57 protein-coding genes, 8 tRNA genes, 1 rRNA gene and 1 pseudogene (2 of these 67 only partly in view) are annotated in these 57126 nt (G+C 50.1%); 54 read left to right on the forward strand and 13 right to left on the reverse strand.

Annotated elements, in window-relative coordinates; translation table 11 throughout:
- From MHH48_RS00685 to trxB, 28 genes are all read left to right on the forward strand, one after another.
- Window positions 1-2001 (forward strand): 23S ribosomal RNA (locus tag MHH48_RS00685); it begins 930 nt to the left of the window's first position.
- Between the two features lie 81 nt (window positions 2002-2082).
- Window positions 2083-2174: transfer RNA gene (locus MHH48_RS00690), tRNA-Ser, on the forward strand.
- A 32-nt stretch (window positions 2175-2206) separates the two neighbouring features.
- Window positions 2207-2283 (forward strand) — tRNA-Met (locus MHH48_RS00695).
- A gap of 9 nt (window positions 2284-2292) precedes the next feature.
- Window positions 2293-2368, forward strand: a tRNA-Val gene (locus tag MHH48_RS00700).
- Between the two features lie 26 nt (window positions 2369-2394).
- A tRNA-Thr gene (locus MHH48_RS00705) sits at window positions 2395-2470 on the forward strand.
- A gap of 13 nt (window positions 2471-2483) precedes the next feature.
- Window positions 2484-2560, forward strand: a tRNA-Asp gene (locus MHH48_RS00710).
- Window positions 2561-2766: 206 nt separating this feature from the next.
- Window positions 2767-2839 (forward strand) — tRNA-Phe (locus MHH48_RS00715).
- 12 nt (window positions 2840-2851) lie between these two features.
- A tRNA-Tyr gene (locus tag MHH48_RS00720) sits at window positions 2852-2937 on the forward strand.
- A gap of 8 nt (window positions 2938-2945) precedes the next feature.
- A tRNA-Lys gene (locus MHH48_RS00725) sits at window positions 2946-3018 on the forward strand.
- Between the two features lie 151 nt (window positions 3019-3169).
- Window positions 3170-4384, forward strand: coding sequence for a helix-turn-helix domain-containing protein (locus MHH48_RS00730; protein ID WP_076326125.1), 1215 nt, complete (start codon window positions 3170-3172; stop codon window positions 4382-4384).
- Window positions 4385-4492: 108 nt separating this feature from the next.
- Entirely contained in the window at window positions 4493-5617 is a 1125-nt protein-coding gene (ugpC, locus tag MHH48_RS00735; protein ID WP_076326126.1) for a sn-glycerol-3-phosphate ABC transporter ATP-binding protein UgpC, read from the forward strand.
- 539 nt (window positions 5618-6156) lie between these two features.
- Window positions 6157-7095: an HPr(Ser) kinase/phosphatase gene (hprK, locus tag MHH48_RS00740; RefSeq protein ID WP_076326127.1), complete on the forward strand. Its 939-nt coding sequence runs from the start codon at window positions 6157-6159 to the stop codon at window positions 7093-7095.
- A 20-nt stretch (window positions 7096-7115) separates the two neighbouring features.
- On the forward strand, window positions 7116-8249 hold the full coding sequence (gene lgt, locus MHH48_RS00745) for a prolipoprotein diacylglyceryl transferase (RefSeq protein WP_076326128.1): 1134 nt from the start codon (window positions 7116-7118) through the stop codon (window positions 8247-8249).
- Window positions 8250-8256: 7 nt separating this feature from the next.
- Window positions 8257-8907, forward strand: a complete 651-nt coding sequence (gene ppaX / locus MHH48_RS00750) for a pyrophosphatase PpaX (protein WP_076326129.1) — start codon at window positions 8257-8259, stop codon at window positions 8905-8907.
- A gap of 13 nt (window positions 8908-8920) precedes the next feature.
- The gene (locus MHH48_RS00755) at window positions 8921-9427 is read left to right on the forward strand and encodes an acyltransferase (protein WP_076326130.1); all 507 of its coding nucleotides are present in this window, start codon (window positions 8921-8923) and stop codon (window positions 9425-9427) included.
- Window positions 9428-9607: 180 nt separating this feature from the next.
- Window positions 9608-10834: an acyltransferase gene (locus MHH48_RS00760; protein WP_076326131.1), complete on the forward strand. Its 1227-nt coding sequence runs from the start codon at window positions 9608-9610 to the stop codon at window positions 10832-10834.
- A 343-nt stretch (window positions 10835-11177) separates the two neighbouring features.
- Window positions 11178-12368: an ATP phosphoribosyltransferase regulatory subunit gene (locus tag MHH48_RS00765; protein ID WP_076326132.1), complete on the forward strand. Its 1191-nt coding sequence runs from the start codon at window positions 11178-11180 to the stop codon at window positions 12366-12368.
- Between the two features lie 53 nt (window positions 12369-12421).
- Window positions 12422-13069, forward strand: coding sequence for an ATP phosphoribosyltransferase (hisG, locus tag MHH48_RS00770; protein WP_076326133.1), 648 nt, complete (start codon window positions 12422-12424; stop codon window positions 13067-13069).
- A gap of 123 nt (window positions 13070-13192) precedes the next feature.
- Window positions 13193-14476 carry a histidinol dehydrogenase gene (gene hisD, locus MHH48_RS00775; RefSeq protein ID WP_076326197.1) on the forward strand — a complete coding sequence of 428 codons (1284 nt, stop codon included), beginning with the start codon at window positions 13193-13195 and terminating at the stop codon, window positions 14474-14476.
- A gap of 61 nt (window positions 14477-14537) precedes the next feature.
- The gene (gene hisB / locus MHH48_RS00780; protein ID WP_076326198.1) at window positions 14538-15143 is read left to right on the forward strand and encodes an imidazoleglycerol-phosphate dehydratase HisB; all 606 of its coding nucleotides are present in this window, start codon (window positions 14538-14540) and stop codon (window positions 15141-15143) included.
- Window positions 15144-15146: 3 nt separating this feature from the next.
- Window positions 15147-15755 (forward strand): imidazole glycerol phosphate synthase subunit HisH, encoded by a 609-nt coding sequence (gene hisH, locus MHH48_RS00785; protein WP_076326134.1) that lies wholly within the window; start codon window positions 15147-15149, stop codon window positions 15753-15755.
- A gap of 42 nt (window positions 15756-15797) precedes the next feature.
- Window positions 15798-16529, forward strand: a complete 732-nt coding sequence (hisA, locus tag MHH48_RS00790; protein ID WP_179090734.1) for a 1-(5-phosphoribosyl)-5-[(5-phosphoribosylamino)methylideneamino]imidazole-4-carboxamide isomerase — start codon at window positions 15798-15800, stop codon at window positions 16527-16529.
- A gap of 68 nt (window positions 16530-16597) precedes the next feature.
- Window positions 16598-17356 (forward strand): imidazole glycerol phosphate synthase subunit HisF, encoded by a 759-nt coding sequence (gene hisF, locus MHH48_RS00795; protein ID WP_076326136.1) that lies wholly within the window; start codon window positions 16598-16600, stop codon window positions 17354-17356.
- The gene (hisIE, locus tag MHH48_RS00800; protein WP_076326137.1) at window positions 17353-18054 is read left to right on the forward strand and encodes a bifunctional phosphoribosyl-AMP cyclohydrolase/phosphoribosyl-ATP diphosphatase HisIE; all 702 of its coding nucleotides are present in this window, start codon (window positions 17353-17355) and stop codon (window positions 18052-18054) included. Before hisF ends, hisIE begins: the two co-directional genes overlap by 4 nt.
- A gap of 11 nt (window positions 18055-18065) precedes the next feature.
- Entirely contained in the window at window positions 18066-18905 is an 840-nt protein-coding gene (gene hisJ, locus MHH48_RS00805; RefSeq protein WP_076326138.1) for a histidinol-phosphatase HisJ, read from the forward strand.
- A gap of 170 nt (window positions 18906-19075) precedes the next feature.
- On the forward strand, window positions 19076-20026 hold the full coding sequence (locus MHH48_RS00810; RefSeq protein WP_076326139.1) for a ribose-phosphate pyrophosphokinase: 951 nt from the start codon (window positions 19076-19078) through the stop codon (window positions 20024-20026).
- Between the two features lie 143 nt (window positions 20027-20169).
- Window positions 20170-21852 (forward strand): tetratricopeptide repeat protein, encoded by a 1683-nt coding sequence (locus MHH48_RS00815; protein ID WP_179090737.1) that lies wholly within the window; start codon window positions 20170-20172, stop codon window positions 21850-21852.
- 111 nt (window positions 21853-21963) lie between these two features.
- Window positions 21964-22917 (forward strand): thioredoxin-disulfide reductase, encoded by a 954-nt coding sequence (gene trxB / locus MHH48_RS00820; RefSeq protein WP_076326141.1) that lies wholly within the window; start codon window positions 21964-21966, stop codon window positions 22915-22917.
- A gap of 127 nt (window positions 22918-23044) precedes the next feature.
- On the opposite strand, the pseudogene MHH48_RS00825 reads toward trxB, so the two are convergent.
- Both MHH48_RS00825 and MHH48_RS00830 read right to left on the reverse strand, forming a co-directional pair.
- Window positions 23045-23161: pseudogene (locus tag MHH48_RS00825) on the reverse strand (spore coat protein); the annotation flags it as partial.
- Between the two features lie 41 nt (window positions 23162-23202).
- Entirely contained in the window at window positions 23203-23655 is a 453-nt protein-coding gene (locus MHH48_RS00830; protein WP_076326142.1) for a GNAT family N-acetyltransferase, read from the reverse strand.
- Window positions 23656-23836: 181 nt separating this feature from the next.
- Between MHH48_RS00830 and MHH48_RS00835 the strand changes: the two genes are divergently transcribed.
- The 12 genes from MHH48_RS00835 to MHH48_RS00890 all read left to right on the forward strand — a co-directional run bounded on the left by MHH48_RS00835 (window position 23837) and on the right by MHH48_RS00890 (window position 37200).
- On the forward strand, window positions 23837-24655 hold the full coding sequence (locus MHH48_RS00835; protein WP_076326143.1) for a methyltransferase domain-containing protein: 819 nt from the start codon (window positions 23837-23839) through the stop codon (window positions 24653-24655).
- Between the two features lie 119 nt (window positions 24656-24774).
- Window positions 24775-25113 carry a DUF2642 domain-containing protein gene (locus MHH48_RS00840; protein ID WP_076326144.1) on the forward strand — a complete coding sequence of 113 codons (339 nt, stop codon included), beginning with the start codon at window positions 24775-24777 and terminating at the stop codon, window positions 25111-25113.
- A gap of 169 nt (window positions 25114-25282) precedes the next feature.
- Window positions 25283-26059, forward strand: a complete 777-nt coding sequence (locus MHH48_RS00845) for an aminoglycoside 3'-phosphotransferase (RefSeq protein ID WP_076326145.1) — start codon at window positions 25283-25285, stop codon at window positions 26057-26059.
- A gap of 19 nt (window positions 26060-26078) precedes the next feature.
- Complete coding sequence (locus tag MHH48_RS00850) at window positions 26079-26573, forward strand: GNAT family N-acetyltransferase (RefSeq protein WP_076326146.1); 495 nt, start codon at window positions 26079-26081, stop codon at window positions 26571-26573.
- Between the two features lie 43 nt (window positions 26574-26616).
- Window positions 26617-27168 (forward strand): GNAT family N-acetyltransferase, encoded by a 552-nt coding sequence (locus MHH48_RS00855; protein WP_076326147.1) that lies wholly within the window; start codon window positions 26617-26619, stop codon window positions 27166-27168.
- A 227-nt stretch (window positions 27169-27395) separates the two neighbouring features.
- Entirely contained in the window at window positions 27396-28304 is a 909-nt protein-coding gene (locus MHH48_RS00860; protein ID WP_076326148.1) for a sugar ABC transporter permease, read from the forward strand.
- Between the two features lie 29 nt (window positions 28305-28333).
- Entirely contained in the window at window positions 28334-29155 is an 822-nt protein-coding gene (locus MHH48_RS00865; protein WP_076326149.1) for a carbohydrate ABC transporter permease, read from the forward strand.
- Between the two features lie 130 nt (window positions 29156-29285).
- The gene (locus MHH48_RS00870) at window positions 29286-30647 is read left to right on the forward strand and encodes an extracellular solute-binding protein (RefSeq protein ID WP_076326150.1); all 1362 of its coding nucleotides are present in this window, start codon (window positions 29286-29288) and stop codon (window positions 30645-30647) included.
- Between the two features lie 116 nt (window positions 30648-30763).
- Window positions 30764-32581 (forward strand): histidine kinase, encoded by a 1818-nt coding sequence (locus tag MHH48_RS00875; protein ID WP_256720845.1) that lies wholly within the window; start codon window positions 30764-30766, stop codon window positions 32579-32581.
- The gene (locus tag MHH48_RS00880) at window positions 32550-34154 is read left to right on the forward strand and encodes a helix-turn-helix domain-containing protein (RefSeq protein ID WP_256720846.1); all 1605 of its coding nucleotides are present in this window, start codon (window positions 32550-32552) and stop codon (window positions 34152-34154) included. The genes MHH48_RS00875 and MHH48_RS00880 overlap by 32 nt, the downstream gene beginning before the upstream one ends.
- Before the next feature lie 25 nt (window positions 34155-34179).
- Window positions 34180-36045 (forward strand): DUF2264 domain-containing protein, encoded by a 1866-nt coding sequence (locus MHH48_RS00885; RefSeq protein WP_083659841.1) that lies wholly within the window; start codon window positions 34180-34182, stop codon window positions 36043-36045.
- Window positions 36046-36075: 30 nt separating this feature from the next.
- On the forward strand, window positions 36076-37200 hold the full coding sequence (locus MHH48_RS00890; RefSeq protein WP_179090735.1) for a glycoside hydrolase family 88 protein: 1125 nt from the start codon (window positions 36076-36078) through the stop codon (window positions 37198-37200).
- A 213-nt stretch (window positions 37201-37413) separates the two neighbouring features.
- Here MHH48_RS00890 and MHH48_RS00895 read toward each other — a convergent pair whose 3' ends face one another.
- From MHH48_RS00895 to MHH48_RS00915, 5 genes are all read right to left on the reverse strand, one after another.
- Complete coding sequence (locus tag MHH48_RS00895) at window positions 37414-37665, reverse strand: HPr family phosphocarrier protein (protein ID WP_076326153.1); 252 nt, start codon at window positions 37663-37665, stop codon at window positions 37414-37416.
- 41 nt (window positions 37666-37706) lie between these two features.
- Window positions 37707-39128 carry an NAD-dependent malic enzyme gene (locus MHH48_RS00900; RefSeq protein ID WP_076326154.1) on the reverse strand — a complete coding sequence of 474 codons (1422 nt, stop codon included), beginning with the start codon at window positions 39126-39128 and terminating at the stop codon, window positions 37707-37709.
- Between the two features lie 36 nt (window positions 39129-39164).
- A complete protein-coding gene (locus MHH48_RS00905; protein WP_076326155.1) occupies window positions 39165-40691 on the reverse strand; it encodes a tripartite tricarboxylate transporter permease in 1527 nt (508 codons plus the stop codon).
- A 19-nt stretch (window positions 40692-40710) separates the two neighbouring features.
- Window positions 40711-41166 (reverse strand): tripartite tricarboxylate transporter TctB family protein, encoded by a 456-nt coding sequence (locus tag MHH48_RS00910; protein WP_076326156.1) that lies wholly within the window; start codon window positions 41164-41166, stop codon window positions 40711-40713.
- A 64-nt stretch (window positions 41167-41230) separates the two neighbouring features.
- A complete protein-coding gene (locus MHH48_RS00915) occupies window positions 41231-42238 on the reverse strand; it encodes a tripartite tricarboxylate transporter substrate binding protein (RefSeq protein ID WP_076326157.1) in 1008 nt (335 codons plus the stop codon).
- 258 nt (window positions 42239-42496) lie between these two features.
- Here MHH48_RS00915 and MHH48_RS00920 point away from each other — a divergent pair, with 258 nt between their 5' ends.
- The 14 genes from MHH48_RS00920 to MHH48_RS00985 all read left to right on the forward strand — a co-directional run bounded on the left by MHH48_RS00920 (window position 42497) and on the right by MHH48_RS00985 (window position 53268).
- The gene (locus MHH48_RS00920; RefSeq protein ID WP_076326158.1) at window positions 42497-44107 is read left to right on the forward strand and encodes a sensor histidine kinase; all 1611 of its coding nucleotides are present in this window, start codon (window positions 42497-42499) and stop codon (window positions 44105-44107) included.
- On the forward strand, window positions 44085-44771 hold the full coding sequence (locus MHH48_RS00925; RefSeq protein ID WP_076326159.1) for a response regulator: 687 nt from the start codon (window positions 44085-44087) through the stop codon (window positions 44769-44771). The genes MHH48_RS00920 and MHH48_RS00925 overlap by 23 nt, the downstream gene beginning before the upstream one ends.
- 109 nt (window positions 44772-44880) lie before the next feature.
- Complete coding sequence (locus MHH48_RS00930) at window positions 44881-45540, forward strand: HAD family hydrolase (protein ID WP_076326160.1); 660 nt, start codon at window positions 44881-44883, stop codon at window positions 45538-45540.
- 84 nt (window positions 45541-45624) lie between these two features.
- A complete protein-coding gene (locus MHH48_RS00935; RefSeq protein ID WP_076326161.1) occupies window positions 45625-46038 on the forward strand; it encodes a hypothetical protein in 414 nt (137 codons plus the stop codon).
- A gap of 308 nt (window positions 46039-46346) precedes the next feature.
- Window positions 46347-47453, forward strand: coding sequence for a VanZ family protein (locus tag MHH48_RS00940; protein WP_076326162.1), 1107 nt, complete (start codon window positions 46347-46349; stop codon window positions 47451-47453).
- Window positions 47453-48175: a hypothetical protein gene (locus MHH48_RS00945; RefSeq protein WP_256720841.1), complete on the forward strand. Its 723-nt coding sequence runs from the start codon at window positions 47453-47455 to the stop codon at window positions 48173-48175. The genes MHH48_RS00940 and MHH48_RS00945 overlap by 1 nt, the downstream gene beginning before the upstream one ends.
- Window positions 48176-48220: 45 nt before the next feature.
- A complete protein-coding gene (locus tag MHH48_RS00950) occupies window positions 48221-48697 on the forward strand; it encodes a hypothetical protein (protein WP_076326163.1) in 477 nt (158 codons plus the stop codon).
- 186 nt (window positions 48698-48883) lie between these two features.
- On the forward strand, window positions 48884-49345 hold the full coding sequence (locus MHH48_RS00955) for an NUDIX domain-containing protein (RefSeq protein ID WP_076326164.1): 462 nt from the start codon (window positions 48884-48886) through the stop codon (window positions 49343-49345).
- Window positions 49346-49411: 66 nt separating this feature from the next.
- The gene (locus tag MHH48_RS00960; protein WP_076326165.1) at window positions 49412-49615 is read left to right on the forward strand and encodes a DUF4177 domain-containing protein; all 204 of its coding nucleotides are present in this window, start codon (window positions 49412-49414) and stop codon (window positions 49613-49615) included.
- Window positions 49616-49641: 26 nt separating this feature from the next.
- On the forward strand, window positions 49642-50391 hold the full coding sequence (locus MHH48_RS00965; protein WP_076326166.1) for a DUF3891 family protein: 750 nt from the start codon (window positions 49642-49644) through the stop codon (window positions 50389-50391).
- 108 nt (window positions 50392-50499) lie between these two features.
- On the forward strand, window positions 50500-50676 hold the full coding sequence (locus tag MHH48_RS00970) for a hypothetical protein (protein WP_009595674.1): 177 nt from the start codon (window positions 50500-50502) through the stop codon (window positions 50674-50676).
- 63 nt (window positions 50677-50739) lie between these two features.
- Window positions 50740-51549, forward strand: coding sequence for a DUF368 domain-containing protein (locus MHH48_RS00975; RefSeq protein WP_076326167.1), 810 nt, complete (start codon window positions 50740-50742; stop codon window positions 51547-51549).
- A gap of 267 nt (window positions 51550-51816) precedes the next feature.
- Window positions 51817-52011, forward strand: a complete 195-nt coding sequence (locus MHH48_RS00980) for a hypothetical protein (RefSeq protein ID WP_076326168.1) — start codon at window positions 51817-51819, stop codon at window positions 52009-52011.
- A gap of 261 nt (window positions 52012-52272) precedes the next feature.
- Window positions 52273-53268 (forward strand): serine hydrolase domain-containing protein, encoded by a 996-nt coding sequence (locus tag MHH48_RS00985; protein WP_076326169.1) that lies wholly within the window; start codon window positions 52273-52275, stop codon window positions 53266-53268.
- Between the two features lie 88 nt (window positions 53269-53356).
- Here MHH48_RS00985 and MHH48_RS00990 read toward each other — a convergent pair whose 3' ends face one another.
- The 6 genes from MHH48_RS00990 to MHH48_RS01015 form a co-directional block, all read right to left on the reverse strand.
- Window positions 53357-53809 (reverse strand): hypothetical protein, encoded by a 453-nt coding sequence (locus MHH48_RS00990; protein WP_076326170.1) that lies wholly within the window; start codon window positions 53807-53809, stop codon window positions 53357-53359.
- A gap of 59 nt (window positions 53810-53868) precedes the next feature.
- Window positions 53869-54558 (reverse strand): hypothetical protein, encoded by a 690-nt coding sequence (locus MHH48_RS00995; RefSeq protein WP_083659842.1) that lies wholly within the window; start codon window positions 54556-54558, stop codon window positions 53869-53871.
- Complete coding sequence (locus tag MHH48_RS01000; protein WP_076326171.1) at window positions 54551-55429, reverse strand: ABC transporter ATP-binding protein; 879 nt, start codon at window positions 55427-55429, stop codon at window positions 54551-54553. The genes MHH48_RS00995 and MHH48_RS01000 overlap by 8 nt, the downstream gene beginning before the upstream one ends.
- Before the next feature lie 12 nt (window positions 55430-55441).
- Window positions 55442-55804, reverse strand: coding sequence for a GntR family transcriptional regulator (locus tag MHH48_RS01005; RefSeq protein ID WP_076326172.1), 363 nt, complete (start codon window positions 55802-55804; stop codon window positions 55442-55444).
- Between the two features lie 172 nt (window positions 55805-55976).
- Complete coding sequence (locus tag MHH48_RS01010; protein ID WP_076326173.1) at window positions 55977-56588, reverse strand: response regulator transcription factor; 612 nt, start codon at window positions 56586-56588, stop codon at window positions 55977-55979.
- Window positions 56521-57126, reverse strand: the final stretch of a protein-coding gene (locus MHH48_RS01015; protein WP_076326174.1) for a sensor histidine kinase. Its footprint extends 627 nt past the window's final position; the window shows 606 of its 1233 coding nt (coding positions 628-1233); the start codon falls outside the window, past its right edge; its stop codon occupies window positions 56521-56523. Before MHH48_RS01015 ends, MHH48_RS01010 begins: the two co-directional genes overlap by 68 nt.

Below are 57126 nucleotides of genomic sequence, written 5' to 3' on the forward strand. Positions count from 1 at the left end.
GGGGCCCGCAAGGGTTACCAAGCTCAGTCAAACTCCGAATGCCATAGACTTATATCCGGGAGTCAGACAGTGAGTGCTAAGATCCATTGTCAAAAGGGAAACAGCCCAGACCATCAGCTAAGGTCCCCAAGTGTGTGTTAAGTGGGAAAGGATGTGGAGTTGCACAGACAACCAGGATGTTGGCTTAGAAGCAGCCACCATTTAAAGAGTGCGTAATAGCTCACTGGTCGAGTGACTCTGCGCCGAAAATGTAACGGGGCTAAACACACCACCGAAGCTATGGCTTGATGCTTTGCATCAGGGGTAGGGGAGCGTTGTATGTAGGTTGAAGGTGTACCGTAAGGAGCGCTGGACAGCATACAAGTGAGAATGCCGGTATGAGTAACGAAAAGATCAGTGAGAATCTGATCCGCCGAAAGCCCAAGGTTTCCTGAGGAAGGCTCGTCCGCTCAGGGTAAGTCGGGACCTAAGGTGAGGCCGAAAGGCGTAATCGAAGGACAACAGGTTGAAATTCCTGTACCACCGTAAACCGTTATGAACGATGGGGTGACGCAGGAGGGTAGTGACGCGGACTGATGGATGTCCGTCCAAGCAGTGAGGCTGATGTGTAGGCAAATCCGCACATCGATAAGGCTGGGCTGTGATGGGGAGTGAAAATTATAGTAGCGAAGGTCATGATCTCACACTGCCAAGAAAAGCCTCTAGTCAGGTGAAGGTGCCCGTACCGCAAACCGACACAGGTAGGCGAGAAGAGAATTCTAAGGCGCGCGGAAGAACTCTCGTTAAGGAACTCGGCAAAATGACCCCGTAACTTCGGGAGAAGGGGTGCCTCGGTAGGGTGAATAGCCCGAGGGGGCCGCAGTGAAAAGGCCCAAGCGACTGTTTAGCAAAAACACAGGTCTGTGCGAAGCCGTAAGGCGAAGTATACGGGCTGACGCCTGCCCGGTGCTGGAAGGTTAAGGGGAGCGGTTAGGGAGTAATCCCGAAGCTGTGAACCGAAGCCCCAGTAAACGGCGGCCGTAACTATAACGGTCCTAAGGTAGCGAAATTCCTTGTCAGGTAAATTCTGACCCGCACGAATGGCGTAACGACTTGGGCGCTGTCTCAACGAGAGATCCGGTGAAATTTTAATACCTGTGAAGATGCAGGTTACCCGCGACAAGACGGAAAGACCCCATGGAGCTTTACTGCAGCTTGATATTGGATTTGGGTACGATCTGTACAGGATAGGTGGGAGCCTTTGAAGCATGAGCGCCAGCTTGTGTGGAGGCGACGTTGGGATACCACCCTGATCGTATCTAGGTTCTAACCTGGTACCGTAATCCGGTACGGGGACAGTGTCAGGCGGGCAGTTTGACTGGGGCGGTCGCCTCCTAAAGAGTAACGGAGGCGCCCCAAGGTTCCCTCAGAATGGTTGGAAATCATTCGAAGAGTGCAAAGGCATAAGGGAGCTTGACTGCGAGACCTACAAGTCGAGCAGGGACGAAAGTCGGGCTTAGTGATCCGGTGGTACCGCATGGAAGGGCCATCGCTCAACGGATAAAAGCTACCCTGGGGATAACAGGCTTATCTCCCCCAAGAGTCCACATCGACGGGGAGGTTTGGCACCTCGATGTCGGCTCATCGCATCCTGGGGCTGAAGTAGGTCCCAAGGGTTGGGCTGTTCGCCCATTAAAGCGGTACGCGAGCTGGGTTCAGAACGTCGTGAGACAGTTCGGTCCCTATCTGTCGTGGGCGTAGGAAATTTGAGAGGAGCTGTCCTTAGTACGAGAGGACCGGGATGGACGTACCGCTGGTGCACCAGTTGTTCCGCCAGGAGCATGGCTGGGTAGCTACGTACGGAAGGGATAAGCGCTGAAAGCATCTAAGCGTGAAGCCCCCCTCAAGATGAGATTTCCCAACTAGTAAGACCCCTTGAAGACCACGAGGTAGATAGGTTGGAGGTGGAAGTGCAGCAATGCATGGAGCTGACCAATACTAATCGGTCGAGGGCTTATCCAAAACATATTTCAATGTGTTGCAAATTCGTTTCGTATCTAGTTTTCAGGGAATCAATCTCTGTAACTGCATACAAGTTATGATGGAGAGATACCCAAGTGGCTATAAGGGGACCCTCTGCTAAGGGGTTAGACTGCGTAAGCGGTGCGAGGGTTCGAATCCCTCTCTCTCCGCCATTTGAATAACTTGAACGCAAATAGGTTTATATGGCGGTGTAGCTCAGCTGGCTAGAGCGTACGGTTCATACCCGTGAGGTCGGGGGTTCGATCCCCTCCGCCGCTACCATACATACCTGGAGGCTTAGCTCAGCTGGGAGAGCATCTGCCTTACAAGCAGAGGGTCGGGGGTTCGAACCCCTCAGCCTCCACCATGTACTTATTTTTATTACCTTACCATGCCGGTGTAGCTCAATTGGTAGAGCAACTGACTTGTAATCAGTAGGTTGGGGGTTCAAGTCCTCTCGCCGGCACCATCTTTAATAATGTGGAACTGTGGTGTAGAGGCCTAACATGCCTGCCTGTCACGCAGGAGATCGCGGGTTCGAATCCCGTCAGTTCCGCCATTCTTTACAAGCTTCAGGGATGAGAATCCATAACCGGGTTCGTCGGAGCATATCTTCGTTAGCAGAGACTTCGCAGTCTCGAACGAAGAGAGAGTATCCCGTCAGTTCCGCCATTATTAATCTTAAGGAATAAAAATGGTCGGTTTTCCACAGATTAAAGTGGGCAGGATTGCATTCCGCACTTTATTTTTATGTCATTTATGTAAGGCTCGGTAGCTCAGTCGGTAGAGCAGAGGACTGAAAATCCTCGTGTCGGCGGTTCGATTCCGTCCCGAGCCACCTTTATATCCTGGAGGATTAGCGAAGTGGCCAAACGCAGCAGACTGTAAATCTGTTCTCGTCCGAGTTCGGTGGTTCGAATCCATCATCCTCCACCAGTAAATAAGAGCCATTAGCTCAGTTGGTAGAGCACCTGACTTTTAATCAGGGTGTCGAAGGTTCGAGTCCTTCATGGCTCATCCGAAGAGTCGTCAACGTTGTTGACGGCTCTTTTTGTGTTGTTTTTAAGCAGTTTTTCTCCAATGTAACTGGACTTAGAGAGAAGGCATTGTCGCTTGCACTGGGTGTTATGCTAAAATAAGAAAAAACGATAAAGTGGTGGAGTCATCAATGGTGGAGATGGAGCACATCGTTCAGAAACTAGAGCAGACCTTGGGTACCTCACTCGGTTTAAAAAAATTGAATGCTCAGGAAGCAGCATGGTTAACAAAACTAATAGCGACCTCACCGCCATTCGGTGATCGGATGGGTCATGAGGACAGAGCCCAGGGGGCTAGTAGCCGTGAAGAAAACAGAACCTCACACCAATCACGAAGGGTTCACGGCGCCTATGTGCACAAGGACCTTGGTGAGATTTGGATTCCTGTGAATCAACAGGATCCTAGTCGGGTAATTGTAGCGAATCAGAGTGCTTTGACGGAGTCGGAGATTGGGCTTATAACTCTACTATTGTCGAGCCTTCAGGATACGACACCAGGGGTAGTGTCCAAGAGTGCCGGTAAGGTTGAAGAAGAACGACGCGCCCAACAGTTGGGTGGTTGGTTAAAGGAACGCCTGCAAGCCGGTGAACTGCTTGCTGAATTACCAGAGGAAATGTGGATTCGGACAAGCTTGACGGAGGACATGGTTCCCTTTCTTCTTATTCATGAGAGCGAGCACGCCCCTACTCCAAGTTATAAGGCACTGCATCGGTTATTGCGCAGCTATTTTGGCGGGGACATCATTCTGGTACCACTGCTTGATAAGGAATGGATTATCTTAGCGAACCAGGAATTGCTGGACGGTATAACGACGGATGATAAAGAGGATGCTTCGGTGGAAGGCGATCAAGATTTACTCTCCTTATTCTGCATGGGGCTCTACGAGCTGATTTCAACGGAATGGGTGGGGGATTTCCATATCTCGGCGATACCGGCAGTTAATGCCCTGCATGCTCTGCCACAGACCGTTAGCATGTTAAGAGAGACCATGACCATCGGCCGTACATTCCAGGTAAAGGAACATATCCATCTGTCGACCGGGCTTCATCTGGAGCGCCTGGTCTATAGCATTCCTGAGTACCAACGCAATCAATTTCTGCGAGAGTACGCTGCCGGACATACCGATTTATTCGAGGATAGTGAGACCTTGTCAACGCTGGAGTCTTTTTTCGAATTGGATTGTAACGTGAGCGAGACGGCCAAGCACCTATATATTCACCGTAACACGCTGCTATACCGCCTGGATAAGATCAAACAGGAGACGGGGCTTGATGTTCGCAGCTTCAGTGATGCGGTTTTAGTGAAAATAACGCTTCTATTGTATAAAGTGACGAAAAGGAAATAGGTTTTTTGTGCAGATTGTGTATAGCAAGTCAGGTGCCTATGGGGTAATATAAGATTATAAATTAATTGTATTCGATTTCATAACATTCATATGAGGGGGCAAATGCACATGGCTGGTGTACGCTTAGAGCATATTTACAAAAAGTATGCAGGTGCGGATAAAGCAACTGTAATTGACGTTAATTTGGATATTAAAGATAAAGAATTCTTGGTACTGGTAGGTCCTTCCGGTTGCGGTAAGTCCACGACACTGCGTATGATCGCAGGTCTTGAGGAAATTTCTGAGGGTAAACTTTACATTGGCGACCGCGTTGTTAACGATGTAGCACCTAAAGATCGTGACATCGCGATGGTATTCCAATCCTACGCCTTGTATCCACATATGAACGTATATCAGAACATGGCATTCGGTTTGAAACTCCGTAAAGTGAAGAAAGACGAAATCGATAAACGTGTACGTGAAGCAGCAAAAATCTTGGATATCGAGCATTTGCTCGAGCGTAAACCAAAGGCTCTGTCCGGTGGTCAGCGTCAGCGTGTTGCCTTGGGTCGTGCGATTGTCCGTGATCCACAAGTCTTCTTGATGGATGAGCCACTTTCCAACTTGGATGCGAAACTCCGCGGTCAGATGCGTGCCGAAATTACAAAGCTGGTTAAGCGCCTTGAAACCACTTGTATCTATGTAACGCATGACCAAACAGAAGCTATGACGATGGGTGACCGTATCGTTGTTATGCAAGACGGCATTATTCAACAAGCGGATTCCCCAGAGCAACTGTACAACAATCCGAACAACCTGTTCGTTGCTGGTTTCATCGGTTCCCCAACCATGAACTTCATCAACGGTAAATTGTCCGAGCAAAACGGTGGCGTATACTTCACTTCCCAGGGCTTGAACGTTCAAGTACCAGGTGGTAAAGCGCAATTGCTCAAAAACAAATCCATGATTGGCAAAGAAGTAATCATGGGTGTTCGTCCGGAAGATATTCATGAAGAGCCAGTCTTCCTGGAAGCTTCCCCGAACACAATCTTCACTGCAAAAGTTGACGTAACCGAGAACCTTGGTCACGAAATGCTCTTGTACCTGAGCGGCTTGGGCACCGATACGGTTATCGGCCGTGTAGACGGACGTTCGACTACTCGCGAAAGCGACAATGTGAAATTGGCACTCGACATGAACAAAGTTCATATCTTTGATAAAGAGTCTGAATTGAACGTATTGCTCGAAGACTAATCTTCAGCAATCGGGATCTCTTGAAAACCGCCCTCTCAAGGGGCGGTTTTTTTAGGAGAAAAATACATAAATCCAGGTAGTATTCACTCCTAGAGAGGGTTTAAGTGTTTCTCGCAGAAGGTAGTAGATGCATTCAAAGGAATAGCAGATATATAAAGCAGTAAACCCAGATGCTGCAGAAGAATGGAGTTAATAATGCCTTTCGTGATAAAACATTACATTTATATTATTCAAGTTATAGTACGTAATCGTAGTGTCGCTTCACCCCAATATAAGCCTAATGTCGCGATTGAATAGCCGGTTAGAATTGCATTCATTGGTTTTTTTCGATAAGATAAGCACAAAGCAAGGCATACATAAGTATGGGACATACGGGATGTTGAAGCATATTTCATGTAAATTGCCAGATCGCTGATAAGGCTTATACAGATTATCTACTTTAGATAATATCGAATATGGAATATATCATCCAATACGGGCCGCGTACATGACGGTTGCGTTGTGATGTCAACATACAATGGAAGAAGAGGGGTAAGACCATGGCCAAGAAAGTGAAGGTATCCGAGCTGGTCCAGCAGTTTCAGTTGGAGGTCATCGCAGGTGAGGAAGGCTTAAAACGTCAGATTACAACGGACGATCTGAATCGCCCGGGATTGGAAATGGCCGGTTATTTTGAATACCATCCGCGGGAACGGGTCCAGCTTCTGGGCCGCACGGAGTTGGCTTTCTTCGGAATGCTGAAGCCGGAAGAGCGTAAAGAGCGGATGCGCAGCCTGTGTACGGAAGAAACACCTTGCATTGTAGTTACTCGTTCCTTGGAAGTGCCGGAGGAACTGGTGGAACTCGGGAACGAAAGAGGTTTGCCTGTACTGCGCAGCAGTATGGCGACAACCATTCTGACAAGCCGATTCACAAGCTTCCTGGAGCGTAAACTTGCACCAACTACAACCATCCACGGGGTATTGTGCGATGTTTATGGCGTGGGGATGCTGATCACAGGTTCAAGCGGTATCGGGAAGAGTGAGACGGCATTGGAGCTCGTCAAACGCGGACACCGATTGATTGCGGATGATGCGGTGGAGATACGTCAGACATCGGATTTTCAGCTTCACGGAACGGCGCCGGAGTTGATTCGCCATCTTCTGGAGATTCGCGGAGTTGGTATTATTAATGTCATGACGTTATTCGGTGCAGGAGCCGTTCGGAACAATAAAAGGATTACACTTGTTGTTCGATTGGAAGCTTGGCAGCAGGATAAACAGTATGATCGTCTGGGATTAGATGAAGAAACAACACGAATTATTGAGACAGACATCCCTCTGGTCACCATTCCGGTTCGTCCAGGACGTAACCTTGCGGTTATTATTGAGGTAGCAGCTATGAACTACAGATTGAAACAAATGGGACTGAATGCTGCGCTGCAGTTTACGAACAAACTGACAGCTACGATCGCTGAAGATATGGACGATTTGGACTAGGACTAGGGAGGTTATAAAAGATGCAAACATTGCTCATCGATCCGGTGGCGTTCTCCATCGGATCGCTGCGTGTTCATTGGTATGGCTTGATTTTGGGGTTGGGAGCTTTAGCGGGGCTGTTACTGGCCATTCGCGAGGGGAAGCGTTTTGGCATTCCGCAGGAATTTTTCATGGATTTGCTCTTGCTTGGTGTTCCTTCCGCAATCATTGGTGCGCGTATTTATTATGTAGCTTTTAAATGGGAAGATTATAAAGACAACTTCCTGGATGTGTTCAAAATATGGAACGGCGGGATTGCCATATTCGGTGCCCTTATTGGTGCCATTATCTGTGCGTTAATCTTTGTTCGCCGGAAAGGCTATTCATTCTGGCGGATTGCCGATATCTGTGCTCCGTCCCTGTTGGCCGGTCAGATCATTGGACGCTGGGGGAACTTCGTTAACCAGGAGGCCTATGGCGGTCCTGTAAGCGAATCCTTTTTACGCGGACAGCTGCACCTGCCTGATTTCATCGTGAATCAAATGAATGTACAAGGTGTATTCCATCATCCTACCTTCTTATATGAATCGCTATGGAACTTGGTGGGTATTGTCATATTGCTTATCCTCCGCAGACAGAAATTCCTGCGCGCAGGCGAACTCTTCATCGGATATTTCATCTGGTATTCCATCGGCCGATTCTTCATTGAAGCGGTGCGTACGGACAGCTTGGCGTTCCAAGGCGCAACCGGACTTGCCGACTTCATTAACAATACGCTGTGGGCACCGATGACTTGGATGGGCTTTGAACTGGGCCATCTGGATCCGGCTTACGGCAATATTCGGATTTCTCAGCTGCTGTCGGTGTTCTTCGTCATTGCAGGCATCGTATTGATCGTTGTACGCCGCGTAACAGGCCGCGCCAATGTGCGTTATTTGGACCCCATCGTGTCAACGAAGACCGGAGCAGGGCCAACGCCTGAAGCTGACCTTCAGACGGATAAAGCCGTGAAGTCATCTGCGCAGGCACCTGTTAAGCAGGATAAACCGGCAGCAGATCCAGTAGAGAAGGATGATACAAGCTCTCTAATCCAAACCCAGGAGACGGAAGTCAAACCGTCCCGAGTAGAAGATACTCCGGCAATAAAACCAGATACGGAGGACAAAAAGGAGTAGTTGCAGCATGATAGAAACCGTACTGTTTGATTTAGACGGAACCATTATTGATACGAATGAATTGATTATCTCGTCGTTTCTGCATGTCTTCGAGGCTCAAGCACCGGGACCGTTAACCAGGGAGCAGATCATTCCACATATGGGAACCACGCTGGAACAGCAGCTGCAGGCTTTCTCGGGAGGCGTTGAGGATGTTAGTCCGTTTGTCAAAGCCTACCGTTCCTTCAACACGCTTCATCATGATGAGATGGTTAGACCGTTCCCTCATGTAAATGAGGTCGTGGAGCGCCTTCATCGTCACGGGCTTTCGCTTGGGATTGTAACAACTAAGATTCATCCTTCTACGATGATGACTTTGGAAAAGTACGATCTCGAGCGATTCATGTCGGCGATTGTTACGGTGAACGACGTCGAGCATCCGAAACCGCATCCTGAGCCCGTTCTGACGGCAATTGAGCGGCTGGGCGCCAATCCGGCTACGACATTGATGATCGGGGACAGTCCGGTCGACATTCAGTCCGCCAAGGCGGCGGGTGTGAAGGCCGCAGCTGTAGCTTGGTCCCTGAAGGGTGAGCAGAAGCTGATGGAGTATGGTCCGGATTATGTTTTAAAGGATATGAAAGACCTGTATGAAATCGTAGGACTTCAAGAGGAATAGGAGTTTTGGCAGCATGGCCAGAAAGGTTACCCGTTATCCTGTAGAAGGGCCCAACGCGCTATGGCAAATCTACCGCACCGTGAGCCCGTTCAAGGGCGTCAAGAACTTCATCTTTATCCAGTTGGCCCGTTATTGCCCTATCCTGCCCTTGAAGAACTGGATATACCGCCATATGCTCGGGATGAAGGTGGGAAGACATACCGCGTTTGGATTGATGGTCATGGTGGATGTGTTTTTTCCGGAGAAAATATCTATCGGCGAGAATTCGGTGATCGGCTACAATACAACGATTCTTGCCCATGAGTATCTAATAAAGGAATATCGTCTGGGTGAAGTGCGGATCGGGGAGAACGTGCTCATCGGCGCGAACACCACGATTTTGCCTGGCGTAACGATCGGAGATGGAGCGGTTGTTGCTGCAGGGTCTGTCGTACATAAAGATGTGGCACCGGGTGTTTTTGTAGGCGGCAATCCATTGCGAGAGCTGAAGAGGACATCGACGGAAAGTGAGTCAATTTGAGGTAATGTGACAAGTTAGGTTCTCAAGCTACCTGAATTATTGTAGAATGAGTATAGGATAACATGACACAAAGCGATTCCATAGTCCCCGGGGTATGATGGCCTTGAGGGACTTTTTTGCCCGCCCATCCCTTTTCATTGACTCTATGAAAATACTTGAATCAAGGAGGCGACGCCTGACATGAGTGCAACGCTGAACAAGAAGGAAAGGCTGCCGCAGCTCGATATTTATCGTGCGCTGGCCATCCTGGGCGTGCTTCACGTTCATGCGACTTCATTTGCAACAGTTGATGCGATTGATTCGCGATTCTATTATATTATTAATTTTTTGAATATTTTCTTTAAATACGGTACACCCTCGTTTATATTCCTAAGCAGCTTCGTGCTGTTCTATAACTATGCGGACCGGCCACTGACCAAAGATCTAATCAAAAACTTCTACAAACGGCGGCTCTTGTACATTTTGCTGCCTTATGTGTTGTTCTCGATCATCTATTTCTTTGTGCGGATGTATCAGAACGGGCTGCTCAACAGCTCATTTGATCTATGGGCACAGATGCCGCTTTTCTTTGAACGTTTAATTCGGGGGCAGAACTATACGCACTTATATTTTGTATTTATCAGTTTGCAGTTCTATATCTTGTTCCCGATCTTCCTTAAGCTGTTCAAATCGTCACGGTTTCTCGTACGGTGGGCGGTTCCTATCGGGTTCCTGCTTCAATGGGGCTTTATCATATGGAATAAATACGAGCTGCACTATACATTTAAAGGAAGCTTGGCCATCTCTTATTTAGCCTACTATATGCTGGGAGCTTACCTGGCGATGAATTATGACAAATTCAAGGGGTGGCTAACGTCATCTTGGAAAAAACAAACCTCTAGTCAAAGAGCAGGTACGGTCGTGTTATGGGCCGGCTGGCTCGCGATGGCGCTGACTCATGTGCAGATTTGGTACAACCAGAGACTGCACGGTGCCAAATACGATTCCCTGTTGTACGAGCTGTTGTGGAATCTGCACACGGTTTTCTCAGCGATTGTACTGATGCAGCTGGCCAGCTGGCTGTATAACAGCGGTTGGAAGCTCATCGTAAGGGTTCTGACGCGGATTGGCGAGCTGTCCTTCGCGATCTATCTGGTGCATCCGCTCTGGCTGTTCCTATACCGGGAGTACGATCTCAAGCTGAATCCGGTAACCGATGATTATCTCATCTGGATCTATGGCGGCATGGTAACTGCGCTAATTGTCAGTGCGCTGGTGGTACAAACGGTGTTCCGGTGGATTCCAGGCTCCTGGATGCTGCTTGGCAGCGTTCCGCGATCATTGAAGCCATCATCCAAAGCACCGAAAGCACCAACGCAGAGAAAAGACACCGTTACAGGCGACAGCAAAAAATCGGTGGATCTATAACCATAGCAGGCATACTTTTTTTCTTTTCAATTATTATGAAGCAAAGCCGTCCGGCAACGGGCGGCTTTTTTGCATTATGCCGCCGCTGGACCTAGCAGAGGTTCGCGCTCATAGACAAGTAAGTCACTCCAGCTTACTCTTGTGTTACAATTATACCCAGAAGTTATGCGGATTCTTTGGCGGCTAAGGCGGATCACAACGGAGAACGATACATAGCAGAACGCATTTATGATGCATTGACGATCAGGCAGGGTTCATGGTAATATAGCCAATATACTTTAATTTATTAGCAAGGTACCACTTTACCATAGTAAAGACTTTTCTGAATTTGAGGTGGAGCGTCATGTCTAAACCGAAAGGCTTCGAGAAACCGGCAGGTGTTCGTGATTACCTCCCTCATGCGGTCACCAAGCTGCGCCGGATTGAACGTGAAGTGCTGGCATGTATGGACCGCTGGGGATACCGGCAGATTATGACACCAACGATGGAATATTACGATACGGTAGGCGTGGCAAGCTCTACGTCGGACCAAAAACTGTTTAAATTATTGAATAAGCGCGGAACGACGATGGTGCTGCGGTCCGATCTGACCGCTCCCATAGCACGGGTCATGTCGTCGCTGCTGAAGGATGAGCCGTTACCGGTACGTTTGTCTTACCATGCGAATGTGTTTCGCGCAATCGAAGAAGAGGCCGGCCGGGAGGCTGAATTCTTCCAGACGGGTGTAGAGCTTGTAGGCGACGATACGCCGGAGGCTGATGCTGAAGTGATTGCACTGGCCATCGAGTCTCTGAAGGCGGCAGGCGTGGAGAAATTCAAAATCGCGATGGGGCATATGGGTTACCTTAATGGCCTGCTCCAGGAGGTGCTGCCTGAGCGGACGGAGGATCAAGAGAGCCTAAAGCAGGACCTGCTAAACCGCGACTATGTCGGATACCGAAATACCATTGCCAGTCTGCGGCTTACGGAGACACAGCAGGACCAGCTGGAAGGGATCCTGAAGCTGCGCGGGGGTCGGGAGATTGCCGGGCAGGCACTTGAGATTAGCAGCAATGATCTTGCAAGAGCTTCTATTGAGCACCTGTGCAGAGTATGGGAGGTGCTGGAGGCATACGACGTCTCCAGGCATGTTCTGTTTGATCTGACGATGCTCGGAGACTTCTCCTATTACACCGGCATGACGTTTGAAGGCTATGCTGCTGAGCTAGGTTCACCCGTTGCGAGCGGCGGTCGTTATGACAAGCTGCTGCAGCAGTTTGGCCGTGCCGTTCCGGCAACCGGCTTTGCGCTTAAGACCAATCGCATATTGGATGGGGTGCAGGGAGAAGAGATTACGGAGGAGCTGCCCGTTCTGATCCGTTACACGGCTTCCTATCGCAAAGAAGGTTTGGCGAAAGCGTCAGAATTGCGGGCACAGGGTCATACCGTCATCACCTCGATTATGCCGGACTCGGCGAATGTCCGAGAGGGGGTACCCGTTGTATCCGGCAGTTTGCTTAATAGAGGCTATCGGGAGATCATTACCCTTCGATAGAACGCTGATATATCACTCTATTTTATATAGGTTAAGGTCAGGAGGAGTTGAACGTGGCGGAAACGTTGAAAGTAGCGATGCCCAAAGGGCGTATATATAAAAAAGCATCCGCGCTGTTTCGTTCAGCCGGACTTCCGATTCCCCTCGATGTGGATGAGACGCGCAAGCTGGTCATTCCCTTGCCGGAGGCAGGAATGGAATTTATTCTGGCGAAGCCGGTGGATGTGCCGACTTATGTGGAATACGGTGTCGCGGATATCGGAATCGTTGGCAAGGATGTGCTGATGGAAGAGAACAAAGACGTCTATGAGCTGCTCGATCTCGGTATCGCAAGGTGCCGGATGTCGGTTATCGGCTTACCGGACTGGAAGCCGGGCATACGTCAGCGGGTTGCCACTAAATATCCGAATGTAGCTTCGCAGTATTTCCGTGAACAAGGCCAGCAGGTTGAAGTTGTTAAGCTGAACGGTTCCATCGAGCTTGCACCGCTTATCGGCTTAGCCGACCGGATCGTGGATATGGTGGAAACGGGCCAAACGCTCAAGGAGAACGGACTTATAGAGATGACCAGCATTTTTGAAATTACAAGTCGTCTGATTGCCAATCGCGTCAGCTATCGGATGAAGAATGATGAAATTCAGGCATTGTGTGATCGGCTGCAAATGGTCATTATGTCTGAGGGAGCGAATATACAGCGCTAAGAAACGAAGTATAAACAAAGATGAGCATGGATAGATCGGACATATAGATTGTCGATTCGTAAGAAACGCTATGCATGTATGAGGTCAAATGTGATGCAAGCAGCGGGATTGGGGGAGATGAAGGTGAAGGTTGTATCAGCACGGGACTTTCAGCTGAAACGGGAAAATGATTATGGCACACCAGAGCAGAATGAAGTCGTGAAGGCGATTGTGCGGGATATTCGGTCTGAAGGAGATGTTGCCTTATTGCGGCATACCGAGCAATTGGACCGCGTCCGTTTTAAGGCAGATCAGCTTCGCGTAACGGATGAAGAGCTCCAGGAGGCTTATCATCATGTGGAGTCTTCGTTCGTGAAGGCGATTCAGGCCGCGGCGAATAATATTCGCGCTTTCCATGTGAAGCAGAAGCGTAATTCCTGGATGGATCTTCAAGCCGACGGCAGCATCTTGGGACAGATCATTCGTCCGTTGAAGCGCGTGGGTGTATATGTGCCCGGCGGGAAGGCAGCCTATCCTTCGTCCGTGCTGATGAACGTCATCCCGGCGCAGGTGGCAGGCGTGCCCGAGATTGTCATGGTCACCCCCCCGGCTACCGGCGGGAAGGATGGGATTAATCCCTATATCCTGGTCGCCGCAGCCGAGGCCGGCGTTACGGAGATCTACCGCGTAGGAGGAGCTCAGGCGATTGCGGCGTTGGCCTACGGTACGGAGAGCATCTCCCCCGTTGATAAAATCTGTGGTCCCGGCAATATTTACGTTGCGCTGGCCAAGCGAGAAGTGTACGGGGCGGTCAATATTGACAGCCTGGCCGGTCCGAGCGAGATTGCGGTATTGGCAGATGACAGCGCAGATGCTTCGTATATTGCGGCGGATTTGCTCTCCCAGGCAGAGCATGACGAGATGGCATCCGCCATTCTCGTGACGCCTTCACGCAAGCTGGGCGAGGCCGTTGCCACTGAAATGCAGCGGCAACTTGAACTTCTGCCGCGGCGTGACATCGCCCGCGCCTCCGTGGACACTTACGGCGCGGTGATCATCACGGAATCCCTTAGAGAAGGGATTGAAGTTATTAACCGTTTGGCGCCGGAGCATCTGGAAATCGTGACGGAGGAGCCGATGGCGATTGTGGGCCAGATCGAGAACGCGGGTGCGATCTTCCTCGGGCCATATAGCTCAGAGCCGGTAGGTGATTATTTTGCAGGACCGAATCATATCATCCCGACGAATGGGACGGCTCGGTTCGCATCGCCGGTTGATCTGGACGATTTCATTAAGAAATCAAGCTTGATCTACTACAGCAAGGAAGCCCTGCTGCGCGATGGCGAGCAGATTATGGAGCTGGCTCGGCGCGAAGGGCTTGAAGGCCATGCCCGGGCGATCGAGATTCGGCTTGAACAGGAGCGTTAAGCATTAAAGAGGAACATGAATGATTCGTTCATACTATATACGTTTAGAGGAGGCAATCAACGTGAGCAGTTTGGATGCAGCAGCAAGATCAGCCGGCGTGAGCCGTAAAACCAATGAGACCGATATTGCCCTGGATTTCAATGTCGATGGAACCGGCATCTCGGAATTGGAAACCGATGTGCCGTTTCTGAATCATATGCTTGATTTGTTTACGAAGCATGGGCAATTTGATCTTCGCGTCAAGGCGAAGGGAGATATCGAGATCGATGACCACCACACGGTGGAGGATATCGGGATTTGCCTGGGGCAGACGTTCCGCGAGGCGCTGGGCGATAAAAAAGGGATTAAGCGGTACGCCAGCGTGTTTGTACCGATGGATGAGGCGCTTGCTCAAGTCGTTGTGGATATCAGCAACCGTCCGCATTTTGAGTATCGGGCCGAGTACCCTTCGCAGCAGGTAGGCTCTTTTGATACTGAGCTTGTCCATGAATTTCTGTGGAAGTTGGCGCTGGAGGCGCGGATCACGCTGCATGTCATCGTTCATTACGGACACAATACCCACCATATGGTTGAAGCGGTATTTAAGGCTCTCGGCCGTGCATTGGATGAGGCGACTACCGTGGATCCGCGGGTGACCGGCGTGCCATCCACGAAGGGAGTGCTCTAATCGATGGCGATTGCAATCGTGGATTACGGCATGGGCAATCTGCACAGCGTCAGCAAAGCAGTGGAGCGGCTTGGATATAAGCCGCTCGTTACCGGGGAGCGAGAGGAGATTCTGGCGGCGGATGGCATCATTCTGCCTGGGGTCGGCGCGTTCGGCGATGCTATGGAGCAGCTGCGCGAAACCTCGCTGGACTCGGTCATGAAGGAAGCAGCGGAATCGGGGAAGCCGCTGCTGGGGATTTGCCTCGGCATGCAGCTCCTGTTCAGCCGGAGCGAGGAGCATGGCAAGTTTGAAGGGCTGGATATTTTGCCCGGATCGGTTGTACGGTTTACGGGTGGTGACTACAAGGTGCCGCATATGGGCTGGAATTCATTGCAGTTCGAGAAGCGGGAGCATCCGCTGTTTGCGGGACTTGAGGAAGGTCATGTGTATTTTGTCCACTCGTATCATGTTCTTCCTGAGGTTCAGGCTGACTTGCTGGCGGTTACCGATTACGGTCAGCCAGTGACAGCCATCGTGGGCCGCGATTCGGTGTATGGCATGCAGTTTCATCCCGAGAAGAGCGGGGAGCTTGGGATGAGCCTGCTTCGCAATTTCTTGGCTTTAACGTAATGTAAGGTGATCAAATAGACCAGAAGGAAAGTGGGAATGGGGATGTCCTCTTTTATCATATATCCGGCAATCGATATTCGCGGCGGCAAATGCGTCAGGCTCGTGCAAGGCGATTATAATCAAGAAACGGTATACAATGACAATCCGCTCGAGGTAGCTAAATCGTGGGAAGAGCAGGGCGGTACCTTTATTCATCTCGTGGATTTGGACGGCGCGAAGGCTGGCCATCCGGTGAATGACGATATCATCGGGAAGATCGCAGCAAGCGTCCAGGTTCCGGTTCAGGTAGGCGGCGGCCTGCGCACGCTGGCGGATGTGGAGCGGCTGTTGTCGCTTGGGGTCAGCCGGGTTATCATCGGTACAGCGGCGATTGAAGATCGTGTCTTTACGGAAGAGGTGCTGGGCAAGTACGGGGATAAGGTGGCCATCGGGATCGACGCGCGCAACGGATACGTCGCAACTAGGGGCTGGCTGGAAACGTCGGAGGTTCAAGCCGAGGTGTTGGCTAAGGAGCTGGCAGCCAAAGGAGCGGAAACCTTCATCTTTACCGATATTTCCCGGGACGGGATGATGCAGGGGCCTAATGTGGAGGCAATTGTCTCGCTTGCGAAAGCCAGCGGCCGCTCGGTCATCGCTTCGGGCGGCGTGACGAAGCTGGACGATTTGCTGGCGCTCAGCGCGCATAGCGGCGAAGGAGTAGGCGGAGCGATCGTAGGCAAGGCGCTGTATACAGGCAATATTGACCTGAACGAGGCAATTACGAGAATCAAATAGGTCTGGACTTAGGGTCCGTTCAAATAATCGGTTGATCGATATAGTTCATAGGGGAAGAAGGGAAAGGCATGCTGGCAAAACGGATCATACCTTGCCTGGACGTGAAGGACGGCCGGGTGGTGAAGGGTGTAAATTTTGTGAATCTCCGCGATGCGGGCGATCCCGTGGAATTGGCGGCGCTCTATGACCGGGAAGGCGCAGACGAGTTAGTCTTTCTGGATATTTCGGCATCGGTCGAAGGCCGGGCGACGATGGAGGAAGTCGTGCGGAAAACGGCAGGGGAAATTGCCATCCCTTTTACCGTGGGTGGAGGCATTTCGTCCGTTGAGGACATGAAGCGGATTCTGCGGGCAGGCGCGGATAAGATCGGGATGAATACGGCAGCGGTCAAGCAGCCGGAGCTGATCTCAGCCGGGGCACGCAAATTCGGCTCCCAATGCATCGTTGTGGCCATCGATGCCAAGTACAACGAAGCGTGGGGGGAATGGGAAGTATACACGCACGGCGGACGTACGCCTTCCGGCATCAAAGCGCTGGATTGGGTGAAGCAGGCGGAAAGCCTGGGTGCAGGCGAGATTCTGTTGACCAGCATGGATGCGGACGGAACGAAGGATGGGTTCGATCTATCGCTTACCTCTGCCGTATCTTCAATGGTACAGATCCCGGTCATCGCGTCCGGTGGTGCTGGCAAAGAGGATCACTTCTATGACGTGTTTACCACAGGCAAGGCGGATGCGGGTCTTGCCGCAACGATTTTCCATTATAAAGAGATCTCGATTCCTCATCTGAAGTTGCATCTTAGTCAAAAAGGAGTGGATATACGATGAGCGAAGATATGTTGAAGGATTTATCCCTGGAGCAGGTCAGCGAGCATATCCGTTGGGATGCCTCGGGCCTGGTGCCGGCGATTGTACAGGATGCACAGAGCAAGCAGGTGCTGATGATGGCTTATATGAATCGGGAGTCTCTTCGCTTGACGCTGGAAAGCGGCGAAACTTGGTTCTGGAGCCGTTCGCGCGAGGAGCTGTGGCATAAGGGGGCAACTTCCGGGAACGTCCAGACGGTCGTATCCATGACGTACGACTGTGATGGAGACACCCTCTTGCTGCTGGTGGATCCGAAGGGACCTGCTTGTCATACCGGACAAACAACCTGCTTCTACAATGAGATTACCGTTCAGGGGCAGAAGAGCGGGACTGCGAATAATCGTGCAGCTGCAGAGAGCGGGCGGTTTGCGGTTCTTGCTGAGCTGGAAGAAGTCATTGCCCAGCGTGAAGTGGAGCGGCCTGAAGGGGCCTATACGACTTACCTCTTTGATAAAGGGGTAGACAAAATTCTGAAGAAGGTGGGCGAAGAAGCTTCGGAAACGATCATCGCCGCCAAAAATAAAGACAACGCCGAGCTTAAGCTTGAAATCAGCGATCTGATCTATCACTTACTGGTACTTCTCCAGGAGCGCAAGCTCCCACTGGATGAGATCATGGATGAGCTGAGTCGCCGCCACGAACGGCCACGCCGCGATTAGGAGGTCTACCGATGCATATTGATTACCATACCCACCATGCCCGGTGCGGACATGCCGAGGGGCAACTGGAGGAGTATGTACGGCGCGCCATTGAACTCGGGATGGATCAATTGGGCTTGTCGGATCATATGCCTTTGATTCACGTCAACCCGGAAACCTATTATCCGGAAATGGCCATGCCGATGGACGAGCTGCCGCGTTACGTGGAAGAGTGCCTGCAGTTGAAGGAACGCTACAAAGGACAGATTGACATTCGGATCGGTCTCGAAGGCGATTATATCGAGGGATACGAAGAACAGATTAAGCGGATTGTGAAGGACTATCCGTGGGATTATGTTATCGGCTCCGTACACTTTCTGGGTGAGTGGGATATTACGGATTACCGTCAGACCCAAGGCTGGGAGGGCAAGGATCCGCTTGAGGTTTATCAGCAATATTATGATGCGGTGCAGAAAGCCGCCGCGACCGGCTTATATGATATCATGGGCCATCTGGACGTGATCAAGCGGTTCGGTTATGGACCAGGCCCCGAACAGAAGTCGGAAGTGATCGCTCTGGAACAAGCCGCGCTTGCGGCTGTGGCCCAAAGCGGGAAAGCCATGGAGCTGAATGCCTCCGGTTTATCGAAGGCCTGTGAGGAAATGTTTCCGAGCCGCCGCATGCTGGAGGAAGCGATTAAGCTTGGCGTTCCGTTGACTTTAGGGTCGGATGCCCATCAGCCGAGGAAGCTGGGCGAGCATCTGGACCAGGCCAGAACACTGCTATCGGAGCTTGGCGTTCGGGAGATCGCGACCTTCCGTAACCGGAAGCGGGAGATGGTGCTTTTGAATGTTGAGGGAAACAATGTATAATAAAGATAAGCACTAATTGCAAACAGGTTTATTGCAGACGGCTGTTTTCTACTTCTAGAGACCCTTCTTCGAAGAGGTTGATGGAGGCGGGAACGGCCTGATTTGACGATAACGCTTTCAACGAGATCGTTGCATCAGCCATTATCAACCACTCTCGTCAGGAGGTCCTCATGTATCGTTCATTACGATTGTTCGCCGGAACTTCCAATCCGGCGCTTGCTGCAAATATCAGTAAGCAGTTGGGAGTTGAACCGGGAAAGATCAAGATTTCCCGCTTTCAGAGTGGCGAAGTTTATGTGCACTTTGAAGAGAGCATCCGCAATTGCGATGTTTTTCTGCTGCAGTCCTTTTCTCACCCTATCAATGAAATGTTCGTAGAGCTGCTGGTGATGATTGATGCCGCGAAGCGTGCTTCCGCCAGAACGATCAATATCATTGTGCCTTATTACGGTTATGCCAGACAGGAACGAAAGGCAGCACCGCGTGAGCCGATTTCGGCCAAGATGGTAGCTGATGTGCTGACCACAGCCGGGGCCAACCGCGTGATTACGATTGATCTGCATGCCCCTGCTATTCAGGGCTTCTTCAATATACCGGTGGATCATCTGACTGCGCTTGATCTGATTACGGAATATTTGAAGACCAAGAAAATTGAGAACCCGGTCATCGTATCCCCCGATGCCGGGCGGGCGAAGACAGCCGAGAAACTTGCGAGTCGGTTGGGATCGCCGTTTGCCATGATGATCAAGCAGCGTCCTGCCCATAACGAAGCCGTTATCACCCATGTCATTGGGGACGTGGCGGGGCGTACGCCGATTATTATCGAGGACTTGATTGATACGGGAACCACCATCGTGCAAGTGGTCGAAGGTCTGAAGGAACGGGGAGCTAATGATGCCATTGTTTGTGCAACTCATGGGCTCTTCTCCGGTGAAGCACTAAGCCGTCTGGACCATGCTCATATCGAGGAAATCGTGGTCACAGACTCCATCGTGCTCCCGGATCATCACTGCAAGATGCGGCTTAAGGTGTTGTCTGTTGCGCCCATGTTGGCCCAGGCAACCCACATTATTACCGAGGGCGGCTCGATCGCCACTTTATTCAAAGACGCCGGTGTGTAAACTGGTGTCTTTTTTCTGCAAATGACGTTGAAACTTGTGTTATACTGTTGTGGATAGAGGAGCAAGTTAAAGGAGGTGCCTTGCTTTTCGTGAATGGTTATCCATATGGGTCAAGTGACCCCCACAATGTTATATCTATCGAGATGAATGCCAATTTCTTCTTCGATCGCGCGGTTCGTTCGCTTGATCGTTTCCAATATGACAGGGCTCTGAAATATTTTCGCAAAGCTGTTGAATATGAACCGGATAATCCGGTGAATCATTGCAATATGGCGGGTATATTATCAGAGACGGGAGATTATAAAGCTTCCAACGATGTGCTGGCTCACATTTTGGAGCAGGTTGACCCGTTGATGACGGAGTGCTACTTCTACATGGCGAACAATTACGCCAATATGGAACAGTTCGAGCAGGCGGAGGAAGCGCTTGTTACTTATTTGGAGGAAGACCCCAGCGGTCAGTTTCTGGATGAGGCCGAGGAGATGATGGAGCTGCTTCATTATGAGCTGAATCGTCCTGCCAAGCTGAACCGGATCAAGAGTCGTGAAGGCGTGGTCGAGCATGAGCATGCCCGGGCACTGCTTGAAGAAGGGAAATTCGCACAAGCGGTCAAGCTGTTGGAGGAAATCGTCAAGGATTATCCGGATTTTCTGGCTGCGCGCAACAATCTGGCTTTGGCCTATTATTATATGGGGCGCTTTGATACTGCGAAGCGTACCATTGGCGAGGTGTTGGATCAGGAACCAGGCAATCTGCACGGTTTATGCAATCTGGCTATCTTCTTTCAGCATGAAGGAAATCAGGAGCAGCGTGACCGATTGATGGACATGCTAACGGTGACGGTTCCTTTTCATCAGGAGCATGTGTTTAAGCTGGCGACAACGATGGGAATACTGGGGCAGCACGAAATTGCCTACGGTCATTTTCGCCGGTTGTTGAAGGAAGAGGAGTTTAGCGGAGATCCTAGTCTGTATCATTATACGGCCGTTGCGGCATGCAACAGCGGTTATTATGACAGGGCCGAGAAATATTGGCGGCAAGCATTGAAGCTGGACGGAGATTCGGTGATTCCGAATTTCTATCTGGCGCAGCTGCAGAAGCGTAAAGAGACCGGTACGGACCAGATGAAGGTGAGTTACCACTATCACCTTCCGTTTGAAGAGCAGTTCAAACGCTGGGAGCATGACGGCGACAAATTGACGGAGGAAGCGAAACAGAATCCGCTGATTCGTTCTTCGTTCTTCTGGGCGCTCCGGCATGGCGATCCCCACACCAAGCTGCAGGTGATCCGGACGCTGGAATTGATTGCCGATGAAGAGGTGCAGCATGCGTTGCAATCGTTCCTACAGGAACCGGGAGAGGATGCGGAGCTGAAAGATGCCGCCCGCCTGGTACTCCAGCAGATGGAGGCCGCAAGCAATCGGCTGAAGGAACGCCGCGACGATCGCGATCTATCCAGTAGCAAGACCCGCGAGGTGCTGCCGGATTGGCTGCCTTCCTGGAAGGCGGTGCTGGAGAAGGCAGAGCAGACCATGGACATGCGGGTAGACCCTTTTTGGAAAAAAGAGATGGAGAATCTCTGGTCCGAGTTCCTGAGCCGGCTGTACCCTGATATTCCGAACATTCGGAATGTGGAGGGCTGGGCAGCGGCATTGGAATATCTGACGGCCAAGAAGCGTGGGCGAACCCTAACCTATGAACAGGTGGCTGTCCGTTACGGTATTTCACCATCAACGGTGAGTCGTTACGCACGTCAAATGGATAGCGTATGTGAAACGAAAGCACAGCCGGATGATAATTTCCGGCCATTTACGGAAAACATTTAAGTAAGAACCCATATTCGGATACTTAGGAGACCTTGGTACATGAAGATTCCATAAGTCCTGAATAGGATGTAACACGTAACAGAAATCGACACCTTAAAGGAGGCCGTATCTATGTACAAATCAATCGTAATCGGAACAGGACCTGCCGGATTGACGGCAGCCATCTACTTGGCACGCGCGAACTTGAAGCCGCTCGTTATCGAGGGAATGCAGCCGGGCGGTCAGCTTACGACAACGACGGAGGTTGAGAACTTCCCTGGATTTCCGCAAGGAATCATGGGTCCCGAGCTGATGGATAATATGCGTCAACAAGCGGAGCGCTTCGGTGCAGAGTTCAAGAGTGCCTGGGTCGAGTCCGTTGATTTCTCCGAGCGTCCGTTCAAGGTGAATGTCGAGGGCATGGGCGAGCTTCTGGCTGAGTCCGTTATTATATCGACGGGAGCTTCCGCGAAGTATCTCGGAATTCCGGGAGAGCAGGAGAACGTTGGTCGCGGCGTAAGTACATGCGCCACATGCGACGGGTTCTTCTTCCGCGGGAAAAAGATCATTGTCATCGGCGGCGGCGACTCCGCGATGGAGGAAGCCAGCTTCTTGACGCGTTTTGCTTCCAGCGTAACGGTAGTGAACCGCCGGACCGAGCTGCGTGCATCCAAGATCATGCAGGATCGTGCACGTGAGAATGAGAAAATCCAGTGGGCTCTGGACCGTACGCCGGTTGAGGTGGTTACCAGCGAAACCGGTGTTAAAGGCCTGAAGGTCCGCAACAACGAGACCGGAGAAGACGAACTGATTGAAGCGGAAGGCGTATTCGTGGCTATCGGCCATACACCGAACACAGGCTTCCTTGGCAATCAGATTACGACCGATCCGACTGGTTACATCCTGGTTAAACCGGGAACGACGGAGACGAACATCCCGGGCGTATTCGCTTGCGGCGATGTCCAGGATACCCGTTACCGCCAAGCTATTACGGCTGCAGGGACAGGCTGTATGGCCGCTATGGACTGCGAGAAATATCTCGAGGGCCATATGGTGCATGACTGGAGCGAAACGCTGAATAAATAATCCCTGATTTTTTGAGGGATGATATGTAAAATAGAAAAAGCCTCTGAGCTATACGGCTGACGGTTTTGCGAGACTATCTCGTAAAAACCTGTGCTTGTGTAGCCCGGGGCTTTTTTTTGCTGGGAGGTTACAGGCTCAATACTTTGTTGGCATTGTTCACATCATTCTCCAGCAGCTGCTTCAAATTGTAAGACGGATACAGACCGCGTACATACATGAAATAGAAGATCTTCCCATGCAGCTCTCACCGGATGGAGGAATGATGCATCTGTCCAGCCCCGAGCCTTACAAATCTTGCGCCAACCGCACCATGTCACGCAGTCGCATGCCGTTCTCGTAGATTTCCTCATCATAATGGCGAACAAAAAAGTCCCGATCGATGCTTGTCATCCGAAATCCGCATTTCTGATACAGCGCCAGCTGCGCCACGCCAGTGCTTCCTGTGCCCACTTCAATTGTTGCATATCCGAGTTCCCGTGCCTGCCCGATGGCATGATTCACAAGCTGTTTGCCATAGCCCTGGCCGTGCAGATTCTCGCTTACCGCAACGTTAACCAGCTCGATCGTATCGGGCCTTGTAGGCAGCAGGACGTAGACCCCGATCTGATGCGAGTCCTCTTCAGCCACATAGCAATGACCGCGCTTTACATAGTCATCAACCAGCCTTAACGATGGATCCGCAAGCAGCAGCAGGTCCATAGGGGGTTTTTCATGAGTATTCAGCTTTCTAATGTTCACGAGCGTTCTCCTTATATCTATAGTGATTTTAAAACAGGTTTATTGTAACATGCCTGGGCACGGAATTCCTGGATTTGGATGATTTCAACTGACGGTTGAATTCTTCCGGGATTCAAAAACCAGGTTATTGTATGCCTTACGTAACGCCCCTACAATGAGGTTAAATAGGAGAGTGATCCATATGAGAGACATGTTAGCCAAAAATATTAATCGTTACCGCAAAGAACGGGGGCTCACCCAGGAGGGATTGGCTCACCAGCTGGGCGTTACGTTCCAGGCGGTATCCAAATGGGAAACGGGACAGACCATGCCCGATATTGCGCTGCTTCCGGAGCTGTCACAGCTGCTGGACGTCAGCATCGATAAGTTGTTTGGTTATTCTGGGGCGGGCAAGCCGATCAGCATATATGAAGAGGAGTACAAAACACCGGAGTACTATTGGGGGACGGAGCCGAACGCGGCCTGTTATCAGGTGCTTGAAATGATCCCGCCCACAAGAAGAGTAAAGCTGCTGGATATCGGGTGTGGGGAAGGGAAGGATGCCGTGTTTTTTGCCCGTAACGGCTATGAGGTCACGGCATTCGACATATCGGATGCGGGGATCGAGAAAACGAAGCGATTGGCTGATAACATCGGGGTACACGTGAACGTATTCAAGGCGGATATTTCGGATTACCGTCTGGACTCGGAGTTTGATGTGCTGTATTCCAGCGGCGTTCTGCATTATATCAGACCCGAGTATCGTGAAGAAATCTTTACTAATTATAAAAAATTCACGTCGGCAGAGGGATTTCATTGCCTTAATGTGTTCGTAAAAAAGCCGTTCATAACGCCTCCTCCCGAGGATGAGCCGTACGCTTACGACTGGAAATCCGGGGAGCTTATGATGCATTATCACGATTGGTTGATTCACAGCTGCCCGGAGGTTATTTTTGATTGCAATTCGTCAGGTATACCGCACCGGCATGCGATGAGTAAGTTGATTGCACAGAAGGCGTAATGGAAGGCGAGTTAGGCTGCTTTCTAACTTTTTCGTACAAATATGAGGATGGTTAACATAGCGGCCCCTTCCCAAACATACATAAGGGTGTAGATTAATATTGGCATGGGAGGTTTTTCATGAACAACCATAACCATTTTGGTTATCCAGCGCCGCCTGCGGGTTATGCACCGGGTTACTATGCTTATCCCCCGCCCCAACCGATACCACTGTATTACGCGCCTCGTACCCCGGCAATTCCGCAGCCAGCCCATTACGCAACGTTGGTTGAACCGGTATTTATTGAACATCTGCTCCGGCATAAAGGAGCCAAGGTAGTCATCGTGACTACCGCGGGGAAAGTCGATGGGATCTTGTCCGCAGTTGCGGTGGACCATCTCCAATTGACGGTTGGGGATAATAAGGCACTGCACATTCGTCTGGCCGAGGTGGTGTACTTCGAGGGAGTTCCGTTCTGATAAATAGGTGAGCAAAAATAGTTTAAATAAAAAATTACCGGCTGGAAGGGAAGGATTAGGCCAGCAAATCGCCAATTCATACAGTACAGATCCGAAGGCGTTCCGATGGGGACGTCTTTATTCTATTGAACTGAGGCCGACCGATTGGACGGGGCGGTATGGAGGAACGATGAAAAAAGTAAGCATTCCATTCGACATAAAGACGCTGCCTGTTAGCTTGCAGCCCTATATCCAGACAGCTACCGTCTATGACAGCAGCTCCTCGGAACAGGCTAAAACCCTGTACATCGAGGGAGCGAACCAACCGATGTTTTTAAAGATAACGAAACGGGATGAACTTAAGAGAGAAGGATTGATGTCGGATTATTTACACGGAAAAGGCCTGGCTCCTAAGGTGCTGGCCTATGAGCAGCATGGCGATAACGATTACCTGCTGACCGTCGCCCTGCAAGGGGATGATGGGGTGTCCGGGGGACATCTGAAAGATCCGAAGAGACTGGCTGCCGTGTTCGGAGAGAGTTTGCGTTATCTCCATTCTATATCTGCTACCGATTGTCCCTTTCCGAATCGAACAGCTGAACTTATCCAGGAGTATCAGGAAGGCATCATGAACAAAATGGGAGATATCAAAGGGTTTCCGGGCGGAAGAGAACAGGCTCTATTATGCCTTGAGAAGCTGCAGGGAACGGCTGATCATGATGTGCTGCTCCACGGCGATTATTGTCTGCCGAATTTGATTATGAGAGATTTCCAGCTTGAAGGTTTTATCGATCTGGGTTATGGCGGGATCGGAGACCTTCATTACGACCTCTATTGGGGAATTTGGACGCTTCGATATAACCTGGGAAGCGATGACTACCAGGATATTTTTCTCGACCATTACGGCCGGAACGATTTTGATCCGGAGAGATTGGCGTTATGGACCGCATTGACGGATAGTATCTAGGGTGGGAAGGAAGATGCACATGAATTCATACCATATTCGAGTCGCTGGCCGGGAGGATGAATCCTTTTTGCGGGAGATGCTGTATGAGTCTCTGTATGTGCCCGAGGGAGAGGAGCCTTTTGGCCGAGACATACTCGAAGAGCCGTTCATGAAAAAATACGTGGACGACTGGGGGCGAGCGGGCGATTTAGGCTATATTGCCGTGAATGCCACAGGGAAGCCGATAGGCTCGATTACGATCCGTCATTTTGATGAAGAGAACAAAGGGTTCGGTTATGTGAGTGATGACATTCCCGAGCTGGGCATGGCGCTGCTGCCGGAATCCCGCAGGCAAGGGCTTGGAACGGCCCTGATGAAGGAATTGTTCAGAGGAATGAAGGAGCAGGGGATTCAGAAGGTATCGTTAAGCGTCGCTCCCGAGAACACGGCCGCTATGAAATTATATGAGCGTTTCGGATTTCAGGAGGTAGGCGTAAGCGGAACATCTATCACGATGGTTGCGGATGTAATCTGAAACACGAGAATTGGGGATTTAATAATGAAGATGGGGGATCACGATGCTGGTGTACGAGGCTGGACCGATTACGGTTCGCGAGCTGGAGGAGAAACATGAATTATCTTTAGTTTCTTGGTTGTCGAATCCGGATGTGCTGCAGTATTACGAGGGACGGGATAATCCTCATGATGTGGAGCGGGTGCGGGAGCATTTCTATGTGGATGATGATGAGACCCGCTGTATTATTGAGTATGAGGGGAAACCGATCGGGTATATCCAGTTTTATCTTTTGGATGAGGAGACGTTAGGCGAGTATGGGTATAACGGGAGTGATGCAGACTGCAGAACATTCGCCACGGATCAATTTATCGGGGAGCCGGATTATTGGAATCGAGGCATCGGTACGAGGCTCGTGACTTCCATGGTGGAGTATCTCGTGTTTCAGAGGCAGGCTGACCGGATCGTGATGGACCCGCAGGCTTGGAATGAACGGGCGATTGCTTGTTACGAGAAGTGCGGCTTTCGGAAGATCAGGCTGCTGGAGAAGCATGAACACCATGAAGGAGAACCGCGAGACTGCTGGATTATTGAATATCGGGCGGAGCGAAATTAAATACATTTTGACATAGAGGGATGGGCCAGCGTGGCTCATCCTTTTTTGTTCCGCGCAAACGCACAAAAAGTAAAATTCGTTCCAAAATGCACATTTCTCTTTCTTATAAGCGGCAAGCGACTTTTTTACAATGGAGGTATCCAGATTCTATGTTCAACAGCATCGGTCTCAAATAGAGATACAAGTGAAATGTGGTGCTAAGCAAAAATGCCCAGGAGGAGAGACGTATGAAACGAACAAACAAATCTGCCCATCTTAGCATGGCAGCGAAGGAGCAAATTGCCGGATATTTATTTGTTGCTCCTTTAATGCTTGGGCTGTTTATTTTGACATTAATCCCTGTCATTGGGTCTTTGCTGCTAAGTTTCACGAATTGGAACTTCGTAGCCGGGATGGGCGCAATCAAATTTGCAGGACTGAGTAATTTCGTCACCCTATTCAAGGACAGTGCGTTTATGCAAAGTTTGGTTAACAATCTGGTCTTCATTATTACCGTTCCTGTTACCATGATTTTGGCCTTGGTACTTTCGGTACTGATTGACCGGCAGGTCTATCTTAAGGGTGCCTTTAAGGTTATTTACTTTCTTCCCTATATTTCAAGCATTGTTGCTGTCGCCATGGTGTGGCAGGTTCTATTCCACCCATCTCTTGGCCCGGTGAATAAGTCGCTGATGTCCCTGGGTATAGATAATCCGCCGAAATGGCTTGCGGATATCGATTTTGCGCTGCCGTCCCTGATGATGATTCAGGTGTGGATCCTATTAGGGTACAACATCATCATCTATATTGCCGGATTACAGTCCATCCCAAGAGACCTGTATGAAGCTGCCGAGATTGATGGAGCGAATGCATGGGTGAAATTCCGCAGTATTACGCTGCCGTGCATATCGCCGACCACCTTTTTCTTATTAGTGACCGGGATCATCGGCACCTTCAAGATTTTTGATCTGATCCAAGTTCTAACACAGGGCGGACCGGCTAATTCGACAACTGTCATCGTATATGAGTTGTACGATACAGCCTTCAACCAACTGAAGACAGGTTATGCCTCCAGTATGGCTTTGATCCTGTTCCTGATCTGTCTGCTGATCACGGGTGCACAGATGTTGGCTCAGAAGAAATGGGTTAACTATTAAGCGAATTTCAATGAGAGGAGGGGTATCCCATGAAATTAAATATATCCAAATTGATTTGGACGATCGTTATGGCCTTAATCGGTATTCTGTTTATTCTTCCGTTTGTATGGATGTTGTCAACCTCCTTTAAACCGGAGATGGATGTGTTCAAATTTCCGATTGAATGGATTCCGAAAAATTGGAATGCCGTAGAGAACTACCAGACGGTATGGAGCGGACAGTTCGTTCGTTATTATTGGAACTCCATTTATATCACGATCGCTACGACCGTCATTAATGTGTTTGTGTGCGCGCTCGCAGCCTATGGCTTCTCCAAGCTTCGTTTTCGCGGCAGAGATGCGATGTTTGTGCTTGTTCTGGCTTTGTATATGGTCCCGCCGCAGGCTTCGCTGGTACCTCAGTTCTTATTGTTCAATTGGATGAATCTGATTGATACCCATGCGGGTCTGATCCTACTGAACAGCTTCAGTATTATTGGAGCATTCATGTTGAAACAATTTTTCATGGGCGTGAACAACGAGTATATTGAGTCCGGCAAAATGGACGGGGCGGGCCACTTCCGAACCTTCTGGCAGATTGCTCTTCCGCTTATCCGTCCGGGTGTCGCTACTTATGCGATTCTCCGGTTCATCTGGACATGGAACGACTATCAGTATCCGTTAATTTTCCTGAAGTCCAAAGATCTGTTTACGATCCAGCTCGGCATCCGACTCTTCGGGGACCAATACGGGGATGTATATTCCCTTATGATGGCTGGCGCCGTATCGGCCATATTGCCTCTGCTTATCATTTTTGCGATTGGTCAGAAGCAGGTTATCGAGGGCATTTCGCTTGGCGGAGTCAAGGGCTGATAAAAAGTCAAAATAGTTTGGCTTCCGTAAAAATAGGGAACTACGCTAAAAGATCGATCATGATAGGATGATTTTGTAAGCACTTACTTCTATGAATAACGGGAAGCAGTTACTTTCGAGGAGGGTCAATATGAAAATCAAGAGATTATCGGCGATGTTGTTAAGCTTATCCTTTGCGCTTGTTGTTTCGGCTTGCGGAGGTGGAGGCAGCACGACGTCTGATTCGGCCGCTCAAGGCAGCGCGGACTCAGGCAAGGAAGCAGCACCTGATCAAATTGTGTTGAAACTAAGCACGTGGCAGACAGATGCAAAAGCGCAATGGAGCAAGATTATTCCCGAGTTCGAGAAGAAGTATCCAAACATCAAGGTGGAGCTGGATCTCCTGAACGAGAAGGGCGATTCGCTGGCATCCATGCAAAAACTGGACCTGATGGCCGCTTCAAATGACCGGTTGGATATCGTCGAGCTTCCTTATACGAATTATTCGCAGCGGGCAGACATCGGACTTTTTGAACCGCTCGAGAGCTACATAGAACAAGATGGCTACCAATACGATGATGAATACTTGGTGGATACCAGAGTCAACGGCAAAATTTACGCACTGCCATCCTCCATGCAGCGCTGGTTCGTCATTATGAACAAAGCGATGTTGGAGGAAGCGGGTCTGCCGATCCCAACGGACTGGACGTGGAAAGAGTTTGAGGATTACGCGAAGAAGCTGACCAAGGGGGACGGTGTCGAGAAACGATATGGCGCTTACCTGCACAATTGGCCGGATTACTTCCAGCTGCAATTGATGAGCAAGCCGTCTGATAATACGTTTCTTAAAGGCGATGGAACATCCAATGCCAAGGACCCACTGCTGAAAGCTAATCTGGAAATGATGAAGCGAATGATGTATGAGGATAAGAGTGCGAACCCGTACGAAGATATTATTTCGCAAAAGCTGGCTTACCGTAATCAATATTTCAACGGGCTTGCTGCTATGCTCCCTATGGGCGATTGGATGGTGGCGGAGTCTGGGGGAACGGACGCCATTCCGGCTACCTTCGAAACCGTATTTGCACCTCTGCCTAAACTGGAAGGGGAAAGCAAACATTACTCCCCGGTACAACCGACATATATGGCAGTGGCAGCAAAATCCGAAAATAAGGAGGCCGCTTATCAATTCGTCAGATGGTATACGTCCGAAGGTCTCGAAATCGGGGGAAGAGTATTCTCCGGCTGGGCCAAATCGGATACGGATAAGCTGATCGATACAATTGTAGGCTCCTCGAAAGATCCATCAAAGATCGATGTGGAGTCACTGAAATATACGATTAATAACACGGTGCCAGGGTCAGCTCCGGTGCCTGTAAAATATGCCGAGGAAGCAAAGAATGTTGTGATTCCTGAAGCGGAGCTGTATATTCTGAATAAGCATGATCTGGACAAAACGATCGACAGCATCGATCAGAAGATTACCGAGGTTGTAAATAGTAATAAAAATTAGGCTGAGTTCGCAAGAATGTGATATGCCTAATGCATTAACAGGATACGAGGATGGTTAAGGGGAAAACTCAGGTTTTCCCTATTCCAATTCATTAAGATTTGAGGACTGCATCTGTGATGATTCCCAAATTTTCATTGCGAAAAAAATTAATCTGGTCAGCACTGTTATGTTTTCTGCTCCCCCTGGGCGGAATATATTGGGTTACCAATTATTTAACCAAGGATCTTCTGCTGGATAGGGCCATTGTGAGCTCTGAGGATGCACTAAAAGCGGTTCAATCCGATGTGAATAGCGTTCTGGATCAAACATTGGAGCTGTCCAACATGGTGCTGACGAACTCGGAGATCAGACAGCAAATTATGTCCAGGCAGAAGCAGGGCACGCAGGAATACAAGAATGAGATCCTTGTAAACTACAGCCGCTTGATCCGGCTGCTCGATGAGCTCTTTAGACAGCATGATGATTATTATGTCACCATCCTTGGAAAGAACGATTTTACATATACCAATTATTCCTACAACGACTTTAACCCGGCAATCTTATACAAGCAGCCGTGGTTTGCGGAGCTAAACCAAATTCCCTCGTTCTCAACCTATTGGGTGGGATTGCAGGACAATTATTTTCATACTGCCGACAAGGATGGTTCTTATCTGGTTACGATCGGGCGACCGATAAGAACCTCCTCCAACAGCATCATCGGTTATGTCATCATCAGCGTGAATGAACGTAAAATCCGCAACCATCTTCAGAGCGGCTCTAATTCAGACCAGGATATGATGCTGTTGGATGAGGAGGGCGTGGTCATCTCTCACTCCGATCCGTCCCTAATCGGAAGCAGAATGACCTGGTGGAATCAGGATGAACGTGCAAGAACGATTGAAATGGACGGCCGGGAATATGTATACGCCGAGCAGTCCATTCGCCCGAATACTTGGAATCTGGTCAGCTTAATCCCATTATCATCGGCCGTCTCCAAGTATAAACAGATTTTATTAATCAGTTTTGGGCTGCAGGTGCTTTTCTTTACCTTATTCTGTATCCTTCTGATGGTGTTGATTTCGGCATTTACGAAGCCGATGAGGGAACTGAGCGGCTTCATAACCCGCATTGGCCGGGGACAGCTGGATATCCGCTCGGGGATACGCGGCAACAATGAGGTGACTCAGCTTGCACGGACGATTGATCATATGCTGGACAGAATCGAATCCAATATTGAGCAAATTACCGTGGAACAGGCCAAGAAGCGAAAGGCCGAGCTGGAGATGCTGCAGGCTCAGATCAACCCGCACTTTATGTTCAATCTTCTGAATTCCATCCGGCTCAATATACTGATCGAAGGGGATAAAGAGAACGCCGAATTGATTGCTTCCTTGTCCTCCCTGCTGCGCATGACGATTAACCGCGATAACGAATTTATTCCACTTCATGAAGAGGTGCAGACGGTTCATCACTATATCCGGCTCATGAATTTCCGGCATGCCAACCAGGTGAGACTAGAGGTGAATTACGAGGCAGGCTGCGAGCAAGCGTTAGTTCCGCGCTTCATGATTCAACCAATAATTGAAAACGCTCTTATTCATGGCTATGAGCAGTTTGCCGGGGTCATCTTCATTGAGGCGGTCCATATCACTGAAAAAGGAGCTAACGACATCAGCATCACGGTCCGTGACAACGGGATCGGTATGAGTGAGGCTGCGCTTCAAGAGCTGCGTGCCAATGTGGACTCGGTTCAGGGAACAGCAGCACCTGCCAAAAAGGGATTTTCCGGCATTGGTGTCAAGAATGTATTTCAGCGCCTTCGTCTGATCTACGGAACGAACGCCCAACTGGAGATTCACAGTGAGCAGGACATTGGAACAAACATCACGTTAAAGTTTCCATTCGAGGTGGAGAGAGGTGAGCATGGTGTTGACAGCGATTCTGGTGGACGATGATTATCCTGTTGTACGCTATTTGTCACAAAGCATTGCGTGGAGAGAGCTGGGTGTTGAATTGATCGGTTGTTACTCGAACGGCTTGGAGGCTTGGGAGGATGCACAGCTTAAGCAGCCTGACATTATTATTACGGATATCGGAATGCCCAAGATGAATGGCCTGGAGATGCTTGAAAAGTTCAACTCAGTGAATCCCTTGTTTCGAGCTGTCATTTTATCTTGTCATAACGAGTTCCATTATGCGCAACAAGCTATGAAGCTGAAAGTGAGTGATTATATTCTAAAAGAGAGTTTGGATGTAGAGCAGCTGCAGCAGCTGCTGCATAACATCGCCGTTGATCTGAGCGAGGAGAAGCACAAAGCGGCAGAAGTGATGATGTATATGCAGAAGGAATCGCTTAACCGGTCCGCGCTAAAAGATCAATTGCTGAAGGATACCCTGTACCAGTTATCCTGGACGAAGGAAGCATGGATTAAGCATGCCCGGTTAAATGGTGTCGACCTTCAGGCCAGATATTACTTGCCTTTCGTTGTCTCAATCGACCGAATGCCCGAAGTTTCAAGGACCCGCAAAATGAACGATTATACGATTGCATTCGCGGTCGAAAATGTGCTGCAGGAAGTGCTCGATTCAATGCACCGCAGCGTTATTTTTCATTACAGCAACAAAGAACTGGTTGTTTTCATCTGTTGCGAGGACCCTGTTAAGGAACAGCAGATACTCTACTATTCCCTGCAGCGGGCGATAACGGCCATGAAACAATTTTTGAAAATATCAGTTACCTGCTTATTGGGACGGGAAGCCGCAGCACCTGAGGAGCTTCGGCTTATATTAATGCCCATGCTCAAGGAATGGAGCCATCGCTTCTATCTGGAGGAATCCAGCATCTGCCGGTTCGAGAAGGCGTCCTTCACCAGCGGGGATATGTATGGGGAGTATGCCGCATTCTTCTCCCGGATCAATGACATGCTGGCCTTGAATCGGCCTGAGCATGTAGAGGAGATTGTAAAGGAATGGGCAGCATGGGTGGATGCGAACCGGTTCCCTCCTGCGGATGTGAAAGAATGGGTGCTGCAGCTGCTCATGGATTTACAGATGAAAACGAAAGTGACATTACAGGTTCAGGACAGCATAACCGAAGAGAAGCTGTATGACGCGATCAACGATATTCATTCCATGGAGCATCTGCGGAGCTGGATCATGGCATATCTGACGGAGCTCTCCCGCAGATTAAGCGTATTATCCATCCGCTCTAAGCGTTCTGAGATCATCCAGGCACAGAAATATGTGATTCAGCACGTGACCGAGAAATTGACGCTTGAAGAGATGGCGGGTTATTTAAATTTGAACTCAAGCTATTTCAGCCGCTTATTTAAACGTGAAACGAACCAGAATTTTATCGAGTATGTCAATATGGTCAAACTCCAGAAGGCGAAGCAGCTGCTTCAACAGTCTAATAAGACTGTCGAGGAGATATCGGACTATCTGGGTTATGCCAACAAGAGCTATTTTATCAAATTGTTCAAACGGGAAATTGGCATGACGCCGAGCGAGTTTACGTCTTGGAGTTAATAATCGATAGGAGGAGAGTGAGATCATGGAACAGATACAAGGATCGTTACAAGGCTTTCCACTTCGGACCAAAGCCGATCTGCAGAAGGCCGTGCTGGCTACGCTGGAGCCTTTGAAGCGGCGGTTCACGTCGGGATATGCCGGACTAACGCTTGGATCTACAGCAGCCATACATAATGACGCCATCGCACTTATGGAGGCTTTTGCCAGACCGTTATGGGGATTGATCCCCCATGCGAGCGGGGGAGGCGAATCGGATTTATGGCCCCTGTACCTGAAGGGCATCGTGAATGGTACGGACCCGAAGCATGCTGAATATTGGGGAGAGTTTACGACCCAGGATCAGCGTATGGTCGAGCAGGCGGTATTCGGATTTGGACTGGCGCTTGCTCCACATAAGCTGTGGGAGCCATTGCAGGAGCAGGAGAAGCAGCAGCTGTACCGATGGCTCAATCAGATCAATCTCGTGGATCATTCCAATCCGAACAATTGGCTGATGTTTACGGTGCTTGTAAATATGGGCTTCAAGAAGGTGGGCATGCCTTACAATCAAGCCATTATGGATGAGTATCTCGATATGATCGATACTTACTATTTAGGCGATGGATGGTATTCGGACGGCAAGACAGATCAGCGGGATTATTATATTCCGTTTGGGATGCACTTCTATACGCTGATCTACGCGAAGCTGATGGAGCAGGATGATCCTGAGCGTGCACGGATTTATAGGGAGCGGGCGAAGACGTTTGCCGAGCAATTCATTTATTGGTTCGCCGAGGATGGAAGCAGTCTGCCCTTTGGTCGAAGCCAAACCTATCGCTTCGCGCAGGTCTCCTTCTGGTGCGCGCTCGTATACGCTGGCGTGGAGCCCTTCTCCCTTGGCGTAATCAAAGGAATCATTATGAGGCATTTGCGGTGGTGGTTCGCCCAGCCTATCTTTACGTCAGATGGCTTGCTAAGTATCGGATACGCGTACGCCAATTTGATCATGGGGGAGAGCTACAATGCGCCGGGATCACCATACTGGGCGTTTAAGTCATTTCTCATATTGGATTTGCCGGATGATCATCCGTTCTGGATGGTGGAAGAGGAACCACTGCCAAGCTTGAAATCAGTGTCAGCCCAGCCTCATGCCAGAATGTTGATTTGCAAACCGGAGGATGATGGACATATAACAGCCCTGGCTTCCGGTCAGATGGCTAACTTTGATATGGCGCATAGTGCAGCCAAATATGCAAAATTCGCCTATTCTACGCGATTTGGTTTCAGTGTTCCCAAAGGGTATTATGGCCTCGGACAGGGGGCTTACGATTCGATGCTTGCTCTAAGCGAATGCGATGAGCATTATCGTGTACGCCGCTTTTGCGAGGAGTTCCGCATCGAAGAACAGCATGTTTACTCCAGATGGCTTCCTTGGCATGATGTCGAAGTGCGGACATGGCTGGTTCCTGCCGGACTGTGGCATGTACGGATTCACCATATTCGTTCCAGCCGCTGTCTGACTGCGGCTGAGGGCGGATTTGCCGTGGGAAGGATGACGAATTTTGCCCTCAGCGAGACCGAAGCGGTCAAAGCGGAACCTGAGCGGATGGCTGCGATGATGCCGGGCGGAATCAGTGGAATCGTCAATGTGCAAGGATACGGCGGTGCGGTCATGGTTTACCCGGAAGCCAATACCAACCTGCTTAAGCCAAGAACAATGATTCCAACGCTAACCGTCCAGCTGGAGCCGGGCGAACATGTTTTGATATCAGCCGTATACGGAGCTTCAAACCGCGAGGAGAATCGGAGGCGCTACGACCTCCCTCCGATTGTAGAGTACACACTCGAAGGAAACATCGTGGTTACGGATGCCCAGAACGGAAGCGTCCTTTTTCGTTTGGATATATAGCACAAGAACATGAGCAAGGGGAGGATGAACATGTGGAAGGGTGCAATTGAGGATGCCATTCAGAAAATCAAGCAAAACATTAGGAAGCATCCGGGGAAATTGCCGCACATTATCGAGGGCCAGCGATACGAGTGGGGCGATAATAACGACTGGATCGAAGGATTCTATGTAGGGATGATGTGGCTTGCATACGAGTATGGGCACGATCCCTACTATAAGGAGGCGGCCGAGTCTTATTTGACCATTTTCAAAGATCGGCTGGATCGGCACGTGGCATTGGATCATCATGACATCGGCTTTCTATATTCACTGTCTGCGGTAGCGCAGTGGCGTGTAACGGAGAGCGAAACTGCTCGTATGACGGCACTCCAGGCGGCGGACACCTTGCTGGCACGGTGGCGCCCCCAAATGGAAATCATACAGGCATGGGGGGCAACGAATGATCCGGAGAACGGGGGACGGATCATCATCGATTGTCTGCTGAATCTCCCGCTATTATTTTGGGCTCATGAGCAGACAGGGGAAACAAAGTATTATGATGTTGCCATGAAGCATGCCTTGCAGAGCCAGAAATTTCTGGTGCGTGGGGACGGGTCCTCCTACCATACGTTCTATTTTGACGTTAACAATGGAAATGCGCTTCGGGGCGGTACCCATCAAGGGTACCAAGACGGATCGACCTGGACACGTGGTCAGGCTTGGGGGATATACGGTTTTGCACTGGCTTACAGATATACGAAGCATGAGGCATTTTTGGATACGGCCAAGCGTCTTGCCCGATATTTTATCGAACGCATGGCTGAGGATGGGGTTGTCTATTGGGACTTCGATGTGCCAATTGATGAGGGCACACCGCGCGACAGCTCCGCATCGGCTATCGCAGCGTGCGGATTGCTGGAACTTCTGGAACTTATGGAAGACCGTGATCCGGACAGGATGCTGTTCGAGAGTGCCTTGAACCGCAGCATGAGCGCATTGGTGGAGCATTATTCAACGATGGACCTGCCCGATGCGGAGGGGCTGTTGAAGCACGGATCCTATCATGTCAGGGGGGACCGGGCACCGGATGATTATATGATCTGGGGAGATTATTTTTATTTGGAGGCGCTGGTCCGGCTTGAACAAGGAATTAAAGGCTATTGGTACGAATCTTAAAGCGAAATATGTAACGGGTATAGACCTCTGTCGGCGATCTGCTGGCAGAGGTTTTTTGTGTATCTGACGAACGGGACGAGGCATCTAACGTAAAGAGGCCGAGCAAACATGCAAAGAGCAAGAGAGTACGGTTCCTGTTAGGACCGTGCACTCCTGCTCTTTTTCTTCGGACTCATATCGTACGGCCTAAGCTCGATTTCGGTTGCTCGACTCTTAGGGAGCCTCTTTCAGCTGCAGCTGCAGATGGTGCTTGGCGAATACTTCCCGCATGGCAGCTTTCGCCTCCATTTGGTCCGGACCATAAACGTAGAGAAGGTATGTTTGGTTGCGGTACAGTGTCATGCTTAGACCCAGTATGCTTTTTGCGTCGATATATTGATCCGGCCCAAGGACGAGTACGATGCTTGATGAGAAATCATTCGCCCTCATATTAATGTCCACGATGGCTCGTATGCTGCTCCCCATTCCTGAACCCTCCCCGTTTCATGGAATCGTAATCGTCATCGTTAGCGGTATTCCCTTGGAATACGGCGCGCGACCCCGGTTCGGATGGCTGCCTGGATGACAAGGTCCCGGATGCCGCTGACGACTTGCTGGTTGAATACGCTCGGGATGATGTAATGCCGGCTCCGTTCCTTGTCCGTGACCGTCGAAGCGATCGCTTCGGCTGCGGCGAGTTTCATCTCCTCATTGATGGCGGAGGCTCTGCAGTCCAGAGCGCCGCGGAAAATACCGGGAAAACATAACACGTTGTTAATCTGGTTCGGATAATCCGATCTTCCGGTTGCAATGACGCCCGTGATATCCTCGGCCTCCTCCGGCAGAATCTCCGGGATCGGATTGGCCATTGCGAAGACGATAGGACGCTCTGCCATCGCCTGAACATCCTCTCTCTTCAGGATTCCGCCGGCAGACAAACCAATAAACACGTCGGCGCCTTGGATGACGTCTTGAAGTGATCCGGAACGCCGTTCGGGGTTGGTGTTGCTGGCGTACCATTGCCAGATGGGATGGTCATACGTCTGATCGGCGGTCAGCGAGCCGAGGCGATCGACGCCGATGATGTTCTTCACGCCAGCCGACATCAGGATCTTGCTGCAGGCAACGCCCGCGGCGCCAATGCCGCAGACGACAACCTTCAGATTCTCCACGGATTTACCAACGACCTTCAGCGCATTGATCAAGGCTGCATACAAGACGACAGCCGTTCCGTGCTGGTCGTCATGGAACACCGGGATGTCCAATTCCTCGCGCAGGCGCTGCTCAATCTCAAAGCATCGCGGCGAGGAGATATCCTCCAGATTGATACCGCCAAACGCGGGAGCGATCGCTTTGATCGCCGTAATGATGCCCTCGGTATCCTGCGTATCCAGGCAGATCGGGAAGGAGTCTACGTCCGCCAGCTGCTTGAAGAGCATCGACTTGCCTTCCATCACCGGCATGGCCGCATAAGGGCCGATATTGCCAAGTCCCAGGACGGCGCTGCCATCGGAGATAACGGCCACGGTGTTACGTTTGACGGTGAGCGTAAAGGCTTTACGCGGTTCTTCGTGGATCGCCATGCATACGCGAGCAACATCTGGCGTATACACGCGGGAGAGGTCGTCGCGGTTCTGGATCGGCGCTTTCAGCTTGGTTTCAATCTTTCCTCCAAGATGCAGCAGGAAGGTGCGATCAGATAGATGCAGCAGCTGAACGCCGGACATGCTGCGAATGCGCTCGGCAATAATGTCGATGTCGATAGTGTCGATCACCGTGATGGTGACGTCGCGAATCGTGGTATGCTTGCTCGTCTGAATGACGTCAATGGCCACGATGTCGCCGCCAGCCTCAAAGATGGCGGCCGTTACTTGACCGAAGCTGGCTTCTTCCGTATTCATTTCAATTCTAGCGATGACACTTTTCCCGCCTAGTTTGCTGGTATTCATGACTGCCTCCTTGAGCTATCGATATACGTATGATGGTTAGCCTTCTTCGTTCACGACAACTTCCTTGCCTCTTCGCTTGAGCAGAATCGGAACGACAATCCAGAGCAGGGCGATGATGAGAAATGCCAGTGACATCGGCTTCTGCAGGAAGATCATAAAGTCGCCGTTGGACGTGGTCAGCGCCCGGCGCATATTGTTCTCGATCATGGGACCCAGCACGAGTCCGAGCACCAGTGGCGCGAGCGGAAAGTCATTGCGGGCCAGCAGGAAGCCGGCAATGCCGCAGATGAGCAGCAGGACCAGGTCGAAGATCTGCGCTTGCACGGCGTAAACGCCGAAGATGGAGATGGCAATGATGATTGGAATGAGATATTTGGCCGGGGTCTGGATGACCTTGGCAAATACTTTGACCAGCGGCATGTTCAGTACGAGCAGAAGCAGGTTGCCGATGAGCATACTCGCAATCAGTCCCCACGCAACTTGAGGATGCTCCTCGAACAGCAGCGGGCCTGGCTGGATGTTGTACATGATGAGCGCCCCCATCAGGATGGCAGTTGTCCCGGAACCGGGAATACCCAGCGTCAGCAACGGGATCATGGCGCCTCCGGAAGCCGCGTTGTTAGCCGACTCGGGGGCAGCAACGCCAGCGATGTTGCCTTTGCCGAAGGATTCTGGATGCTTGCTGACCTTTTTCTCAACGATATAACTGAAGAAGGAAGCAAGCGTTGCGCCGGCGCCCGGCAGAATACCGATAAAGAAGCCGAGGATCGAGCCTCGGGCAATCGGTCCCGCGCTATCCTTCAGGTCTTTACGTGTCGGCAGGATGCGACCGATCTTGGAAGTTGGACTTGCTGCGTAGTCTCTCTCCAAGATGGATTTAAACACTTCGCCAAGGGCAAACAAACCGACGGCGATCGTTAGAAATTCCAGTCCGGAGTACAGGATAGGGATATCAAAGGTGAACCGGGCAACGCCGGATACGGTATCCATGCCGATGGTAGCGAGCAGCAGACCGAATACGGTCATGATGAGTGCCTTGGTGATCGATTTGCCTGCAAGCCCGCTTACTGCACAGAGTCCCAGCAGCATGAGCGAGAAATAATCGGCCGGGCCGAATTTAATCGCTACATTGGATAGAGGCTCCGCCAGCGCGATCAATGCCACAAGCGCGAAGAGCCCGGCTGCGAAAGAGCCGATCGCAGCGATGGACAAGGCCGGGCCTGCTCTGCCTTGCTTCGCCATCTGGTAGCCGTCCAGCGTCGTCACGACAGACGAGGACTCTCCGGGCGTATTGAGCAGGATCGAAGTTGTAGATCCGCCATACATGGCTCCATAATAGACGCCTGCAAGCAGAATGATTGAACTGGTTGCTGCCGCTTCCGCCGGCAAGCCGCTAGTCATGGAGGCGGTGACGGGAATCAGAAGCGCGACGCCGCTCATCGGACCGATGCCGGGCAGTACGCCGACCGAAGTGCCGATCAGCACGCCTATAAAGGCGAAGAGCAGATTATGCCACTGCAAGGCGGTCATAAAGCCATCCGCCAAATAATCCAGAATGTTCATAGTAGATTCCCTCCCATGCTCATGATAGCCAAGACGGGAAGCCCGGCATGGAGCCTTCCAGCAAGACAACAAAGATGACGTACACGCCGCCGGAGAACAGTGCTGAGATTAGAATGGATTTCAGCCACTTGCCTCGTTCCAGCGTCTGAAACGCAAACAGGAGGAACAGGAAGGTGCCGATGATATATCCGATGAATTCCAGGAAATAGGCATAGAGAAAGGCTGCCGCAAAAATCATGAAGAAGCGTTTATAGTCCAGCCTCTCCACATGGTTCTCCGTCGGCTTGGCTTTCAGGGCTTCATAAAACAAACGAATGCTTAGCAGCGTAAGCGCCAATCCGAGACCAAACGGGAATATGTTAGGGCCGACGGTGCTCCCGTATGCGGATGCGCTGATCTTGGCGCTCTGCCACATAAAGCCGATGCCAAGGAGCAGAAATACGATGCTGGCATAGCGGTCAAACGTTCTGTTCAAGGTTGACACCTCCTCAAGGATGAAAAGGGAGAGGGGAGCTGCACTGCTCCCTCAAATTCCAAGCTTACTTCTGCATGCCTAGCGCTGTGAGCAGCTCCTGCACGTCTTGCTCCTGTTCTTCAAGGAATGCCTTGAAGTCAGCGGCGTTTCGGTATTCGCTTGCCCAGTCGTTGGCAACCAGCTCTTTTTGCCACACTTCGTTCTCGGAGAGCTCCTTCAGCGTTTTGTCCCAGAAGGCCAGCTGCTCTTCTGACAGTCCCTTCGGACCGAATACACCGCGCCAGATGGTGAATTCGGCATCCAGACCCAGCTCCTTCAGAGTCGGCACATCTGCAAAGTCTCCGCCCAGGCGTTCGCTAGAGGTAACGGCCAGAATTTTGATCTTGCCTGCTTTCAGGTAGCTCCCGAGCGAAGAAATGTCCGTGCCGATCGCGTCTGCATTGTTGCCGAGGAGGGCCGCGATGGCCTCGCCGCCGCCATCATAGGATAAATACTTCACGGTTCTCGGATCCACACCGGATTTGAATGCAGGCAGAACGCTGATCAAGTGGTCCATCGAGCCCGGAGCGGAACCACCCGCAAGTGTGACGGAAGTCGGATCGGCTTTGATCGCGTCGACCAGCGATTGCAGGTCGGTAAATTTGGAGTTTGCCGGTACGGCAATCGCTCCGAAGTCTTTGGTCATCTGGGCGAGCGGCGTCACGTCCTTGTAGCCGAACGGACTGTTCCCTTCTTTTTTCAAGTTGTTGATGAGGATTGGCGGAGAGCTGACGAACAGCTTGTAGGGATCTTTGTTGTCTTTTGCCACGTATTCTGCGAGAAACACGGTCCCGCCGCCGCCGGGCTTGTTCTCAACCGTCATGGTTTGTTCGATGAGCTTTGTTTCCGTAAGTACTTTGGTGAGGGAACGTGCGGTTTTGTCCCATCCACCGCCGGCGCCAGAAGGCGCGGTCACGATAAATGGTTTTTTCGGATATTCGCCGGCGCTGCTTCCGGTGCTGTTGCAGGCTGTCAGGCTCATGGCCAGGACAAGTGCAGCGGTTATGATTTTTATGCCGTTTCGTTTAAGCATGGATAAGTTCCTCCTTATCGTTGTGCGAGAGTTCGCAATACTTGTAAGCGCTTACCTAATTGAAGTTCCTTCATATTATCATCGAGCGTCTGGCTTGAACAGAATTGCGACATAAGTTGAAAAAACATCATTTCGCTAATTTTGTTCATAAAATTTACGACCGATTTTTTCCAGAGACTATTGTCACATGTGTGATCTAGAATACAATAGGAAAATCAGAGCTGCGCTTATGGCGACAATGTGTATGGAGGAATATGAATGCGTTTACAGACGAGATTGATTCTGCTTATAGGCACCCTGTTGTTCGCCGTCATTGTCGCTCTCACCTTCAGTTTTGAGCGGTTGCTCATCACAACGCTGGAGAAGAGTATCGGCGCTTCGGCATTAAAGCTGGCGAAGGCCGTGGCGGAAATGGACGTTATTCAGAATGCGTTCGAGGAAGAGAACCCGTCAGCCATCATTCAGCCTGTGGTAGAGGAAATTCGGTTGGAGACGGATGCGGAATATATCGTCATCGGTAACCGTGAAGGAATTCGGTATGCGCATCCTCTCGCCGATCGGATCGGCAAAGAGATGGTCGGTGGCGACAACGGCCCGGTATTGAAGGGCATGAGCATCATATCGAAGGCGATTGGCTCCATGGGACCCTCGCTCCGGGGGAAGACGCCGATCTACAATGATAAGAACGAAATTATTGGTATCGTATCGGTTGGCATTCTAATGAAAGATATCGAGATATCAGCACAATCGTACCGAAATCGTGTCCTGTTCTTTGCAGGAATTTCGTTAATCCTGGGATGCGGTGGCGCTATATGGATATCGTCCAGCGTCAAGCGATCCATTCACGGGCTGGAGCCCAAGGAAATCGGTTTATTGTATCAAGAGAAACGCGCGATTCTGGAAACGATTCATGAAGGCATTATCGCCGTCAATCGAGAGGGCATCGTAACCTTGGCCAATCATACAGCCATGATGCTGATCGATCCAAAGGAGCGTAGGGTGATCACCGGGCAGTATGTTCAGGATGTCATCCCGGGCACCAGGCTGCTGGAGGTGATGCAGTCCGGGGTAGCAGAGAAGGATCAAGAGATGGTCATTAACGATCACGCGGTTGTGGTCAACCGGCTGCCTATCTATGATCATGAGCATCGGATTGTGGGGGCGGTCTCCAGTTTTCGGAACAAATCCGAGCTGCTGCGCCTGACCGAAGAGCTTACGCAGGTGAAGAGGTATACGGAAGCGCTGCGCGCGCAGACGCATGAATATTCCAATAAGCTGTATACGATTTACGGACTGATTCAGCTGGAATCGTATCAGGAGGCAATGGATCTGATTACGCATGAGACGGATGTGCATCAGAACTTGATACAATTCCTGCTGCAGGAAATTCCCGATCCGATCATTGGCGGCATTCTCATTGGAAAGTTTAATCGCGGAAGCGAGTTAAAGGTGAAGGTTGAGATTGACCGGAGCAGTTCTTTTAAAGACATTCCCGTTCATATTAGCCGAAACCAGCTAGTTGCCATTATTGGAAATTTGATCGACAACGCCATGGAGGCGGCATTGGGGTCCAAACCGGAGAACAGATGGGTAAGCGTAAAGTTACATGACAAGGGCAATCAATTAATGATCGAAGTATCCGACAGCGGGTCCGGTATAGCCGAGGCTGGAACGGATCGTCTGTTTGAGCGGGGCTATTCCACCAAGGGGGAACGCAATCGCGGATTTGGCCTATCGATCGTCAACGGGGCAGTACAGCAATTACACGGTACGATTGCGTGCCATAACTCGCTTGCGGGCGGTGCGGTGTTTACTGTCAAGATTCCAAAAACAGGGGGGAATATCCATGATTCGGGTCGTAATCATTGAAGATGATGTGCGCATTGCCAGCATTAATCAACGGTTCGTAGAGAAGGTAGAGGGCTTTGAGGTCGTCGGCATTGCAACGGATCGCGTTCAGGCGCATGAGCAGCTGGATATTCTGGCGCCTGATCTGGTGCTGCTGGATTTGTATTTTCCCGATATGTCGGGATTGGATCTGCTGCAGCATATACAGCGGGGATACCCGAATACCGATGTTATTATCATAACGGCAGCCAAGGAATTCGATACGGTGCGGGAGGCGATTCGCGGCGGAGTGTACGATTTTATGATCAAGCCGGTGGTCTTCGACCGTTTCCAGGAGAAGCTGAAAGCCTACCGGAAATATTACGAGCAGATGAAGCAGCTCGGCGGAGCAAATAAGCAGATCGATCAACAGGGCATCGACCAACTGTTATGGCGTGCCGGTGAACGGATGGAGAGGGAGGCGTATTTTCCAAAAGGCATCGATAAATTGACGAGCGAGAAAATCCTGTCCTACATCGAGGAGTCCGAGGACGTGTGGACCGCGGAGGAGCTTGGAAAACGTGGCGGCTTCAGCCGAACGACGGCCAGAAGATACCTGGAGTACTTCGTGGAGAAGGGCGTCCTCGTGGCGGATATTTCATATGGCACGGTAGGCAGGCCGGAACGGGTATACCGGAAAGCGTAGGGTTAAATAACCGGATGCGAGACTGGGATATTCCGCCTAGACTTGCAGCTGCATATCGCTTGGATCCTTTCCTTGGATTCGAAATTCATAGAAAGGAGGGAGTGACGCGATGATTACCACCGTTGTTTTTGATTTGGACGGGACGCTGCTTGACCGCGACACGTCATTGGTACATTTCGTTCAAGATCAGTATGATCGTCTAGCGCTCCATGGAGGTTTAGTTGTGGGCAGAGATGAATACGTAAGACGGTTTGTCGAGCTTGATCGTAGAGGTTATGTATGGAAGGATCAGGTGTATCGGCAGCTAACCAAGGAGTTTGCGCTCCCCGTGGGTTGGGAAGCTCTGCTGCGGGATTACATATCGGGGTTTCAACAACATTGCGTCGGTTTCCCCCATTTGCATGAAATGTTAGCTTACTTGAGGAGTAAAGGGATAAAGCTCGGACTGATCTCCAATGGGTACGGCGATTTTCAATACAGCAATATCAGGGGACTTGGCATTGAGCCTTATTTTGATATTATCGCGATTTCGGAGTGGGAAGGTTTACGTAAGCCGGATCCTAGGATTTTTCTCCATACATTACATCGGCTTGAATCAAAGGCCGAAGAATCGATCTATGTTGGAGACCATCCGGACAATGACGTAACCGCAAGCCGGCGTATCGGCATGAAGGGCATCTGGAAGCGGGATCCCTATTATGATCAGGACTTCGCCAAGGATGGGGAGATTACCGATTTGCTTGAGATTATCGATTATTTGAAAAATTGAACAACCATTTCATTCTTTTACTCGTTATCATTTATATAAGCCGAATCGAGATAACCGGTTGTTCTGCGTGAGGAGGGTGTCCCCGTGAATCGAAATAAAACCATGACCTTTATAGGCAAGGGTGAGAAGTGGAAAGCGACTTATGCTATTACCCATCAGGATAAGGTCAATACGAAGTTTACCGTGTTTCAGGATTCGCTTGGCGGAAAGTTGAAGCTGCAGTACTTAGGAAAGGAACTCCTCGACCATGGCAAGGTAGACTATCGGCTAGAAGATATGACGGGCCACTCCATGGAGGGCAGAATTGTCGTGGGGATCGATCATGCTGCCATGAAGGAAACCAAGGGGAAGCTGGATTTTGAGCATCTGCTCGATATGATGAACCCAAACAAGGTTCTAACCCTAAAGATTGAGTGGAACGGGCACCGTGAAGAGTTTACGCTGGAGCTTCCCCGGAAGATCGGCTTTGGAAAAGTGGTCCGTAAGCGGAAGGAATAGCGGGACTTCATGGAAGCAGGACAGGGGCCGACTCTCCCATCATCACTTACGCGTAAGGCGGGTATGACGACCACATTACTCCAATGATATTGCATCAAATGCTTTTTTTTTGCATATGGTGATCCTGCCCACACTGTTGGTGTGGGTTATTCGGTTTTGGAGTATAGCTATAACCCCCAGGTTAACAGCAGGGCCGATTATGACGCGGGGTGCCTTTTTTAAACGCATTTTAAACGAAGGAATCCCCGTCATTTAAACTTGATCCTGTAACTTATAAGTAGAACATCACAGAGGGAGTGAACGAAAGCATGCTGGAAGCCTACCTGTTTCCAATATCTTATGCATTTTTAACCTTTCCCATAGCGGCTTTGCTGTGCGCAGTTCCCTTTCTGATTGTGCAGTATCGCAAATATGGTTATTTTAATAAATTCCGGGGATTTCTGCTGTATTTATTTCTGCTCTACATGATGAACGCAGTGTATCTGGTGCTCCTTCCTTTGCCTGCCTCGCGGCATAATGCTCCAATGAATGTCGCCTCGGTCATGCAGTGGATTCCTCTGAACTTTATCCAAGACATATTGAAGGAGACCAAGGTGGTATGGGGCGAGCCTTCGACTTACATGCATCTATTCAAGGAAAGAGCCTTCTTGCAGGTCGTGTTTAACGTATTTCTCGTGGTTCCGTTCGGCATGTTCCTGCGTTATTATGCTCGGGCATCTTGGGTTACGTGTTTGGTGGCCTCATTCGGATTATCGCTGTTCTTTGAGGTGACCCAGGTGACCGGTATTTACGGCATCTATGATCACCCTTACCGGTTGTTTGATGTGGATGATCTGCTGTTGAATACCATGGGTGGAATGATCGGATTCGTGCTCGCGGATTGGATGAAAAATCACCTGCCTCGCCTCGATCGGCTGGATGAGAAGGTGGATCTGTCGCAGAAACGGGTCAGTTATACGCGCCGGGCGATCGCTTTTGGAATGGATGCAGGGATCGTGCTGCCGATCATCGGCGTGTTGACCGTGCTGAACGTGAAGGGTGCGTATTTTATTGTCGTGATTTTATATCATATCGTGCTGCCGTATATGATGCAGGGACAGACGCTTGGCAAGTGGATTGTCCGGGTCCAGATTCGTGGAGCGGAGGAACATCTGAAGTTGAAGGAAGTAATCATCCGTAACGGACTGCTATATGTGGTCTGGGGTGGATTCCATGCCTTGCTTGTTCCCGTTAATGTTTTGGGTTCGCAAATCCTGGCTGCCATGTATGCGCTGGGGGTATTGCTTCTGGATGGTGTTGTGTTTATCCATGTGCTGTTATGTCTCATCCATCGTGATCGAGTGCTGCTGCATGAAGCCAAGAGCGGAACGAGGCTGGCTATCGTAGAGAATAAACCATTAAATAAGACTGATTAATGTTGGTTACCACAGGGTTTATTATTTGTTATAATATGGAAAACGGGTTCGTCGAGGGGGAGATACAACTGAAAGGCAAAATCCTCTCCATTTCCGCAATCATCGTAGGGTTGCTGTTTATTTCCAACCAACATCTGGGCTATTCATTCGGAGATGATCTGTTCCGCTGGGCAGGGATCTCACCATGGACTCAGGAAGGTAATTATGGTCTTCATCTGCCTGTTCTAGCAGGCCTTATTTTGTTGGTAGCTGGCATCCTATGGGTGGCACGGATTTATCGTCCACATTATCCGAAGATTATGAGTCGATTATTGATCGGCTGTATCGCATGGATCGTTATTTTTCCATTCCTATCAGAGTTTGTTATGTATGTGGTAAATTACAATTCGAGCGGAATATCCACCGTGTCGTACTCCAAGAAAGATAGCAAGTGTGATTATCGCACAGAGAACGATGCTATTCGGGCGCACTGCCAGCTTCATATTTACAGCTATGGCACCGAGCAACAGGTTATGGTACGGCCGTTAAGCGTTGATATTGGCGGGAGGATGGTTGATTTCGAGTCTAAGGTGGTTACGGTTCGGCCACGAGGTCGGATACAGATTAGCGAAACCTTTGAGGGTTTCTTGGAACAGCCTGACTCTTCCTACAGTATGTCGGGGGGAACCAACGAGCCGGGCATCGAGCTGATCGTGGATGGCAGAAGCAAACAGGTGAAATAGCCATCCGGTTCTTCGGAATAATGACTCTGAATTGTGGGGTGAACCATGGTCGATATTCATCGTGCGGGTCGGCTTATGCAAATACCCCTGTTAACGTTGCTATTGCTGGTGATGGGTTTATCGCCCGCTGCGGTTGCTTCCTGGGCATACTCATTTGTCGTCAATGATGGGAAGGTTTTTGTCGTGTCAGAGGACCGCGTGGATGAGTCCACGCTTGGAGACGTGGTGGGGAAGGTCACCTTCCATACGGATCAGGAAGGGACCTACGGCGGCAACTTCTCTAATATTTACCCAAAGGGAACGAAATACTATGCCATCCAAGGAATCGCTCCTGAATCCGCCATCGCGGTTGAGACGCAGGAAGGTTATGTCATGGCTCGTTATGAGGGTGAGTATGGCGGATCCCGTGTTCCGTGGGAAGTCATCAAGAATTGGATTGCGGCGGGGCTGATCCTGCTAATCGTTGTGTGGGTGGCGGCCGTTGTTCGAAAGAAGCGTGCAAGTGGCTCATATAGGCGCTAGCTGCTTCGGGAGCTAAGCAGACTTATTCACGATGTGCAATAACAGCCGGTATTCTTTGAGCATGCTCATTGGACACCGGCTTGTTATATTCATGTATCATAGCGGATTGCAGGTTGACCTATGGAGGATTTATATTTGCTACAATAGAAAATAGAACTAGAAACCGATACGATAAGGAGACAGCTCATGAAACCGATACGAAACTCGGCCAAGGCCGTTATTATGCGGAATCATCAAATTCTTCTAACGAAAAACGTAGACCATTTGGGGGATTTCTATCTGTTCCCTGGCGGTGGACAAGAAAAGGGGGAAACCTTGGTGCAGGCGGTGATCAGAGAGTGCCAGGAGGAAATCGGGCGTAAGGTGGAAGTTCGTGATCTCCTGCATGTCCGTGAATACATAGGGTCCAATCATGAATTTGCGGAATGGGATTCCGATGTGCACCAAGTGGAGTTTTATTTTGAGTGCAGCTTGGCGGATGCAGGGGATAGCTTTCTTGGCCATAACCCGGATGAATACCAGGTGGGTGTGGAATGGATCGATCTGTCCGCATTGGATGAGATTCGAGTATACCCTCGATCCCTGGTCAAGCCACTTCAGGATAAGGCTGCACACCCCGTAGTTTGCTATGTTGGCGATACGAACTGATTTTATCTACAGAAAATCTTGAAGTTTGTGGTCAAAAATTCAATGGGATGATGGAGGATGCCGAATATGGATCAATGGGAATATAAAACGCTGAAATACAAAACCGGAGGATTCCTTGGAGGCAAAGTTAACGAAGAGGAATTTGAGGATTTATTAAACAGTTACGGAGTTGACGGCTGGGAATTGATCTCGTGCTTTGATACGAGTGTGCATCAAGGCCAGTCCAGAGACATCATTGCCGTAATGAAGCGAAGAGCTTATCTGGGGTGAGGGATGAATAAAGGGGAGACGATATTATGATCATTCGCGAGACAGAGGATGCTTTTGTGATGACGGCCCAGGACGACCATGGCCGATTCTCGGGCGATGTAGCCCGGGGCTTCCGGCGAGAGCTGTTTATGGATGAGTCTGTATTGAAAGAAGTACTGCTGGCTATAACCGAGCATGACCGCGCTTGGCTTCGGATGGATGACACGCCGATCTGGAATGACGAGAGCCGGACTCCATACACTTTTATCGATTATCCGGTCCTGCCGAAAATGCTAATGTATACAAAGGGTGTTGATGAGATCGAAGCGATGAGTCCTTATGCAGGGTATCTCTGCAGCCTTCATTTTGCGTCATTTATGAAAGAGGCGACGGAAGCGCCGCTGGTGGAATTCTACCATGAGGAGTTGGCTCGGCAAAAACGACTAAGTGATCAGTTTCAATTTCCCGATGAAGATGTCGTTAACAGACAGTTTGGCCTGCTGCAGCTGTGCGATGATATCTCGCTCTATGTAAACATGAATGCACCTGGTGTTTCCAAGGATCAGGAGCATCCTTGGTTCAAAGAGGGCTTCGATATGTCGATTGATGGGGAAAGGGTCATAGCGGCCTGGGCAAGCGAGCATGAGATTCGATTGCGACCGTTTCTGTTCGAACAGGCATGGTCGGCTTCGGTGAAGTGGAAATATGTGCTGAAGGCGAAGATTGATGAACTTGGAGTGGCCAAGGCATTTGATGGTGCGGCGTGGACGGAGCAGACGGTTACTTTTGTACCGTAAGTTCATTCATATAAACGATCATACTTCATCAGCAAAAATATGATATGATCACCACAGTAGGCTGTAGACTGGATAGATTTGATTCTGTAGGAATGTAGAGGATGAACAATGAAGAAAAAGGAATTTTTGATCGTTGCGCTGCTTAATTTTTTGGCTGCGATAGCGTTCTTGGTGGTCGTTTTCATTACGGATCGAAGCTCTTGGCAATGGGGATTTGGGATCGTTTCACTGTTGTTTGCGATTGGTGGAGTAGGGAATTTGGTATTGCATGCCAAGAACAAGTAAAACCTCCTTCGCAGGGCTATCATGATAAGATTCACTTTGTAAGGTAGGAGGATTATGATTTTGATGGAATGGAAGAACCTTTATCGGGGTGTGCTGATGGGAGTCAGTGACCTAATTCCAGGTATAAGCGGCGGCACTATTGCTGTCGTGCTGGGTATCTATGATCGTTTGCTGGCGGCTATCAGTGGATTTTTCAGCAGGGAATGGAAGAAGCAGCTGGGCTTTTTGATTCCACTTGGCGTTGGAATTGGAGCAGCTCTATTGTTGCTGAGCCGCGTGATTGAATACCTGCTGGCAAGCTATTATGAGCCTACCCAGTTTTTCTTTACAGGATTGATTTTAGGGGTGTTGCCTCTTATTCTGCGTAAAGCGGAGGCGAGAACCAAATTCAAAGCCGTGCATGTGGTCGTGTTGATTGTGGCAGCCGGTTTATTGGCTTCGACGGCCTTTCTCAGAACGGATGCCACATCCGATCCGATAACCGTCCTGACCTGGTCCAACGGGATCGGACTGTTCTTATCCGGCTGGTTGGCCAGCATGGCGATGCTGCTGCCTGGCATTAGCGGGTCGTTTGTACTTCTCCTTCTGGGTGTGTATTCTACTGCCATTTCAGCTCTATCCTCATTAAATTTAGGGATTATAGCTGTCATTGGGGCGGGAGTGGTGATTGGCTTCGTGGTTAGCAGCCGATTGATTCGGTACCTGCTGGACCGTTTCCCACATATGACGTATGCCGTTATTATTGGATTGATATTAGGATCTATTGTTATCGTGTTTCCGGGTATTCCATCCGGAACGGGTATGATGGCTACCAGTATAGGAACCTTGCTGCTGGGGCTGATCGTAGCGGTGTTCATGGGTAGAAAAGAATAAGAATGAAATATAAAACAGGGAGCCGAGGGCTTCCTGTTTTTAGGTTGCACTGAGCAACTTTGCTCTGAAGGAGCGAAGGGTTGAGATGGCATATGAATGATTTATGCCTTTACTTGTCATTGCATTTATGTGACAATATTCACAAATGGATTAACATTAAAAAAGTATTCATGAATAGGATCCGTGAGGATTCCGTTCATAAGATATGTTAAATGATAAAGCAATGCATAGATGGATGTTGTCTTTCCAAGTAAAGGAGCGTTATTCATGAGGAATAATGGGATTTGTGTCAGCTGCGGCGGCGAGGTATACCCTGCCTCTAACAGATGCGCTCAATGCGGAATGCTGCAGACGTCCGGTCCAACCAAGCACACATTCATGCTGCAGGTCGCTTCGATGATTGGGGCCGGGTTGCTTATTTTTGCGGTCCCGGTGATCCTGCTGCTGATGTGGAGTCATTAGGGTAGAAGCGAATATACATTTTACAATCCCCCCACTTGCAGACTGTGGTCAAAGCGTTCATCAAGTGATGAAATTCGACATGGTTGGCAGGAAGGGGTTTTTGTGCTTGGAGCAGCGAAAGACCTAAATGGGCTTCCCCCTGGAGCTTCAACCGGCATTCCGGACATAAGGGGGAATATTTTATTATACTGGTTGTGTACCGAGACCCCCATCCAGAATGATGTTAAAATACCCCTAATCAGATAAAGGGTGGGATTCGTGATGATACATAAAATGAAGGAATTTGCTGCCGACATTCGTTTTTCGGGAGCTGTGCTCGTAACAGATGAATATGACAACGTCGTATGGGATGGTGCCTTCGGTTATTCCAACCGGGCCGATCACATCCCGAATCAAACAGACACCAGGTTTGGCGTTGCCTCAGGCTGTAAGCTGTTCACCGCTATTGCGGTTTGTCAGCTTATCGAACAGGGCAAGCTGTCGCTGGACAGCAAGCTAAGCGATTGTTTGGATATCCCACTGCCTAATTTTAGCCCGGAGATTACCGTTTTTCATTTGTTGAGCCACAGCTCGGGTATTCCGGATTATTTTGATGAAGAGGTCATGGATGATTTTGAGGATCTGTGGAAAGCGGTTCCCATGTATACACTCCGGAACGGAAGGGATTTTCTACCGCTATTCCAGAGTGAACGAATGAAATTTCAGCCCGGCGAGAGATTTCATTATAACAATGCAGGCTTTGTATTACTCGGTCTGATCGTTGAACAGCATGCCGGAATGCCGTTTCGCGACTATGTCCAGCAGTTTGTATTTGAGCCGTGCGGCATGCAGGATTCGGGATATTTCCCGCTGGATCGTCTGCCCGCGAATACGGCCTACGGGTATATTGATGAGGAGGACGGCACGTGGAGAACGAACCATTATGCTATCCCGATTCAAGGTTATGCCGATGGTGGGGCGTATGTGACGGCACCGGACATGATCAAGTTATGGAGATCGCTTATGAACAATACGCTGCTCACCGCATCCATGACGGAGAAGTTGCTGGCTTCACATAACTTGAATTATGGGCTTGGCGTGTGGATTACCAAGAAAAATGAGGATGTGTTTAAATACCATGTCATGGGCTATGATCCGGGTGTGAATTTTCGGTCTGCTTATTACCCGGCCACCGGTCATACCCTTGTAGTGGCTTCCAATGCCGGTGGTGGCGCTTTTGAAATGATGCAGTTTATCGAGGAAGAATGGTTGAAGTGATCATAATCTACATGAAACAGCCCCGGGCCTTAAATAGGCCAGGGGCTGTTGTTCTGTTGATCCCAAATCAAGCGGGTGCTGAGTTGACTTACGATTCAGCTTTGAAGTACCGATTCGCCGCGGGTCTGAACATAAATATCAAGGCCGCAACAACGGCGATCATATGAAGGGTACGGCTGGAGGCAAATAGTATGGAAATATTGTCTGCTTGAGCAAAGGCGTCCCTAAGGGAACCGCCTGTAATGAGCCATTTGATAGGGTCAATGATTAGGGAGAGAGTGCCAAACCCGCCTAAAAACAAAGCCAATGCGATACGCGCCCAATTCTTTCCACGAAGCATTCTGATCATGATGTAGACAAGGACAGCGAACATCGTCGTTCGTGCGGCGACTTGAATGAGAATACCGACAATTCCAGCACTCGTTAGGCTGGATATTGAATCGATGACAGCCAGGATCATTTCAAATACCCCTGCACCGATAGCAATTATCCATAACAGAAAGGACTGGAACACCTCAAGGGGGGCAGCATCCTTTTTCAAGATCCATCATTCCTTTCGTGCTAGAGTGATCCAATAACGCGTTGTTAGGTGAAACAATATTAAGCGATGGTGCGTCTGGCCGTGAACCACCAGCCTCCTGCAAGCAGAACGAGGGAGATGATCAGCGTGAGTCCGAGTCCTTGCAGCAGCGAATCGTTGAAGAGAAGGGCCAGCAAGCCATCAGCCAGCGTATGCCGGAGTGAAGGAATGGATGTAAAGATAGGGATTGCCGCAATAAATATCACCCAGACCACCCAACCCATTACATGACGCAGACCGGAAAACAGCAGATTCAGTAATGAAATAAGCAGCAGGTAAACACCGAATTGATAGAAGAACATGCCAACGATGCCAAATTGATTCCATCCAAAGATTTCAAGGATGTTGAAGGTATTCTCATATTGTCGTATAAATCCGTTCTCCACCTGAAGCCAGATGATATTGAGGACAGCAAAGATGGCGGACCATATGGAGTAAACCAGAAGCATACCAATATAATATTCTTTTCGTGTAGCTCCTAAATTCATTACCCGCCGGAACAAGCCTGCCGGGAGCACACTGCCTACAAATATCAGGAACACGGTGAGGATGTTAGCCGCAGACACCTGCGTATTCTCCGAACTGTCTCCAAGAGACAGGCTTATGATCACATTTGCAATCAAACTAATCGCAACGGTGCCGAGCATCACCAAGAGATAAGGTCGAAGCTGAAGAAATGAAGCCCTCATGAGTGCGGTGGTCTTATTCAATGGATTGCCCTCCTTCGATTAAATAGGAGAAAAACTTTTGCAGCGGTAAACCGTCAATAGCAATACCAAGCTTGTTGGCTTGTGAACGGTCTGCCTCATGAATGGCTCCATATATCGCGGTTAAGGAACCTTTACCGTAAGATTCTTTATATATCACGTGACGATCCTTCGTAAATTGTTCGATTTGTTCCTGGTTCCCTGTCAACAGATGAGAATTGGCGCGGATATGGTCAACATCGTCATGCAATAACATAGCGCCGGAATCCATGATATAGACTCTCTCAACGACGGTTGCGATCTCATCAATCAGATGGGTCGAGAGCAGGATGGTCCGGGGATGATTGGCATAATCCTCAACCAGAACGCGATAAAATCTCTCTCGCATGAGCACATCCAATCCCAGCACCGGTTCATCAAATACGGTGATCGGGGCCCGGCTGGCCAGACCGATGATGTTTCCGACCAGGGATTCCATTCCCCGTGAAAGCTGGCGGATTTTTTTGTCCGGGTTTAGCTTGAATGTCTTTAGCAGGCTCTGGGCATAGTCCCAGTCCCAGTTCTCGTGAAAGGCCGATGCCAAGCGCAGCACTTCAATCACCTTGGCACCGCCGAAGAACAAATTTTTCTCTCTTACGTAGCAAATTCCCTTTGGGGTTTCTCCACTCTTAAGCGTTACCCCCGAAACCTGAATACTGCCATAGTCGGGAAAAGATCCGCCGGTCATCATATTAAGCAGTGTGGTCTTTCCGGCGCCATTGCGGCCCAGCAAGCCGTAGATCGTATTCTCTTCCAGCTGGAGCTCCAGATTTCGGACCGCTTCCGTACGCCCGTAACTCTTGCTCAGGTTGGAACAGGTAAGTATTGCGTTCATCCTGCTCATCTCCTATCTCTTTTGTTTGATCATTTCAATAACATCCTCGGTGGTCAATTCAAGCTTTTCTGCCTCATCAAGCAGCTTCAATACGAGTTCGTTGTAAAACCGATCCTGTCGCTTGGTCAATATGATCTGTTTGGCATCTGCAGCAACAAACATGCCCAGCCCCCTTTTCTTGTACAAAATCCCTTCATTGACAAGCAGGGCAATGCCTTTTACAGCTGTTGCGGGATTGACCTGAAAAGTACTCGCGAACTGCGACATTGAGATAATCTGATCATCCGCTTGGTATGTCCCGTTCAATATGTCATCTTCAATCATATCTGCGATTTGCTGAAAAATCGGCTGTCCTTCGTCAAACCTGGAATTCATGATATCACCCTGTCGGTATGTTAGTCTTGTAACATACTATAATGCTAGGTGGGAGGATGTGTCAATCAAAAAGAAAAAAACAGACCCAAATGGGCCTGTTTGTGCTGTGAGATACAAAGGCCCCCGTCTCTTCAAGACGAGGGTAAGGGGTGTGATCAAGCTGCAAGGAATGCTATATCCAGCCCTTCTCTTCGGCCATCGAGATGGCCTCAATCCGGTTCTTGGCACTGAGCTTGCTTAAAATCTCAGACATATAGTTGCGGACAGTCCCATAGGACAAGTGAAGCTTCGAGGCAATTTCATTGGAGCTGTTGCCGTCTGCAGCCAACCGCAGCACTTCCCGTTCGCGTTCGGTCAGCGGATTGGCACCCGTACCTGAAAGCGTACCGAATACGAGCTCAGGGGAGACCTCCCGCCGCCCATCCATTACCCGGCGGATGGCTTCTGCCAGCCGTTCACTGGGCTCGTCCTTAAGCAGGTATCCCTGAACTCCCGCCTGCACGGCCCGCTCGAAATAACCGGGTCTAGCAAAGGTCGTAAGTATGATGACTCGGCTGGCATAACCGCGCAGCTTAACTTCCTCCGCTACTTCGAGACCGCTGCGCGCAGGCATTTCGATATCGAGCAGGCATACATCGGGTTGATGCAAGCCAATCAGGGATAGAGCTTCATCGCCGTCGCCGGCTTGACCAATCACGTCAATATCGTCTTCAAAATCAAGCAAGGAAGCCAGAGCGCCTCGCAGCATTCGTTGATCCTCGGCGATCAGCACTTTGATGCTCATGGGTTGTGTCCTCCTTCCGGTTCTTGATGATGATCGGAACACGAATTTCTATTATCGTGCCTTGCTGGTCGGAGCTGGCCTCTACGGTACCCCCGATAAGGGAAAGCCGCTCCACCATGCCTTTCAGGCCATTACTGTTGGATGAAGAAGATGGATATTCTCCTTCGCATTGAAGACCGACTCCATTGTCGGCCACCTCAAGACGCCACTCATTGTCAAGCGACTCGATGGCAATCCGGCACTGGCTTGCCTGACTGTGCTTCACCACATTGGTCACGGCCTCCCGCAAGCAGAGGCTCAGAATATTGTGGGCCAGGTCGGATATTCCCTCCAGCTTCGGGTTACCGGTGCAGATAAACCGGATATCGGCACTCTCCAGAATGATCTGGGCCTCTACCAATTCCTCAGGCAAGGTGGCGGTCCGCATATCGGACACCAGCTCACGTACTTGGCGCAGCGCGGCACGAGAGGTGTTCTGAATCTCCCGGGCTTCCAATTGGGCCTTCTCGGGATTCTTCATTGCCAGCTTCTCGACAAG

The sequence above is a fragment of the Paenibacillus sp. FSL F4-0100 genome (genome assembly GCF_037993005.1).
In the GTDB taxonomy this organism is placed as follows: Bacteria; Bacillota; Bacilli; order Paenibacillales; family Paenibacillaceae; genus Paenibacillus_AQ.

Excerpts from the sequence above, each read along its gene's own strand:
- MHH48_RS00985 (WP_076326169.1), top strand. The coding sequence starts at position 52,273 with ATGATACATAAAATGAAGGAATTTGCTGCCGACATTCGTTTTTCGGGA.
- MHH48_RS00950 (WP_076326163.1), top strand. The coding sequence starts at position 48,221 with ATGGTCGATATTCATCGTGCGGGTCGGCTTATGCAAATACCCCTGTTA.
- trxB (WP_076326141.1), top strand. The coding sequence starts at position 21,964 with ATGTACAAATCAATCGTAATCGGAACAGGACCTGCCGGATTGACGGCA.
- MHH48_RS00905 (WP_076326155.1), bottom strand. The coding sequence starts at position 40,691 with ATGAACATTCTGGATTATTTGGCGGATGGCTTTATGACCGCCTTGCAG.
- MHH48_RS00760 (WP_076326131.1), top strand. The coding sequence starts at position 9,608 with ATGAGTGCAACGCTGAACAAGAAGGAAAGGCTGCCGCAGCTCGATATT.
- MHH48_RS00835 (WP_076326143.1), top strand. The coding sequence starts at position 23,837 with ATGAGAGACATGTTAGCCAAAAATATTAATCGTTACCGCAAAGAACGG.
- MHH48_RS01010 (WP_076326173.1), bottom strand. The coding sequence starts at position 56,588 with ATGAGCATCAAAGTGCTGATCGCCGAGGATCAACGAATGCTGCGAGGC.
- MHH48_RS00960 (WP_076326165.1), top strand. The coding sequence starts at position 49,412 with ATGGATCAATGGGAATATAAAACGCTGAAATACAAAACCGGAGGATTC.
- MHH48_RS00940 (WP_076326162.1), top strand. The coding sequence starts at position 46,347 with ATGCTGGAAGCCTACCTGTTTCCAATATCTTATGCATTTTTAACCTTT.
- MHH48_RS00980 (WP_076326168.1), top strand. The coding sequence starts at position 51,817 with ATGAGGAATAATGGGATTTGTGTCAGCTGCGGCGGCGAGGTATACCCT.
- MHH48_RS00855 (WP_076326147.1), top strand. The coding sequence starts at position 26,617 with ATGCTGGTGTACGAGGCTGGACCGATTACGGTTCGCGAGCTGGAGGAG.
- MHH48_RS00885 (WP_083659841.1), top strand. The coding sequence starts at position 34,180 with ATGGAACAGATACAAGGATCGTTACAAGGCTTTCCACTTCGGACCAAA.
- MHH48_RS00815 (WP_179090737.1), top strand. The coding sequence starts at position 20,170 with ATGAATGCCAATTTCTTCTTCGATCGCGCGGTTCGTTCGCTTGATCGT.
- MHH48_RS00850 (WP_076326146.1), top strand. The coding sequence starts at position 26,079 with ATGAATTCATACCATATTCGAGTCGCTGGCCGGGAGGATGAATCCTTT.
- MHH48_RS00975 (WP_076326167.1), top strand. The coding sequence starts at position 50,740 with ATGGAATGGAAGAACCTTTATCGGGGTGTGCTGATGGGAGTCAGTGAC.
- hisA (WP_179090734.1), top strand. The coding sequence starts at position 15,798 with ATGTCCTCTTTTATCATATATCCGGCAATCGATATTCGCGGCGGCAAA.
- hisH (WP_076326134.1), top strand. The coding sequence starts at position 15,147 with ATGGCGATTGCAATCGTGGATTACGGCATGGGCAATCTGCACAGCGTC.
- MHH48_RS00945 (WP_256720841.1), top strand. The coding sequence starts at position 47,453 with ATGTTGGTTACCACAGGGTTTATTATTTGTTATAATATGGAAAACGGG.
- ugpC (WP_076326126.1), top strand. The coding sequence starts at position 4,493 with ATGGCTGGTGTACGCTTAGAGCATATTTACAAAAAGTATGCAGGTGCG.
- MHH48_RS00810 (WP_076326139.1), top strand. The coding sequence starts at position 19,076 with ATGTATCGTTCATTACGATTGTTCGCCGGAACTTCCAATCCGGCGCTT.
- hisF (WP_076326136.1), top strand. The coding sequence starts at position 16,598 with ATGCTGGCAAAACGGATCATACCTTGCCTGGACGTGAAGGACGGCCGG.
- MHH48_RS00925 (WP_076326159.1), top strand. The coding sequence starts at position 44,085 with ATGATTCGGGTCGTAATCATTGAAGATGATGTGCGCATTGCCAGCATT.
- MHH48_RS00890 (WP_179090735.1), top strand. The coding sequence starts at position 36,076 with ATGTGGAAGGGTGCAATTGAGGATGCCATTCAGAAAATCAAGCAAAAC.
- MHH48_RS00920 (WP_076326158.1), top strand. The coding sequence starts at position 42,497 with ATGCGTTTACAGACGAGATTGATTCTGCTTATAGGCACCCTGTTGTTC.
- MHH48_RS00865 (WP_076326149.1), top strand. The coding sequence starts at position 28,334 with ATGAAATTAAATATATCCAAATTGATTTGGACGATCGTTATGGCCTTA.
- MHH48_RS00955 (WP_076326164.1), top strand. The coding sequence starts at position 48,884 with ATGAAACCGATACGAAACTCGGCCAAGGCCGTTATTATGCGGAATCAT.
- hprK (WP_076326127.1), top strand. The coding sequence starts at position 6,157 with ATGGCCAAGAAAGTGAAGGTATCCGAGCTGGTCCAGCAGTTTCAGTTG.
- MHH48_RS00840 (WP_076326144.1), top strand. The coding sequence starts at position 24,775 with ATGAACAACCATAACCATTTTGGTTATCCAGCGCCGCCTGCGGGTTAT.
- MHH48_RS00880 (WP_256720846.1), top strand. The coding sequence starts at position 32,550 with ATGGTGTTGACAGCGATTCTGGTGGACGATGATTATCCTGTTGTACGC.
- MHH48_RS00875 (WP_256720845.1), top strand. The coding sequence starts at position 30,764 with ATGATTCCCAAATTTTCATTGCGAAAAAAATTAATCTGGTCAGCACTG.
- lgt (WP_076326128.1), top strand. The coding sequence starts at position 7,116 with ATGCAAACATTGCTCATCGATCCGGTGGCGTTCTCCATCGGATCGCTG.
- MHH48_RS00860 (WP_076326148.1), top strand. The coding sequence starts at position 27,396 with ATGAAACGAACAAACAAATCTGCCCATCTTAGCATGGCAGCGAAGGAG.
- MHH48_RS00765 (WP_076326132.1), top strand. The coding sequence starts at position 11,178 with ATGTCTAAACCGAAAGGCTTCGAGAAACCGGCAGGTGTTCGTGATTAC.
- hisJ (WP_076326138.1), top strand. The coding sequence starts at position 18,066 with ATGCATATTGATTACCATACCCACCATGCCCGGTGCGGACATGCCGAG.
- MHH48_RS00970 (WP_009595674.1), top strand. The coding sequence starts at position 50,500 with ATGAAGAAAAAGGAATTTTTGATCGTTGCGCTGCTTAATTTTTTGGCT.
- MHH48_RS00845 (WP_076326145.1), top strand. The coding sequence starts at position 25,283 with ATGAAAAAAGTAAGCATTCCATTCGACATAAAGACGCTGCCTGTTAGC.
- hisIE (WP_076326137.1), top strand. The coding sequence starts at position 17,353 with ATGAGCGAAGATATGTTGAAGGATTTATCCCTGGAGCAGGTCAGCGAG.
- MHH48_RS00930 (WP_076326160.1), top strand. The coding sequence starts at position 44,881 with ATGATTACCACCGTTGTTTTTGATTTGGACGGGACGCTGCTTGACCGC.
- ppaX (WP_076326129.1), top strand. The coding sequence starts at position 8,257 with ATGATAGAAACCGTACTGTTTGATTTAGACGGAACCATTATTGATACG.
- MHH48_RS01005 (WP_076326172.1), bottom strand. The coding sequence starts at position 55,804 with ATGAATTCCAGGTTTGACGAAGGACAGCCGATTTTTCAGCAAATCGCA.
- MHH48_RS00755 (WP_076326130.1), top strand. The coding sequence starts at position 8,921 with ATGGCCAGAAAGGTTACCCGTTATCCTGTAGAAGGGCCCAACGCGCTA.
- MHH48_RS00730 (WP_076326125.1), top strand. The coding sequence starts at position 3,170 with ATGGTGGAGATGGAGCACATCGTTCAGAAACTAGAGCAGACCTTGGGT.
- MHH48_RS00915 (WP_076326157.1), bottom strand. The coding sequence starts at position 42,238 with ATGCTTAAACGAAACGGCATAAAAATCATAACCGCTGCACTTGTCCTG.
- MHH48_RS01000 (WP_076326171.1), bottom strand. The coding sequence starts at position 55,429 with ATGAACGCAATACTTACCTGTTCCAACCTGAGCAAGAGTTACGGGCGT.
- MHH48_RS00870 (WP_076326150.1), top strand. The coding sequence starts at position 29,286 with ATGAAAATCAAGAGATTATCGGCGATGTTGTTAAGCTTATCCTTTGCG.
- MHH48_RS00900 (WP_076326154.1), bottom strand. The coding sequence starts at position 39,128 with ATGAATACCAGCAAACTAGGCGGGAAAAGTGTCATCGCTAGAATTGAA.
- MHH48_RS00965 (WP_076326166.1), top strand. The coding sequence starts at position 49,642 with ATGATCATTCGCGAGACAGAGGATGCTTTTGTGATGACGGCCCAGGAC.
- MHH48_RS00895 (WP_076326153.1), bottom strand. The coding sequence starts at position 37,665 with ATGGGGAGCAGCATACGAGCCATCGTGGACATTAATATGAGGGCGAAT.